At 65.7% G+C, this 54517-nt stretch carries 61 protein-coding genes (1 of these 61 cut by a window edge); 37 read left to right on the top strand and 24 right to left on the bottom strand.

From position 1 onward, the window contains the following. The 3 genes from ACH13J_RS06245 to ACH13J_RS06235 form a co-directional block, all read left to right on the top strand. Positions 1-459: the 3' end of an NADP-dependent malic enzyme gene (locus ACH13J_RS06245; protein WP_397542453.1), read on the top strand. 1821 nt of this gene lie to the left of the window's left edge; the window shows 459 of its 2280 coding nt (coding positions 1822-2280); the start codon falls outside the window, past its left edge; its stop codon occupies positions 457-459. A 68-nt stretch (positions 460-527) separates the two neighbouring features. Beyond that, entirely contained in the window at positions 528-2000 is a 1473-nt protein-coding gene (locus ACH13J_RS06240) for a methyl-accepting chemotaxis protein (RefSeq protein WP_397542452.1), read from the top strand. A gap of 212 nt (positions 2001-2212) precedes the next feature. Further along, complete coding sequence (locus tag ACH13J_RS06235; protein WP_397542451.1) at positions 2213-4105, top strand: propionyl-CoA synthetase; 1893 nt, start codon at positions 2213-2215, stop codon at positions 4103-4105. A gap of 29 nt (positions 4106-4134) precedes the next feature. Here ACH13J_RS06235 and ACH13J_RS06230 read toward each other — a convergent pair whose 3' ends face one another. The 5 genes from ACH13J_RS06230 to ACH13J_RS06210 form a co-directional block, all read right to left on the bottom strand. Beyond that, positions 4135-4539: a hypothetical protein gene (locus tag ACH13J_RS06230; RefSeq protein ID WP_397542450.1), complete on the bottom strand. Its 405-nt coding sequence runs from the start codon at positions 4537-4539 to the stop codon at positions 4135-4137. Between the two features lie 44 nt (positions 4540-4583). After that, the gene (locus tag ACH13J_RS06225) at positions 4584-4982 is read right to left on the bottom strand and encodes a hypothetical protein (RefSeq protein ID WP_397542449.1); all 399 of its coding nucleotides are present in this window, start codon (positions 4980-4982) and stop codon (positions 4584-4586) included. Positions 4983-5023: 41 nt separating this feature from the next. Next, entirely contained in the window at positions 5024-5434 is a 411-nt protein-coding gene (csgH, locus tag ACH13J_RS06220; protein ID WP_397542448.1) for a curli-like amyloid fiber formation chaperone CsgH, read from the bottom strand. A gap of 63 nt (positions 5435-5497) precedes the next feature. Continuing rightward, the gene (locus tag ACH13J_RS06215; protein ID WP_397542447.1) at positions 5498-5938 is read right to left on the bottom strand and encodes a hypothetical protein; all 441 of its coding nucleotides are present in this window, start codon (positions 5936-5938) and stop codon (positions 5498-5500) included. 318 nt (positions 5939-6256) lie between these two features. Beyond that, the gene (locus tag ACH13J_RS06210; RefSeq protein ID WP_397542488.1) at positions 6257-7018 is read right to left on the bottom strand and encodes an NAD kinase; all 762 of its coding nucleotides are present in this window, start codon (positions 7016-7018) and stop codon (positions 6257-6259) included. Positions 7019-7192: 174 nt separating this feature from the next. On the opposite strand from ACH13J_RS06210, the gene glyA reads away from it, so the two are divergent. Further along, a complete protein-coding gene (gene glyA / locus ACH13J_RS06205; RefSeq protein ID WP_397542446.1) occupies positions 7193-8500 on the top strand; it encodes a serine hydroxymethyltransferase in 1308 nt (435 codons plus the stop codon). A gap of 90 nt (positions 8501-8590) precedes the next feature. On the opposite strand, the gene ACH13J_RS06200 is transcribed toward glyA, so the two are convergent. Next, positions 8591-8965, bottom strand: coding sequence for a hypothetical protein (locus ACH13J_RS06200; RefSeq protein WP_397542445.1), 375 nt, complete (start codon positions 8963-8965; stop codon positions 8591-8593). A gap of 90 nt (positions 8966-9055) precedes the next feature. On the opposite strand from ACH13J_RS06200, the gene ACH13J_RS06195 reads away from it, so the two are divergent. After that, a complete protein-coding gene (locus ACH13J_RS06195; protein ID WP_397542444.1) occupies positions 9056-9811 on the top strand; it encodes an alpha/beta fold hydrolase in 756 nt (251 codons plus the stop codon). A gap of 16 nt (positions 9812-9827) precedes the next feature. On the opposite strand, the gene ACH13J_RS06190 is transcribed toward ACH13J_RS06195, so the two are convergent. Further along, positions 9828-10013, bottom strand: coding sequence for a CTP synthetase (locus ACH13J_RS06190; protein ID WP_397542443.1), 186 nt, complete (start codon positions 10011-10013; stop codon positions 9828-9830). 61 nt (positions 10014-10074) lie between these two features. On the opposite strand from ACH13J_RS06190, the gene ACH13J_RS06185 reads away from it, so the two are divergent. Beyond that, positions 10075-10428, top strand: a complete 354-nt coding sequence (locus ACH13J_RS06185; protein WP_397542442.1) for a hypothetical protein — start codon at positions 10075-10077, stop codon at positions 10426-10428. 3 nt (positions 10429-10431) lie between these two features. Here ACH13J_RS06185 and ACH13J_RS06180 read toward each other — a convergent pair whose 3' ends face one another. Continuing rightward, positions 10432-10677 (bottom strand): hypothetical protein, encoded by a 246-nt coding sequence (locus tag ACH13J_RS06180; RefSeq protein ID WP_397542441.1) that lies wholly within the window; start codon positions 10675-10677, stop codon positions 10432-10434. Between the two features lie 173 nt (positions 10678-10850). On the opposite strand from ACH13J_RS06180, the gene ACH13J_RS18565 reads away from it, so the two are divergent. Both ACH13J_RS18565 and ACH13J_RS06175 read left to right on the top strand, forming a co-directional pair. Continuing rightward, positions 10851-10964: an entericidin A/B family lipoprotein gene (locus tag ACH13J_RS18565; RefSeq protein WP_449619225.1), complete on the top strand. Its 114-nt coding sequence runs from the start codon at positions 10851-10853 to the stop codon at positions 10962-10964. Positions 10965-11019: 55 nt separating this feature from the next. Continuing rightward, positions 11020-11163, top strand: coding sequence for a hypothetical protein (locus ACH13J_RS06175; protein WP_397542440.1), 144 nt, complete (start codon positions 11020-11022; stop codon positions 11161-11163). 46 nt (positions 11164-11209) lie between these two features. Here ACH13J_RS06175 and ACH13J_RS06170 read toward each other — a convergent pair whose 3' ends face one another. After that, positions 11210-11449 (bottom strand): hypothetical protein, encoded by a 240-nt coding sequence (locus tag ACH13J_RS06170; protein WP_397542439.1) that lies wholly within the window; start codon positions 11447-11449, stop codon positions 11210-11212. 120 nt (positions 11450-11569) lie between these two features. After that, positions 11570-13369 carry a translation elongation factor 4 gene (lepA, locus tag ACH13J_RS06165; RefSeq protein WP_397542438.1) on the bottom strand — a complete coding sequence of 600 codons (1800 nt, stop codon included), beginning with the start codon at positions 13367-13369 and terminating at the stop codon, positions 11570-11572. A gap of 103 nt (positions 13370-13472) precedes the next feature. Here lepA and ACH13J_RS06160 point away from each other — a divergent pair, with 103 nt between their 5' ends. Together ACH13J_RS06160 and ACH13J_RS06155 are read left to right on the top strand one after the other, a co-directional pair. After that, the gene (locus ACH13J_RS06160) at positions 13473-13751 is read left to right on the top strand and encodes an acylphosphatase (RefSeq protein ID WP_397542437.1); all 279 of its coding nucleotides are present in this window, start codon (positions 13473-13475) and stop codon (positions 13749-13751) included. 197 nt (positions 13752-13948) lie between these two features. Then, positions 13949-14347, top strand: coding sequence for a DUF2177 family protein (locus ACH13J_RS06155; protein ID WP_397542436.1), 399 nt, complete (start codon positions 13949-13951; stop codon positions 14345-14347). Positions 14348-14638: 291 nt separating this feature from the next. On the opposite strand, the gene ACH13J_RS06150 is transcribed toward ACH13J_RS06155, so the two are convergent. Further along, complete coding sequence (locus ACH13J_RS06150) at positions 14639-15094, bottom strand: Lrp/AsnC ligand binding domain-containing protein (protein ID WP_397542435.1); 456 nt, start codon at positions 15092-15094, stop codon at positions 14639-14641. Between the two features lie 121 nt (positions 15095-15215). On the opposite strand from ACH13J_RS06150, the gene ACH13J_RS06145 reads away from it, so the two are divergent. The 3 genes from ACH13J_RS06145 (at position 15216) to ACH13J_RS06135 (ending at position 17388) form a co-directional block, all read left to right on the top strand. Beyond that, positions 15216-16262, top strand: a complete 1047-nt coding sequence (locus ACH13J_RS06145) for a Glu/Leu/Phe/Val dehydrogenase dimerization domain-containing protein (RefSeq protein WP_397542434.1) — start codon at positions 15216-15218, stop codon at positions 16260-16262. A gap of 75 nt (positions 16263-16337) precedes the next feature. Then, positions 16338-16934, top strand: coding sequence for a hypothetical protein (locus tag ACH13J_RS06140; protein ID WP_397542433.1), 597 nt, complete (start codon positions 16338-16340; stop codon positions 16932-16934). A gap of 106 nt (positions 16935-17040) precedes the next feature. Next, a complete protein-coding gene (locus tag ACH13J_RS06135; protein ID WP_397542432.1) occupies positions 17041-17388 on the top strand; it encodes a hypothetical protein in 348 nt (115 codons plus the stop codon). 28 nt (positions 17389-17416) lie between these two features. Here the strand turns inward: ACH13J_RS06135 and ACH13J_RS06130 are convergent, their stop codons facing one another. After that, a complete protein-coding gene (locus ACH13J_RS06130; protein WP_397542431.1) occupies positions 17417-18220 on the bottom strand; it encodes an ABC transporter permease in 804 nt (267 codons plus the stop codon). Positions 18221-18346: 126 nt separating this feature from the next. On the opposite strand from ACH13J_RS06130, the gene ACH13J_RS06125 reads away from it, so the two are divergent. Further along, complete coding sequence (locus ACH13J_RS06125) at positions 18347-18952, top strand: GcrA family cell cycle regulator (RefSeq protein ID WP_397542430.1); 606 nt, start codon at positions 18347-18349, stop codon at positions 18950-18952. Between the two features lie 4 nt (positions 18953-18956). On the opposite strand, the gene ACH13J_RS06120 is transcribed toward ACH13J_RS06125, so the two are convergent. The 10 genes from ACH13J_RS06120 to coxB form a co-directional block, all read right to left on the bottom strand. Beyond that, positions 18957-19775 carry an MBL fold metallo-hydrolase gene (locus ACH13J_RS06120; RefSeq protein ID WP_397542429.1) on the bottom strand — a complete coding sequence of 273 codons (819 nt, stop codon included), beginning with the start codon at positions 19773-19775 and terminating at the stop codon, positions 18957-18959. Between the two features lie 110 nt (positions 19776-19885). Beyond that, positions 19886-20470 (bottom strand): GNAT family N-acetyltransferase, encoded by a 585-nt coding sequence (locus ACH13J_RS06115; RefSeq protein ID WP_397542428.1) that lies wholly within the window; start codon positions 20468-20470, stop codon positions 19886-19888. Continuing rightward, positions 20470-21732: an insulinase family protein gene (locus tag ACH13J_RS06110; protein ID WP_397542427.1), complete on the bottom strand. Its 1263-nt coding sequence runs from the start codon at positions 21730-21732 to the stop codon at positions 20470-20472. Before ACH13J_RS06110 ends, ACH13J_RS06115 begins: the two co-directional genes overlap by 1 nt. After that, entirely contained in the window at positions 21729-23117 is a 1389-nt protein-coding gene (gene thrC, locus ACH13J_RS06105) for a threonine synthase (protein ID WP_397542426.1), read from the bottom strand. Before thrC ends, ACH13J_RS06110 begins: the two co-directional genes overlap by 4 nt. Beyond that, the gene (locus tag ACH13J_RS06100; protein WP_397542425.1) at positions 23114-23800 is read right to left on the bottom strand and encodes an SURF1 family cytochrome oxidase biogenesis protein; all 687 of its coding nucleotides are present in this window, start codon (positions 23798-23800) and stop codon (positions 23114-23116) included. Before ACH13J_RS06100 ends, thrC begins: the two co-directional genes overlap by 4 nt. 97 nt (positions 23801-23897) lie before the next feature. Continuing rightward, on the bottom strand, positions 23898-24701 hold the full coding sequence (locus ACH13J_RS06095; protein ID WP_397542424.1) for a cytochrome c oxidase subunit 3: 804 nt from the start codon (positions 24699-24701) through the stop codon (positions 23898-23900). 29 nt (positions 24702-24730) lie between these two features. Then, entirely contained in the window at positions 24731-25312 is a 582-nt protein-coding gene (locus ACH13J_RS06090) for a cytochrome c oxidase assembly protein (protein WP_397542423.1), read from the bottom strand. Further along, positions 25312-25473, bottom strand: a complete 162-nt coding sequence (locus ACH13J_RS06085; protein WP_397542422.1) for a hypothetical protein — start codon at positions 25471-25473, stop codon at positions 25312-25314. The genes ACH13J_RS06090 and ACH13J_RS06085 overlap by 1 nt, the downstream gene beginning before the upstream one ends. Next, on the bottom strand, positions 25473-26411 hold the full coding sequence (gene cyoE / locus ACH13J_RS06080) for a heme o synthase (RefSeq protein ID WP_397542421.1): 939 nt from the start codon (positions 26409-26411) through the stop codon (positions 25473-25475). Before cyoE ends, ACH13J_RS06085 begins: the two co-directional genes overlap by 1 nt. A 76-nt stretch (positions 26412-26487) precedes the next feature. After that, a complete protein-coding gene (gene coxB / locus ACH13J_RS06075) occupies positions 26488-27330 on the bottom strand; it encodes a cytochrome c oxidase subunit II (protein ID WP_397542420.1) in 843 nt (280 codons plus the stop codon). Positions 27331-27518: 188 nt separating this feature from the next. Between coxB and tldD the strand changes: the two genes are divergently transcribed. The 6 genes from tldD to ACH13J_RS06045 all read left to right on the top strand — a co-directional run bounded on the left by tldD (position 27519) and on the right by ACH13J_RS06045 (position 35545). Next, positions 27519-28943 carry a metalloprotease TldD gene (gene tldD / locus ACH13J_RS06070; protein ID WP_397542419.1) on the top strand — a complete coding sequence of 475 codons (1425 nt, stop codon included), beginning with the start codon at positions 27519-27521 and terminating at the stop codon, positions 28941-28943. A 139-nt stretch (positions 28944-29082) separates the two neighbouring features. Beyond that, the gene (gene dprA, locus ACH13J_RS06065; RefSeq protein WP_397542418.1) at positions 29083-30246 is read left to right on the top strand and encodes a DNA-processing protein DprA; all 1164 of its coding nucleotides are present in this window, start codon (positions 29083-29085) and stop codon (positions 30244-30246) included. A 272-nt stretch (positions 30247-30518) separates the two neighbouring features. After that, entirely contained in the window at positions 30519-33041 is a 2523-nt protein-coding gene (gene topA, locus ACH13J_RS06060; RefSeq protein WP_397542417.1) for a type I DNA topoisomerase, read from the top strand. Between the two features lie 235 nt (positions 33042-33276). Beyond that, positions 33277-33972, top strand: coding sequence for a 3-oxoacid CoA-transferase subunit A (locus ACH13J_RS06055; RefSeq protein ID WP_397542416.1), 696 nt, complete (start codon positions 33277-33279; stop codon positions 33970-33972). Positions 33973-33978: 6 nt separating this feature from the next. Continuing rightward, entirely contained in the window at positions 33979-34893 is a 915-nt protein-coding gene (locus tag ACH13J_RS06050; protein ID WP_397542415.1) for a sulfotransferase, read from the top strand. A gap of 25 nt (positions 34894-34918) precedes the next feature. After that, on the top strand, positions 34919-35545 hold the full coding sequence (locus ACH13J_RS06045) for a 3-oxoacid CoA-transferase subunit B (RefSeq protein WP_397542414.1): 627 nt from the start codon (positions 34919-34921) through the stop codon (positions 35543-35545). Positions 35546-35575: 30 nt separating this feature from the next. Here the strand turns inward: ACH13J_RS06045 and ACH13J_RS06040 are convergent, their stop codons facing one another. Then, positions 35576-36397, bottom strand: a complete 822-nt coding sequence (locus ACH13J_RS06040; protein WP_397542487.1) for a transglycosylase SLT domain-containing protein — start codon at positions 36395-36397, stop codon at positions 35576-35578. A 356-nt stretch (positions 36398-36753) separates the two neighbouring features. Here ACH13J_RS06040 and ACH13J_RS06035 point away from each other — a divergent pair, with 356 nt between their 5' ends. The 17 genes from ACH13J_RS06035 to ACH13J_RS05955 all read left to right on the top strand — a co-directional run bounded on the left by ACH13J_RS06035 (position 36754) and on the right by ACH13J_RS05955 (position 53449). Continuing rightward, the gene (locus tag ACH13J_RS06035; protein ID WP_397542413.1) at positions 36754-36933 is read left to right on the top strand and encodes a Flp family type IVb pilin; all 180 of its coding nucleotides are present in this window, start codon (positions 36754-36756) and stop codon (positions 36931-36933) included. Positions 36934-37194: 261 nt separating this feature from the next. After that, complete coding sequence (locus ACH13J_RS06030) at positions 37195-37371, top strand: Flp family type IVb pilin (RefSeq protein WP_397542412.1); 177 nt, start codon at positions 37195-37197, stop codon at positions 37369-37371. Between the two features lie 150 nt (positions 37372-37521). Then, complete coding sequence (gene cpaB / locus ACH13J_RS06025; protein ID WP_397542411.1) at positions 37522-38391, top strand: Flp pilus assembly protein CpaB; 870 nt, start codon at positions 37522-37524, stop codon at positions 38389-38391. A gap of 239 nt (positions 38392-38630) precedes the next feature. Continuing rightward, positions 38631-40043: a type II and III secretion system protein family protein gene (locus ACH13J_RS06020; RefSeq protein WP_397542410.1), complete on the top strand. Its 1413-nt coding sequence runs from the start codon at positions 38631-38633 to the stop codon at positions 40041-40043. Positions 40044-40047: 4 nt separating this feature from the next. Then, on the top strand, positions 40048-40716 hold the full coding sequence (locus ACH13J_RS06015) for an OmpA family protein (protein WP_397542409.1): 669 nt from the start codon (positions 40048-40050) through the stop codon (positions 40714-40716). 259 nt (positions 40717-40975) lie between these two features. Beyond that, positions 40976-42214 (top strand): AAA family ATPase, encoded by a 1239-nt coding sequence (locus ACH13J_RS06010; protein WP_397542408.1) that lies wholly within the window; start codon positions 40976-40978, stop codon positions 42212-42214. A gap of 14 nt (positions 42215-42228) precedes the next feature. Further along, a complete protein-coding gene (locus ACH13J_RS06005; RefSeq protein WP_397542407.1) occupies positions 42229-43677 on the top strand; it encodes an ATPase, T2SS/T4P/T4SS family in 1449 nt (482 codons plus the stop codon). A 5-nt stretch (positions 43678-43682) separates the two neighbouring features. Then, positions 43683-44651 carry a type II secretion system F family protein gene (locus tag ACH13J_RS06000; RefSeq protein ID WP_397542406.1) on the top strand — a complete coding sequence of 323 codons (969 nt, stop codon included), beginning with the start codon at positions 43683-43685 and terminating at the stop codon, positions 44649-44651. 15 nt (positions 44652-44666) lie between these two features. Beyond that, positions 44667-45650, top strand: a complete 984-nt coding sequence (locus ACH13J_RS05995) for a type II secretion system F family protein (protein ID WP_397542405.1) — start codon at positions 44667-44669, stop codon at positions 45648-45650. A gap of 26 nt (positions 45651-45676) precedes the next feature. Further along, the gene (locus ACH13J_RS05990) at positions 45677-46225 is read left to right on the top strand and encodes a tetratricopeptide repeat protein (RefSeq protein ID WP_397542404.1); all 549 of its coding nucleotides are present in this window, start codon (positions 45677-45679) and stop codon (positions 46223-46225) included. 30 nt (positions 46226-46255) lie between these two features. Beyond that, complete coding sequence (locus tag ACH13J_RS05985; RefSeq protein ID WP_397542403.1) at positions 46256-47113, top strand: tetratricopeptide repeat protein; 858 nt, start codon at positions 46256-46258, stop codon at positions 47111-47113. A gap of 2 nt (positions 47114-47115) precedes the next feature. After that, positions 47116-47613, top strand: a complete 498-nt coding sequence (locus ACH13J_RS05980) for a prepilin peptidase (protein WP_397542402.1) — start codon at positions 47116-47118, stop codon at positions 47611-47613. A 123-nt stretch (positions 47614-47736) separates the two neighbouring features. Then, the gene (locus tag ACH13J_RS05975) at positions 47737-49047 is read left to right on the top strand and encodes an ATPase (protein WP_397542401.1); all 1311 of its coding nucleotides are present in this window, start codon (positions 47737-47739) and stop codon (positions 49045-49047) included. 51 nt (positions 49048-49098) lie between these two features. Then, positions 49099-51531, top strand: a complete 2433-nt coding sequence (locus ACH13J_RS05970) for a ligase-associated DNA damage response DEXH box helicase (protein WP_397542400.1) — start codon at positions 49099-49101, stop codon at positions 51529-51531. Between the two features lie 93 nt (positions 51532-51624). After that, positions 51625-52287: a ligase-associated DNA damage response endonuclease PdeM gene (pdeM, locus tag ACH13J_RS05965; RefSeq protein ID WP_397542399.1), complete on the top strand. Its 663-nt coding sequence runs from the start codon at positions 51625-51627 to the stop codon at positions 52285-52287. Between the two features lie 63 nt (positions 52288-52350). Continuing rightward, positions 52351-52773: a hotdog fold thioesterase gene (locus tag ACH13J_RS05960; RefSeq protein WP_397542398.1), complete on the top strand. Its 423-nt coding sequence runs from the start codon at positions 52351-52353 to the stop codon at positions 52771-52773. A 277-nt stretch (positions 52774-53050) separates the two neighbouring features. Further along, a complete protein-coding gene (locus tag ACH13J_RS05955) occupies positions 53051-53449 on the top strand; it encodes a DUF2306 domain-containing protein (RefSeq protein ID WP_397542397.1) in 399 nt (132 codons plus the stop codon). Positions 53450-53458: 9 nt separating this feature from the next. Here the strand turns inward: ACH13J_RS05955 and folD are convergent, their stop codons facing one another. Further along, entirely contained in the window at positions 53459-54376 is a 918-nt protein-coding gene (gene folD / locus ACH13J_RS05950; RefSeq protein ID WP_397542396.1) for a bifunctional methylenetetrahydrofolate dehydrogenase/methenyltetrahydrofolate cyclohydrolase FolD, read from the bottom strand. Between the last annotated feature and the right edge of the window lie 141 nt (positions 54377-54517).

Here is a 54517-nt window from a genome sequence, read left to right as displayed (position 1 = left end):
CCCGAGGATCTTGCCGAGACCGCGATCGGCGCGGCGCGGCATGTGCGCCGCTTCGGGGTCGAGCCCAAGGTCGCGCTCTGCTCGCAGTCACAGTTCGGCAACCAGGGCAGCGACTCGGGCAAGCGCCTGCGGGCGGCGCTGGAAATTCTCGACGGTGAACCGCGCGATTTCGTCTACGAGGGCGAGATGAACGTCGATGCGGCGCTCAATGCCGAGTTGCGCGCACGGCTCCTTCCCGACAACCGTATGGACGGGGCGGCCAACGTGCTGATCTTCGGCAACGCCGATGCCTCCAGCGGGGTGCGGAACATTCTCAAGATGAAAGCGGGCGGCCTGGAAGTCGGGCCCATCCTGATGGGCATGGGCAACCGCGCGCACGTGGTCACGCCGGGCATCACGGCGCGCGGCCTGCTCAACATGGCCGCCATCGCCGGAACACCGGTCGCGCATTACGGCTGAACGGGCGGCGTCAACCCGGCATTCACCTCCGGACGGTAAGACGGCGGCGTTCCAGCCCGGAGTGTGCCATGCCCAACAGCCCTGCCCGCGCCTGCCCGCCCCCCCGAGACGACCGCCCCGCGCCGACTGCCCCGGTGGCCGGCGATGTCCCGCCCGTCGACGTGCCCGGCAGTGACAGGCTGATCGCGCGTCTTGCGCGGCATGCCGGCCAGCTGGGCTTCGAGATGGTCGATTTCGCCGGTTTCACGGAGGAACTGGATCGCCGGTCCGCCGCTCAACTCGAAACGCTCGGGCGTGCCCGCGACAATGCCGACGCGGTCATCACCGCGAACACGGCCATCCTGCACGGGGTTGAGACCATGCGAACCGCGACGGGGGAAACCGCCGAGCTGGTGCGGGGCGCGGTCAAGCGGGTGCAGGGCACAGCCGAAAGGTCAGGCGAGGTCGCGCACCAGATGGCCGAGATGGCCGAGCAGGTTTCGGACGTGCTCACCGCCCTTGAACACGTGCGCAAGAGCAACCGCAGCATCAGCGATATCGCCTCCCAGGTCACGATGCTGGCGATCAATGCCCGGATCGAGGCCACCCGCGCGGGCGAGGCCGGCGCAGGCTTTGCCACCATCGCCAATGCCATCAACGAACTCGCGGTGACGACGTCGGACACGGCAAGAACGATCCAGTCGGGTGTCGAAGGTCTTAATGAAACGCTTCGTCGTCTCGAGGGCGGCTCGGCCGCGGTCAGGGACAAGACCGGACAGGTGATCCGCGACAACGAGGAAACGGACGCCGCGCTGACGCGGATCGCGGCGGCGATGGACACGCTGAACACGCAGACCGAAACCGTGCTGTCGGAGGCCGAAACCGTGCGCGGCGCAACCGACAACTTCGCCCCGGCCTTCAAGGATGTCGAGACATCGATCGGCGATACGTCAAAGCGCATCTCGGACATGCGCGAACGTGCCGACAAGCTGGTCGATCACTCCGAGACGATGGTGCAGGATACCGTCGGTCTCGGGGCCGCAACGGGCGACCAGCCGTTCATCGACCGGGTTCGCGCGGATGCCGCGCGGATCTCCGCGCTGCTGGAAGAGGCGGTCGCCACCGGCCGCATCAGCGAGAGCGCGCTGTTCTCGCGCGAGTACGAGCCGATCCCGGGCACGCGGCCGCAACAGATGATGGCGCCCTTCACCCGTCTTGCAGACGCGCTGTTCCCGCCCGTGCAGGAGGCCGCGCTCGACCTGTCGGATCAGGTCATTTTCTGCGCGGCGGTCAACCGCGACGGCTATCTGCCGACACACAACCGCAAGTTTTCAAGGCCGCAAGGGCCAGACGAGGAATGGAACACCGCCAACTGCCGCAACCGGCGCATCTTCGATGACCGCGTGGGCCTGAAGGCGGGCCGGAACACGCAGGACTTCCTCCTGCAGGTCTACCGCCGCGACATGGGCGGGGGCACCTTCAAGCTGATGAAGGATGTGTCGGCGCCGATCAGCGTGCGCGGCCGGCACTGGGGCGGGCTGCGCCTGGCATATCTCGCCTGATTCGCCGGACCACGCTTTGCAAATTTTGCAAACTCGACGACTATAGCGCGTTTTCCTGAAAATTTTTATGGATTTGCAAAAATTTGCAGCCTCGTGGCGTCACGACCTGCAAATTTCTGCGATAATCTGCCACGCACTTCGGCGTCTCTCTTGCCGTGGCGGCGGGCGGTCTCGTAACACCATGTTCAATTGGGACCGGAGGAGGAAGACCAATGGGATACAAGGAGGTCTATGACAGCTGGAAGCAGGACCCCGAAAGCTTCTGGATGCAGGCGGCCGAGGCGATCGACTGGGATCGCAAGCCGTCCAAGGCACTCTTCGACGACAATGCCCCGCTTTACGAATGGTTCTGCGACGGCCAGGTGAATACCTGCCATAATGCCGTTGACCGCCATGTCGCGGCCGGCCACGGCGACCGCGTCGCGATCATCCATGACAGCCCCATCACCGGCACGAAGCAGAAGATCACATACGCGGAGTTGCAGGACCGCGTCGCGGCGCTGGCCGGGGCCCTGAGGGCGCGGGGGATCGAGAAAGGCGACCGGGTCATCATCTACATGCCGATGGTACCGGAGGCGCTCGAGGCGATGCTGGCCTGCGCGCGGCTTGGCGCGATCCACTCGGTTGTCTTCGGCGGCTTCGCCGCGAACGAGCTGGCCGTGCGCATCGACGACGCGCACCCCAAAGCCATCATCGCCGCATCCTGTGGGCTGGAACCCGGTCGCACCGTTGATTACAAGAGCCTCTACGACGGGGCGATCGCGCAGGCCAAGCACAAGCCGGAGTTCTGCGTCATCTTCCAGCGGGAACAACACCGGGTCGCACTGGAACCCGGCCGCGACGTCGACTGGCACGAGGCGCAGCAGGACGCGCAACCGGCCGACTGCGTGCCGGTCGAGGGCAACCACCCCGCCTATATCCTCTACACTTCCGGCACGACGGGCGCCCCCAAGGGCGTGGTGCGTCCAACCGGCGGCCATCTCGTCGCGCTGAACTGGACCATGAAGAACATCTACAACGTCGAGCCGGGCGAGGTGTTCTGGGCCGCCTCCGACGTGGGCTGGGTCGTCGGGCACAGTTACATCTGTTACGCGCCGCTGATTCACGGGAACACCACCGTCGTGTTCGAGGGCAAGCCCGTCGGCACGCCCGACCCCGGCACCTTCTGGCGCGTGATATCCGAGCACAACGTGCGCAGCTTTTTCACCGCCCCCACGGCATTCCGCGCGATCAAGCGCGAGGATCCAGAGGGCGAGTTCGTGCGGAAATACGACCTTGGCTGCCTGCGCGTGCTGTATCTGGCAGGGGAACGGGCCGACCCGGACACCCTGACCTGGGCTGCCGACCAGCTCGGTGTGCCGGTCGTGGATCATTGGTGGCAGACCGAAACCGGCTGGACCATCACCGGCATCCCGATGGGCATCGAGGAGATGGAGATCAAGATCGGCTCTTCGGGTGTGCCGATGCCCGGCTACGACATCCAGATACTGGACGAGGCCGGACAGCCGCAGGGGCCGAACACCCTCGGGGCCGTGGCGGTCAGGCTGCCGTTGCCACCCGGCACGCTGCCGACACTGTGGAACGCGGAGGAGCGTTTCCGGAAATCCTACCTCAACACCTTCCCGGGTTACTACGAGACCGGCGATGCGGGCATGATCGACGAGGACGGGTATCTCTACATCATGGCGCGTACCGATGACGTGATCAATGTCGCCGGGCACCGCCTGTCAACGGGGGGTATGGAGGAAGTGCTGGCCGAGCATCCCGACGTGGCCGAATGCGCTGTCATTGGCGTGACCGACGCACTCAAGGGCCAGCTGCCCGTGGGGTTCGTCTGCCTGACCAAGGGTGTGAACCGGCCGCATGAAGAGATCACGCGGGAATGCGTCAAGCTCGTGCGGGACAAGATCGGCCCGGTGGCCGCGTTCAAGCTGTGCGTGGTCGTGGACCGCCTGCCCAAGACACGGTCGGGCAAGATACTGCGGGGCACCATGGTCAAGATTGCCGACGGGCAGGAATTCAAGCTGCCTGCCACGATCGACGACCCGGCAATCCTCGACGAGATCAGGGCCGCGCTGGAAACGATCGGGTACGCGAAAACATGATCGCGGCGGCGCCCCGCATGGCGGGGCGCCTACCACGTGATGACAATCGCACCGCCGGGCCCGTCCCCGTGCTGGTGGATGGTGACGTCCGTATCGTCGCCGTTCTGGATCACGGTGGCCTGCTTGTTGTCGCCACTCTGTCGAATTTCCGCGCTGTTGCGGTTGCCGTTCTGGCGGATGGTCGCACGGCTGCCGCGGCCCGACTGCGTGATGCCCGAGCGGTTGCCGCGCCCCGTGCGCTGCACGCTGGCCACATTGCCCTGCCAGCCCGTCCGCGCCGACCAGCCATCGGGCGCGCCAACGAAAGGTGAGGGCCGGTCCTCGGGGCTAACCTGCTGGAAACCGCCGCGATCGGACGGATCAGCAGCCACGATACCGGATACAAGGGACAGGCATGCCGCGAGGCACAGGGTCTGGACGGGGGAACGGGTCATTTCGGTCTCCTTATTGCGGTCGGGTCACGCCGTGCGGCGCCGGCTCATTGCCAGCCGGCCTGAACCACGAGACAGGCATCACCATGGCCGGACTGGCTGACATCGGCCGAGGTGCCTTCTCCGTACTGGAAAATGCCGCAGGCGTGGCCGGCGCCATTCTGGCTCAGCGTTGCGGTGTGGTTGTCGCCATCCTGTTCGATCACACCCAGATGGCCGTTGCCGCTCTGGTGCAGGCCGGCGGCATTGCCGTCGCCCGCCTGAGAGACATGCCCGCCGGCCTCGATCCCTTCATGGGCGGCATAGAGTCCCAGGCCGATCTTCATGATCTTTGCCTGACTGGCATTTTGCGGCTCGACGGTGAGGCTGACGGACCCGCCGGCACTGGCGGCGCCCGCGACAAGAGTGCTCAGCGCGATTGTTGCGGATACGAGTATGCGTTTCATCTTGGATCTCCCCTTGGAATGATATTGGCGTGCAGGTTGGTTCAGGGCGTACGCTGTCCCCGGACGGAGCGGCAGACGATGTCGTCCCCATCCCATGAGAGGGTGAGTTCGGCCTCGTAGTCGCCGGGATCCCCCCCGAAATTCGCACTGCCAAGCGTGGCGGAGCGGCCCGCCTCGACAGCGAATGCCCCCGACTGCTCGATCACGGACGAACCGTGGGCGCCGCTTTGCAAGACGTTGAGCGCGTAGCGGCCACGAGCGGTCGTGTCAGCATGAACGTGGCCTTCCAGCTGCACCCCCGTCGCGGTTGACCGCGTAACGATTTCGCAGCGCAGGGGTGAATCCGCCGTGGCCGTTTCATGCGCGGTGCTCGGCAAAGCCTCGGCGAGCACTGCAGCAACCGGAATGGCGGCCAGCACCGAAAGGCGAAAGGCAAGAGTCGCAACTGTCATGACTGGTCTCCTTGCAATGTGAGGGTCGGGCGCCGGGGCGTCATGCGGCCCCGGCGCTTGGGTTCAGTCCTGCACCACGACAGCGACGTTCCCGTTGCCATGCTGTGCTGTGCTGGCGGAATTCCCGTGGCCGGTCTGGATCACGCCGACGGCGTTGCCGTGACCGGTCTGGCTGGTATCGGCATCTTGGTGCCCGCCGAACTGGGCCACGCCGGCTATGTTGCCCGATCCCGTCTGGCCCGTCGTGGCGGTGTTCTTGTGACCCGACTGGCCAACGACGGTGCGGTTGCCAAACCCATCCTGCGTCGAAATGGACGTGTTGCCGTAGCCGTCCTGGTAGACGCTCAGCTTGTTCCAGTGGCCATTCTGGGATCCGGCGGCGCCGTTGCCGCTACCCCACTGCTTGATCGTGACGTTGTTACCGCCGGCCATGGCCTCGACCGTGAGGCCGCCCATGATCGTCAGGGCAAGTGCAGTGGTCTTGAATATGCGCGCAAAGGTCATCGGTCTTTCCTCTCTTCCTGTTGCATTGGTTGCGTGTCGCCGGGGCGACGGGTCGATCTCGTTTTCGATCAGGCGAGGGTGTCGCGCTGTCGATGAGTCAGGTCTGAGCGGTGTTCGCGATGACAGGCAATATCCCCGCCGGGATATCCGATTACGGGGCCGGGACGGGGCATGGATATCGGATAACATTTCTGTTTTTTATTTATATTTCTGGTATTTACCTTCGTTTCCGCCACGCAGGCGGAAACGGCGCATGCCGAGCGAACATGACGCGAAGCGGCACGTTCGGGCACGCGGATACGCAATCGAAGGTGGCGGTTACTCGAACTGTTCCCGGATCAGCCGCTCTTCCAGCCCGTGGCCCGGATCGAACAGGAGCCGGTGTTCGATGCTGGGTTCCGACCGGATCTCGACCCACAGCACGTTTTCTACCCACAGGCTGTCGGCATCGGCCATCACCGGTCGCTTCGCGGCGTCCAGCACGTCGAAACGCACCTTTGCCGACTTCGGCAGCAGCGCGCCGCGCCATCGCCGCGGCCGGAATGCCGCCACCGCCGTCAGCGCCAGAACATCGGACCCGATCGGCAGGATCGGGCCATGGGCCGAATAGTTGTAGGCGGTCGAGCCAGCGGGCGTCGCCACAAGCGCTCCGTCGCAAACCAGCTCGGCAAGCCGGAGCCGCCCGTCGATCGTGATCTTGAGCTTGGCCGCCTGCGGTCCGGCGCGCAGCAAGGACACCTCGTTGATCGCCAGTGCCTCGTGCACCTTGCCGTCGAGCGTCATCGCCTTCATGGCCAAGGGGTTGAGCACGGCCTCCTCGGCGGCGTCGAGGCGCTCTATCAGATCGCTTTCGCTGTATTCGTTCATGAGAAAGCCGACAGTGCCGCGGTTCATGCCGTAGACCGGCGCCGACAAGTCCTGCGTGTCGTGCAGGGTCTGCAACATGAACCCGTCCCCCCCGAGCGCCACGATCACGTCGGCCTCCGACACCGCGACATTGCCGAAACGCTGGATGAGCGCGGCGCGGGCGGTCTGGGCCACGGGGACGTCGCTGGCGACGAAGGCGATCTTGCGGTCCATTTCCATGAAAACTGTTTCCGATGCGCCTTTTTCTTGGCCATTGCGCTACGCGCTCTACCGTGTTGCGCCAGTTATGACGGTCCCGCAAGGGGTTTTGTCGCTTTACAACCTTTCAATGAGACCGCGTTTCCTATAGGAAATCGCGCAATTGCCACACGCACGGAGTCACACACCATGCCTCATGACGGAAACCAGCCCTTTGACGGCAAAGCGTTTTTCACCGAAGCCCTCGCGGCGCGCGACCCGGACGTGGCGGGCGCCATCGAATCGGAGCTCGGCCGGCAGCGCGACGAGATCGAGTTGATCGCATCCGAGAACATCGTCTCGGCCGCCGTCATGGAGGCACAGGGTTCCGTCATGACGAACAAGTACGCAGAGGGCTATCCGGGCCGTCGCTACTACGGCGGATGCCAATACGTCGATATCGTCGAGAACCTCGCTATAGAGCGCGCAACCCGGCTGTTCGGCTGCGGTTTTGCAAATGTCCAGCCCAACTCCGGCAGCCAGGCCAACCAGGCCGTCAACCTCGCCCTGCTCAAGCCGGGCGACACGATCCTCGGGATGTCGCTGGATGCCGGCGGGCACCTGACCCATGGCGCCGCGCCCAACCAGTCGGGCAAGTGGTTCAACGCCGTCCAGTACGGCGTGCGCAAGGAAGACAACCTGATCGACTACGACCAGGTCGAGACGCTGGCCAAGGAACATCAGCCGAAACTGATCATCGCCGGCGGTTCGGCCGTGCCGCGCCAGATCGATTTCGCCCGGATGCGCGCAATCGCCGACATGGTCGGGGCGTACCTGCATGTGGACATGGCCCATTTCGCCGGCCTCGTTGCGGCGGGCGAGCATCCCTCGCCCTTCCCGCACGCGCACGTGGCCACGACGACCACGCACAAGACCCTGCGCGGTCCGCGCGGCGGAATGATCCTGACCGATGACGAGGCACTGGCCAAGAAGTTCAACTCCGCCATCTTCCCCGGCATCCAGGGCGGCCCGCTGATGCACGTGATCGCCGCCAAGGCTGTGGCGTTCGGCGAGGCGCTCCAGCCGGAATTCAAATCCTACATCCGTCAGGTGATCACCAATGCGCAGGCGATGAGCGACCGGCTGATCGAGGGCGGACTGGACACCATCACCCACGGGACCGACACGCATGTGCTGCTGGTCGACCTGCGTCCAAAGGGCGTCAAGGGCAACGACACGGAAAAGGCGCTCGGTCGCGCGCACATCACCTGCAACAAGAACGGCGTGCCGTTCGACCCGGAAAAACCCACCGTGACCAGCGGTATCCGCCTTGGGTCGCCCGCGGCCACGACACGCGGCTTCGGAGAGGCCGAGTTCCGGCAGATCGCCGACTGGATCGTGGAGGTCGTTGACGGGCTGGCGGCAAACGGGCCGGACGGCAACGGTGCGGCCGAGCAAAAGGTCAAGTCCGAGGTGGCCGACCTCTGCGCCCGCTTTCCGCTCTATCCTAACCTCTGATCCGCGGGAATGCCCTGCGAAGCCCTCGGCGAGGGGCTTCGCCACTTGCCGGACACGCTGCGGCGCGGCACCGGCGCTGTCAGCGGCCGGTCACACCAGCCCCTGCCATTGCAGAAAAGCGGCCAGCCCAAACGCAAGCAGGATCAGGTTTATCACCACGACCGCCAACACCGACAAGATGGCATGGCGCCGCCTATCCGCCCGGTCGATGCCCTTGAGGTGTGCCGTCAACGCGTCGAACGCGGCATCCAGCCGCGCGGGGTCGTTCAACCGCGCGAGCTTGGGATGCGCCATCCTGCGCGCGGCCCCCGTGATATCGCGCGCCGCGCGGCGTCCGGCGCGGGGCAACCGCCGCCCGGCACGCGCCAGCCGCGTCTCGAGCCCGCTCCCGCGCACGCCGAGCTTGGCCCGGAGCAGCGCGCTCAGGGCATCAGACCTTTCCCGGAACTTTTCTGGTTCGATCATGCACCGCTCTCCCGCCCGAACAGGTAGCGCATGCGGCACCCCCGCTCAACAGGTCTGGTCTATGCCGGGCACCGGCGCTATCACGGCACCATGCTGAACCAAATCGCACATGGCACGCCAACCGACCACCCCAACCTCGTCATCGCGCATGGGCTTTACGGGTCCGGCCGCAACTGGGGAGTGGTCGCCAAGCGGCTCGCGGACAGCCGCCACGTTGTGGCGGTGGACATGCGCAACCACGGCGAAAGCCACTGGTTCGAGTCACATACCTATCACGATCTTGCCGCGGATCTCGCACAGGTGCTCGAATACCAGCAGCCGCCATGCGACGTGCTGGGCCATTCCATGGGCGGCAAGGCGGCGATGGTTCTGGCGCTTTCCCGGCCGGAGCTGGTGAAACGCCTCGTCGTGGCCGATATCGCGCCGGTGTCGTACACCCACACCCAGATGCAATACATCAAGGCGATGCGCGCGGTTGACCTGTCGGGTATCGAACGCCGTTCGGATGCCAGGGATCTGCTGGCGCCGCATCTTGACGACCCGGAACTGGTATCCTTCTTTCTACAGTCACTCGACGTGAAGAACCGGCGCTGGACGCTCAATCTCGATACGCTGGAGGCCGAGATGGATCATATCCTCGGGTTTCCCGTCACGACCGGGCGTTTCGAGGGCGAGACGCTGTTTCTGACCGGCGCCGAGTCAGGCTATGTCACGCGCGCGCACCGCTCGGTGATAAAAGAGCTGTTTCCCAGGGCACGCTTCGCCAAGATTCCCGGCGCGGGGCACTGGCTCCATGCCGAGAAACCGCGAGAGTTCGAGGCGGCCGTGCGGACATTCCTGCAATAGCCGCCCCGCCCCGCCGTCAACGGGTTTCGTACAGCTTCCTTGTAACGACGTAAGTGACCGGAAAGGCGGCCACGAACCCGATGGCGGCGGCGATCAGGATGGGCGTCAGGGTGTCCTGCCCGATCACCAGCGCGGCGATCACCGCCACCCCGGCCAGCGTGGCGCCGATGAAAAGATGCAGTATCAAGCCCAGCCAAATCATGGCGTCCTCCGGTTACGTGTTCCTGCGCCAATCGGCCTAGCAACCGCCGAGCCGGCTGACATTGATCCAAGTCAGCCTCTCGGCCGGATATCCGTGCTATGGTATTCGTGCCATCATGGCCATGGAGGGGCCGATGATCACGCTGGACGACATAGAGGACATGACCTGCCTGACGCGGGAAGAAATCGACGCGGTGGCAGAGCACGAGCATCTGCCGGAGGTCAGCGCCTCGCTACTGGCCGAGTACACGATGCACCAGCCGCACGGGCCGCAGAAGGTGCAGCAGATGATCTGCGAGGATATCCGCGACGCGTTGCACAAGGACGACCTTGCCCATGCGCGCGCGCTTTACGCGGTGCTGCACCATTACCTTTCGGAACACCCCGAGGCTGTACGCGGCTCGGCACCGGGCTGAACGTCAGACCTCGGGCGCGGTCGGGTCCGGCAGGCCGCCGCTGTTTCGTGTATGATCGAAGCCGGGGTCGCGCCGTTTGATCCGCCGCGAGATCAAGTAGGCCGCCGGCCATGACAGCAGCAGCCCCAGTGCGGCCGCCGTCACAATGGCGGGCCAGCCGTAGAAGCCCAGGCTAAGCACCGCGATGACAAATCCGCCGGTCAGAACCGGGCCGGTCGCCAATGTCAGTATCAGGCTCAGTCGGTCCATGATGGTCCTCCTTTCCTTTCACCCCCGAGCTAGGCAGCCCGGCAACGGCTGTCAGGGCGCGATCAACCGGATGTGAAACCAGCGCCCGGTCACTGCCCGCATCGGCGGGTCTTTGCGCACGACTTGTCATCCTCGCCCGGTCGCCCCCACCTGCGGGGCAAGGAGGTGACGCAATGGCACGCCGGATGATCATGCTGCAATTCATGGCCGCACTCGCGGCCTGCGAGACGACAGAAGGCTTCGTGCAGGATGTCGAGAACACCACCGAGGCCGTCATCAACGAGTAGGAGGCGCCAACTGTCCGGGCCTCCCGCGCCAAATGCACGACGAAAGGAGTTTCAGATGTTCCGCAAATTCTTGATCGCCACCACGCTGGTCGGCGCCCTGCCCGCCCTCTCGGCCTGTGGCCCCGCCATCGGCGCGGGGGCTATCGTGGCCACCGACGAGGTCGTCGAGGAGAAAGAGGGCGGCGACGGGCTGTTCTAGGGTCCGGGCCGGGCATCGGGGCCGGGCGTGCCCGGCCCCGCGCGGTTCACTCGATCCCAAGCATCTTCTTTGCGCGTGCCAGCGTCTCGACCGATGCCGCGTGCTCTCCGGCCGCGTGCATTTCCTCGCCCTCGGCGCGCAGGGCCTTGACCTTGGCCATGTTTTCATCCGAAAGCTGCGCGGTCTCCATCGCCGAATCGATCTTGGCCATGTCCATCGGGCACTGCCCGGCCAACGCGGGCGCGGCGAGCAGGGCGAGAAAGGCTGCCAGGGCAAGATGTTTCATGTCGTGTCCTCCCGTTGCTTTTGTCCCCTTGGATATAGGGCGCCGAAGCTCCGGTGCGAGTCGGCTGGCGGGTTTCCGCCGGGCTTGCGATTGCCGCGCATGCACGCACGAATGTGCGCGCTACTCGTCCATCTTCAGCGCCGAGATGAACGCCTCCTGCGGGATCTCGACCTTGCCGAACTGGCGCATCTTCTTCTTGCCCGCCTTCTGCTTCTCCAGCAGCTTCTTCTTGCGCGACACGTCCCCGCCATAGCACTTGGCGGTGACGTCCTTGCGCATGGCGCTCAGCGTCTCGCGCGCGATGACCTTGCCGCCGATGGCCGCCTGGATCGGGATCTTGAACATGTGGCGCGGGATCAGGCCCTTGAGCTTCTCGCACATGGCCCGCCCGCGGGTTTCCGCGCGGTCGCGGTGGACCATCATGGAAAGGGCGTCCACCGGCTCGTCGTTCACGAGGATCTGCATCTTCACGAGGTTGTCGGCGCGGTAGCCGGTGATCTCGTAGTCGAAGCTGGCATAGCCCTTGGTCACCGATTTCAGCCGGTCGTAGAAATCGAACACCACTTCGTTGAGCGGCAGGTCGTAGACCACCATCGCGCGCCCGCCCACATAGGTCATGTCGGTCTGTATGCCGCGACGATCCTGGCACAATTTCAGTACGTCGCCCAGGTACTCGTCGGGCACGAGGATCGTGGCCTTTATCCGCGGTTCCTCGACATGGTCGACATGGGTCATGTCGGGCATGTCGGCGGGGTTGTGCAGGTCGATGCGCTCGCCGTCTTTCATGTAGACATGATAGACGACCGAGGGCGCCGTGGTGATGAGCTCGATGTCGTACTCGCGCTCGATCCGGTCGCGGATCACCTCGAGGTGAAGAAGCCCCAGAAAGCCGCAACGGAAACCGAACCCGAGCGCGGCGGAGCTTTCCATCTCGTAGGAAAAGGAGGCGTCGTTGAGCGCCAGCTTCTCGATTGCATCGCGCAGATCCTCGAACTCGGCCGAGTCGACCGGGAACAGGCCGCAGAACACCACCGGAACGGACGGCTTGAACCCCGGCAGCGGCTTGTCGCAGGGCCGTTTCTCGTGCGTGATGGTGTCGCCCACGCGGGTGTCGCGCACCTGCTTGATCGAGGCGGTAATGAAGCCGATCTCCCCCGGGCCGAGTTCGTCCACGACGGTCATGGCGGGACGGAAGACACCGATACGGTCAACGTTGTAGGTGGCGCCGGTCTGCATCATCTTGATGCGGTCGCCCTTTTTCATCGTGCCGTCCATGATCCGCACCAGCACCACGACACCGAGGTAAAGGTCGTACTTGCTGTCCACCAGCATCGCCTTGAGCGGCGCGTCAACATCGCCCTGCGGCGGGGGCAGATGATGGATGATGGCCTCCAGCGTCTCGCGGATGCCCTGCCCCGTCTTGGCGGAAACGGGGATCGCGCCCGAGGCGTCGATGCCGATCACATCCTCGATCTGCTCGGCAACACGGTCGACGTCGCTTGCGGGCAGGTCGATCTTGTTGAGCACGGGGATGAGCTCGTGATCCGCGTCGATGGCCTGGTACACGTTGGCCAGCGTCTGCGCCTCGACCCCTTGCGTGCTGTCCACCACCAGAAGCGACCCCTCGACCGCCCGCATCGAGCGGGAGACCTCGTAGGAGAAATCCACGTGCCCCGGCGTGTCGATGAGGTTGAGCACGTACTGCTCGCCGTCATCGGCGGTGTAGTCGATGCGGACGGTGTTGGCCTTGATGGTGATACCGCGCTCGCGCTCGATGTCCATCGCGTCCAGCAGCTGTTCCTTCATGTCCCGTTCGGGCACCGTGTCCGTCATCTGGATCAGCCGGTCGGCCAGCGTGGATTTGCCGTGGTCGATATGCGCCACGATGGAGAAGTTCCGGATGTGCGAGAGCGGTGTCATGAGGTGGGGATATGCGGTGGAACGCGGGGAGGGTCAATAGCCCGCATGTGGCCAGAGACGCCGAGTCATGCCACACTGGGCCCCGATGCAAGGGAGGTGTCCCATGTCGCAGAGCAAGGCGATTCATGCCCGTGTGACCGGCCGTGTCCAGGGCGTTTCCTTCCGCGCCTGGACGCAGGGCGAAGCACGGGCGAGAGGGTTGGCAGGATGGGTCCGCAACGAGCCGGACGGGGCCGTGACGGCGGTGATCGCCGGCCGCACCGAGGCCGTCGATGACATGGCCGGCGCGCTGGAAACAGGACCGCCCGCGGCGGTGGTAGAGGCCGTCGAGACATCCAGAACGGACTGGCCGGGGACAGACACGTTCGACATCCTGCGCTGAGCGGGGTCAGCCGCGCGGCGCCCGGAAGAATGCCGTCAGCATGTCAAAGACGATGCCGCCGGTCAGATACGGGCGATAGGGGCGGGCGTGGCGGATGGCGATGTCGGCCGCTGGAGGTCGGTACCGGCTGATCGTGGCGCGCAAGGTGGCATGACGGGCCGGGTGACCTAGCTTTCCCGCGACAGGGGAGAGGCGACATGCAGTATGCCGCGTTATACATTGTCACCGCAGCGGTCTTCTTCGGCCTGGATTTTCTGGGTCTGCGCTACCTGATCCGGCCGGTTTTCGCCCGCCATGCCGAGGCCCTCTTGCTGGAGGGGTACCGCGCCGGGCCGGCACTCGTTTTCTACCTGTTCTATATCGGCGGGCTGTTGTGGTTCGTTTCCGTCCCGGCCCTGCGGGCGGGCTCGGCCAGCCAAGCCTTGATGAATGGCGCGTTTCTCGGCGCGCTGGCGTATGGCACGTACGAGTTCACCAACTACGCCACGCTGAAAGCATGGCACCCGGCCATGGTGGCCGTGGACCTTGCATGGGGTACGGCGTTGACGGCCGTCGCGGCCGCGGCAGGCGTGGCTGCCGTCAGGCTCGTCTCGTGACGACAGGTGCGGCGCGCATGCCACGCAAAGGCCCTATGGCGCAGAGTTTTTCCACCGCACTGCCGTAATCTCGCACGATTGCGCTGCGACGCTTTCATTTCATTTTGAGAATCAAGGTAAAACGGATCGAGATGATGTTGAAAGCGTTCCTCGGCTTCCGGCGCCCCGCTGCGCCCCGTACCACGCAAGACCCGGAACCTGTGGCGCCAAGACAAACCCGGGCCACAAGGGAAGAAATAACCGCGCTTTTCTGGAAAGAACTCAGGGGCTGAGACCCGGCCGCCGGCGGCGTCATGCCTCGGGCAGCGCATCCCGGCGGATCATCGTGCGCAAGGCAAAGCTTGAGCGCATCGAACGAATGTTCGGGGTCTGCATCAACCCCTCCTCAAGGAACCGGTCGAACGCGGCGAGATCCGCGGCCACGACCCGGATGAACACATCCCGCGTGCCGGTCATCAGGTGGCATTCCATCACCTCGTCGAACCGCCTGAGAGCGCTTTCGAACTCGGAAATCGCCGCACGTGTATGACTCTCCAGTTCCACGAAAATGAAGATGTTGAGAGGCAGGCCCATCCTGTCCTGGTCCACCCGGGCGGAATAGCCGGTGATGATGCCGTCACGTTCCAGCCGGGCGATGCGCCGTGCGAGCGGGGTTGGTGAAAGCCCGACCTGTTCGGACAGGCGGCTGAGTTTCTGCCGCCCGTCGCGCTGCAGGGCGGCAATGATGCGCCGGTCGACCTTGTCCATTTTCCCCAACTTTTATGAAAATATTGGTGATTACCACCAAAATTGGCCACTTTTCTAGGACTGTTTGACGGCTTTCCGCAACCGCGGGCCCGTATCCTGCAGCAAAGAGGAGGAGAAGAACATGCTGACACGGCTTTCGTCGGGCACCCATGAAGAGGTCTACCGCGTGGAACATGGCGAAACGGGGTTGCGCGGCTTCATCGCCCTGCACTCCACCGCGCGCGGGCCGGCCGCGGGCGGGTTGCGGATGCGGAGCTACGAGAGTGACGAGGCCGCGCTCGAGGACGTTCTGAAGCTGTCACGCGGCATGAGCTGCAAGAACGCCGCGGCCGACCTGCCGCTCGGCGGTGGCAAGGCCGTCATCATGGGCGACCCGGCGACAGACAAGACGCCGGAGATGCTGCGTGCAATGGGCCGCGCCGTCGAAGCGCTCCGGGGCCGCTACTGGACGGCCGAGGACATGGGAATGAGCCCCGCCGACATGGCCGAGATCGCGCGCTGCACGCGGTTCGTCGCGGGGCGCGACGATGGCCGCCACGCCAGCGGTGATCCCTCCCCGGTGACAGCGCGCGGCGTGTTCGACGCAATGCGCGTCGGCGCCCGTCAGGCATTTGGCAACCCACAGCTCGGCGGGCGGCGCGTGGCGGTGCAGGGGTTGGGTCATGTCGGATGGCATCTTTGCCGGCTGCTCCACGATGCCGGGGCGGAACTGATCGTCGCCGATACCGACAGGGCGAGAACCGCACAGACCGCCCGCGAGTTCGGGGCCACCATCGAAGCACCGGAAAAAGTGCACGCCGCTGACGCCTGCATATTCGCCCCCTGTGCCGTAGGTGGCGTGCTGAATGCGCAAAACATTCCCGAAATCCGGGCCAAACTCGTCGCGGGGGCGGCCAACAACCAGTTGGCAACCGATGCCGATGCCGACGCCCTGCACGCCCGCGGCATTCTCTACCTGCCCGATTACGTCGCCAATGGCGGCGGGATCATCAACGTTGCCGCCGAGATCCTGCGGATCGACGACAGGGACTCCTGGGTCGAGGAAAAGCTGGCAGGGCTGGTCGGCACGATGGACACGATCCTCGCCCGGGCCGCGATGGACGGTATCAGCCCAGTCCACCTCGCCGCGCGCGTGGTGGAAGAGCGCATCCTGCCCAAGGCCGGCTGACACGAGTACAGCGCCACCGTCTTGCCCACAAGCGCGCAGCGCCCTATCCTGCGGTCATCTTGGGGGAGGATTTTCATGCACCCCGCAATTCGCGCCTTGGCGGCCGCCGCTGCCATCCTCATGACCGCGCCGGCTGAGGCGGGAGAGATGCCGCGCCTCGGCCCCGCACCGGTGATCGGCGGCGGGGAGTACTCCACCGGGGGCGGTATCACGGTGGCGCTGGAGATGCGAAACATGACCGGCCGGACGGGGCTGTGCGGCGTATGGGCCGACAGCGCACAACTCAGCGTTTACGTCCGACGCGCGGCACCACGGGTTCTGGCAAAGGGATCGGTCGCGCTGGATGGCCGGGTGATCACCCACGACCTCGGCTTTCTCAAGCGTACCGCTTCGGCCGACAGCTATGCCGGCGCACTTGCCGGCTGCACCCGGCTGAAGCGCCCCTGGCAGCCCGGTGACGGGTCGGGGCGGCTGGAGATCAGGATCCCGCGACAGCAGGTTCATATCGGCCAGAACGGGGGCAAGAAGGGCGGGCCGCGCATCACCTTTCGCGACACGGGGCACCCCAACCCCGCCATGACGGCAGGATCTCTTCTGCCGGCGGAGTGGGCCACGCCCGGCGCCACGTCCCGCGTCGACCGGTCACGCGAACGCGGCCATGTTGACGATTGAAACTGCGCGCGCGATCGGCAAGACTGCCCCCAACACAAACAGCCACGTCACGGGAAACCGGGAGCAACCCGGACCGGACCGGCAGAGGCACGAAACGGGCATGACGATGAAACGGGCAACTCTGATCGCGCTGGTGATCGTTCTCGGCGGTTGTGGCGGGAGCCCCCGGCCACCGTCAGACGGCGCCGTGTCGCGCACGGCACCGGTTGCGTACGGGCCGATCACGAGGGCCTGCCTTTCCTCGGGCCGCGAGGGCCGGTCCCCGCGCCTGTGCGGATGCATTCAGGCCGCCGCCAACCAGACCTTGAGCCGCGCGCAGCAGCGCCGCTCGGTCGCCTTCTACAAGGATCCCCACCTTGCCCAGCAGATACGCCAGTCGGACCGCCGGACCGACAGGCGCTTCTGGGAGGCTTACGCGCGCTACGGTGAACGCGCGGAGGAGCTGTGCGGCTGATGCCCGCGCCGCGCGCACCACGCGTGTCTCAGGCCTTCAGCCGGTAGCCGCGCGCGAACATCCACCAGGCCGCGGCCGACACGGCGGCCGTCGCGCAGATTGCCACGGCCAACCCCAGCCAGACGGAGCTGTCGGAGACGCCTATCACGCCAAAGCGCACCCCGTCGATGAGATAGAAAACCGGGTTCACATGCGTGACCTCGCGCAGCCCCGGCGGCAGCGCCTCGACCGAGTAGAAGGTGCCCGATAGAAACGCCAGCGGCGTGATGACGAAATTGGTGATTGCCGCCATCTGGTCGAACTTGTTGGAAAAGATCCCGGCCACCATGCCGAGCGCCCCCAGAAAGGCGGAGCCCAGCACGACGAAGACGAGCGCCCAGACCGGGTGGACCGGCACGATCCCGAGAAACAGCAGCAACCCCAGGCCGATCGACAGCGCGACGAGGAAACCACGCGCCACGGACCCCGCCAGGTAGCCCAACACAAGCTCTGCCGGGCTGAGCGGGGGCATGAGCGTGTCAACGATATTGCCCTGCACCTTGCCGATCACGATCGAGGAGGACGTGTTGGCAAACGCATTCTGGATCACGCTCATCATGAGAATGCCCGGGGCGATGAACGTGGTAAACTCGACCCCCATGACCTCGCCGCGGCGCGGCCCGATCGCGATCGAGAAGATCACCATGAAAAGCCCGGCAGTCGCCAGCGGCGCCAGCACCGTCTGTGTCCAGACGGCCATGAAACGCTGCACTTCCCGCGCGCACAGCGTGTAAAGCCCGAGCCAGTTGACGCGCCCGAAGCGCCGCGTTCCCATTTCCGTTCCGGTCTGCATCCGAATGCCTTTCCATCTGCTCTTGCGACGCCTTGTAACTCAGTCATCAGTGATTAGAATAGGGCTTTCCGAGCGAACCGGGCGGCCGCGCGCATCAAGGCCGCCCCCGACACAGGAAGGTGGCTCATGTCCTGGAGCGACGAGCGCGTTGAAAAACTGAAGAAGATGTGGGCCGAAGGGCAGTCGGCCAGCCAGATCGCCAAGGAGCTCGGCGGCGTGACGCGCAATGCCGTGATTGGCAAGGTGCACCGGCTTGGCCTGTCCAACCGCAACGGCGCGGGCAACGGTGCCGCCCCCGAGAGCCAGGCCGCGGAGAAACCCGCCGCCGCGAAGCCGCGCCCCAAGTCGAAGCCCGCGCCACAGCCGACCGCGCCCAAGGCCGAGGTCAAGGAAGAGCAGCCGCCGGCAGAGCCCGAAGCCGAAGAAGAAGCCGCCCCGACAACGGGACGGGCCAAGCCGGTCATTCCCGCCGGCCAGCCGCTTCCGCCCCAGCCCTCCGCCAACGAGATCGATCCCGAGGCCCTCGCCAAGGTGAGCGAGGTCGAGAAGAAGGCCAAGAAGCTGGGCCTGATGGAGCTTACCGAACGCACCTGCAAATGGCCCGTGGGCGACCCGTCGACGGAGGATTTCTGGTTTTGCGGGCTGCCGGTCCAGGCGGGCAAGCCCTATTGCGAGGCGCATGTGGGCGTCGCGTTCCAGCCCATGAGTTCGCGGCGCGACCGAAAGCGGTAGCCGCCTATTCGCCGTCGCGCAGGTATGCCGGCCGCAGCACCATGATCGTGGGCCGTGCCGGCAGCGTGCGCAGGGAGACTGTGATCGCGTTCTCCTCCGTCACCACGATGTCGAAGTCCGGCTCCATCCCCTCGAGGAAGGCCTGCAGAGTCACGTCGCCGAACCAGTGCATCGGGAGTACGATCGACGCCTTGAGCCGCCTCAGGACCTGCATCATCGTCTGCAGGTCGAGCGTAAGCCCTCCATCCACCGGCGCCATGACAACGTCCATGCGCCCCAGGGCGGCATACTGGGCATCGCTCGGCTCGTGGTGGAGGTGGCCCAGATGCCCGACGCAAAGCCCTGCCACCTCGAACACGAAGATCGAGTTGCCCTCCGGCTCCACCCCCGCCCCCGACCGGATGTCGGTGGAGACGTTGCGCACCACCATGTCCCCAAGCTCGACGTAGTGGTCGATCCCCTCGCCGAAATTTTCGCCCCAGCCCCGCAGAACGTGCTTGATCGCGGGGTCCGGGTTGGCGGTCCAGTGGGTGGAATGGGCGTGGTTCATGGTCACGACATCGGGGATGAAATCGGCGTTGCCGACGAAGCCGGTGAAATCGGTCACCGCTGACACCCCGCCCGCGGTCTGGATCAGGAAACTCGCATGGCTGACGTAACGAATGCGCACCGACTGGTCGGGCACGGGGTCGCGAAACGACGCCTTGTGCAGATATTCGATACCCGGCGCCGTGTCGGCCACGGCGATGCAGTGGCTCGGACGGCGCTCTTGTGCGACGGCCGATGCGGCCATCGTGATCAGAACCAAGGCCAGACGGAACATGGCGCACCTCCCTGTCAATAAGACAGGTTATAGGGCAGAATGACGCCGCGTCAGCCCCCGATGTTTGCCACCACCCAAGGGGCCGGGCGCACTGGCAGGGGGCCGCGCGTCTACCCTGCCTCGGTCCGGCCGCGGCGATCCGCCCTCAAGGCGGCGTAAAGAACATGGGTCCGCCAGCGCCCATTGATCTGCAGATAGCTCTGCGCCACGCCCTCGTACTTGAACCCGCACTTTTCCAGCACCCCGCGCGAGGCGGTATTTTCGGGCAGGCAAGCGGCCTCGATCCGGCTGAGATCCAGCCGCTCGAACGCATGGTGAACCAGCGCGGTGATGGCTTCGCGCATGTAGCCTTGCCGCGCATGGGGCGCACCGATCCAGTAACCAAGCGTGCCGGATTGGGCCGGGCCGCGGCGAATGTTGTCCAGCGTGATCGCCCCGAGCAGCACATCGTCCTCGCGACGGACGAGAAAGAGCGGCACCGCCGTTCCATGTGCCAGCGAGCGCTGCGCCCAGTAGACACGGTTGGCAAAGCCCTTCCGCGACAGGTGATCGCGGGCCCAACGGGGCTCCCACGGAACGAGGAAGTCCGCGCTTTGCTCGCGCAGCCCCGACCACGCGCGAAAGTCGGACAACTGCGGCTGGCGCAGGCTGAGACGTTCGGTTTCGATCCGCGTTTTCCGGCGCGGGACGAACATTATGCCGCGCGCCGTTCGGCCAGCGCGTCAAGGCTGGGCGCCCGCTCGACCGGGCCGTAAAGCGCCATCGCGGCGGGCGCGCGCGTGACGGTTTCCTCGGCGATGGCACGCAATTGCTCCAGCGTGACGGCGTTGATACGCTCCACCACTTCCTCCAGCGGCGGAACGCGTCCCCAGATCTGGAGCATCCGCGCCAGGCGCTCGGCCCGGTTCGACGGGCTTTCAAGGCCCATCAGCAACCCCGCCTTCATCTGGGCGCGCGCGCGCTCCAGTTCTGCGGCGGTGAAATCACCGGCCGCGCGCTTCATCTCGTCCACGGTGATGCGCGCAAGATCCTCCATCTGGGCGCCGGCCGTGCCCGCGTAGATCGTCATCATGCCGGTATCGGCATAGGCCCCGGCCTGCGCAAAGATGGTATAGCAAAGTCCGCGCCGCTCGCGGACTTCCTGGAAGAGCCGGGAGGACATCGAACCGCCGAGCGCCGAAGCATAGATCTGCGCGGCATAGAGGCGGGGATCGGTATAATTCGGGCTTTCAAAGGCCAGAGCGAAATGCGCTTGCTCAAGGTCCTTGACGCGCCGGCTCTCGCCGCCCGCGAACCGCGCCGACGGGGCGGGCGCCGGCGCCTCGCCGGTCAAATCACCGAATAACGCCGCGGCATCGCGCACCAGCGCGTCATGATCGACTGCTCCGGCGGCAGAGAGGATCATCTGGCCGGGGCGGTAATGCTGGTCGACGAACCCCGTGAGGTCGTCGCGGGTATAGGCGCGGATGCGCGCCTCCTCGCCCAGAATGGTGCGGCCGAGCGGATGGTCGGGATAGGCCTTTTCCTGCAGCCAGTCGAATATGATGTCATCGGGCGTGTCCAACGCCTGCCCGATCTCCTGCAGGATCACGCCCCGCTCGACCTCGATCTCGCGGGGGTCGAAAACGGGCTGGCGCAGGATGTCGGCCACCACGTCCAGCGCAAGCGGCACGTCATTCTCCAGCACCCGGGCGTAGAATGCCGTCACCTCGCGGGAGGTATAGGCGTTGATGTAGCCGCCGACATCCTCGATCGCCTCCGCGATGTCGAGTGCGCTGCGGCGTCGCGTGCCCTTGAACGCCATGTGTTCCAGAAAGTGCGCAAGCCCGTTCTGGTGGACCGCCTCGTTCCGTGCGCCGGCCAGCACCCACACGCCGATCGCCGCCGATTGCATTCCCGGCATCCGCTCGGTGACGACGCGGAAGCCATTTGACAGGGTCGTTAGGTTGACGGTCAATTCGCGGTGCGGTCCCTGATCAGATCCTCGATGGCGTGCAGGTCGTTGGCGACCCGTGTCACGCGCTCCGCCCGCTCATACAGCCCTGCCATGTGCGAGGGCAAGGGGGGGCGTGTGCCGCTGGCCTCTTCCACGGCATCGGGAAACTTGGCGGGATGCGCGGTAGCCAACGTGATCATCGGCGTGCCGGCGTTGCGGTGGTCCTCGGCCACCTTGACGCCCACGGCGGTATGCGGGCAGACGAGTTCGCCCGTCCCCTCCGACAGCCGGGCGATCGTGGCGCGGGTTTCGTCCTCGGATGCGCGGCCGCTGGCATAGGTCTCCCTCAGCGCCTCAAGGGCGCCTTGGCTGACATGGAAGCCACCCGCCTTGAGCTCGTCCATGAGCTGCGCGACGGCCTGGCCGTCCTGACCATAGGCATAGTAGAGCGCACGCTCGAAATTCGAGCTAACCTGGATGTCCATGGAGGGGCTGATGGTGGGCGCCACGCCGTCTGGGCGGTAGTCCCCGGAGGTCAGGCAGCGGTGCAGGATGTCGTTGCGGTTGGTGGCCACGATCAGGTTCCTGACAGGCAGGCCCATACGTTTCGCGATGTAGCCGGCGAGGATATCCCCGAAATTGCCCGTCGGAACGGTGAAATCGACATGTCTGTGTGGGGCACCCACAGACACGGCAGAGGTGAAATAATAAACCACCTGCGCCAGCACCCGTGCCCAATTGATCGAATTGACACCGGCCAGCCCCACCGCATCGCGAAAGGCGAAGTCGTTGAACATGTCCTTCACCCGCGCCTGGCAATCATCGAAATGCCCGTCAACGGCCAGCGCATGAACATTCGATTCCACAGGGGTTGTCATCTGGCGGCGTTGGACCTCGGAAACCCGGCCATGGGGATAGAGGATGAACACATCGACCGACTCGAGGCCACGGAACGCCTCGATCGCGGCGCTGCCGGTGTCGCCGCTGGTGGCGCCGACGATACAGACGCGGCGGCCCGACCGCTTGAGCGACGCCTCGAAGAGCTGCCCGATGAGCTGCATCGCGAAATCCTTGAAGGCCAGCGTCGGCCCGTGGAAAAGCTCCAGCAGGAAATGGCCGGATGCCAACTGTACGAGCGGGGCGCGGGCGTCATGGGCAAAGGCGGCGTAGGCACGCGCGATGATCCCGCGGAACTCCTCTTCGCTGAAGGCGTCTCCGACAAAGGGGCGCATGACACGGAACGCCACCTCCTCGTAGTCCAGCCCCTCCAGCGCGGCGATCTCGGCCGTGGTCATCTGCGGTATGCGCTCGGGCAGGTAAAGTCCGCCGTCACGGGCAAGCCCGGTCAGCATCGCGTCCTCGAAGCCGAGCACCGGCGCGTTGCCCCGTGTGGAGATATACTTCATGTCTTTCCGCCCCTGTCCTGTTTGCGGATGCGCCATATCAGGTAGCCGGTCATTCCCGCCCAGATGACGGCCAGGGAAAACCAGGTGATCGCGTATTCGAGGTGATCGTTGGGAATCCCGCGCGTGTCCACCGGCAGGGGCGTCACGCCCGTGTCAGGTTGCGACAAATCACGCGCCACGATCAACAGCGGCTCGGTCTCCAGCGCGCGCGACATCGGGTCGAGGTCTCTTGCAAACCACGTGTTGCCCGCGACGTCGTTTGCCGGGGTGGAGTCGTTGCGATCATCCGGCCAGTGCAGGTTGCCGGTCACGGTCACCGCCCCCTCCGGCGGCGGAGGCATGTCGGCGGCGACGGGAATGAAACCCCGGTCGACCAGAACCCGCCGTTTTCCGGTCTGGAAAGGCGAAACGAGGCGATAACCCGCCCCTATCCGCTTGCGGCTCACCAGTACGCGAAGCGTCCCCTCGCCGAAGCTGCCCGACATCCTGACCGGAAGATAGCGGTCGGCCCGCGGATCGGGTTCCTGCGGCAGCGCGACCGGATCGGCCGCGATGCGCGTCTCGATCCGCGCCAGCACGCCCTCCTTCCATGCCAGCCGCTGGACCTGCCAGATGCCGAGCCCGACGAGGATCGCAACCCCGACGAAGCCGAAAATCAATGGGACTGCCACGCGTCTGAGCATTCGCACGCCTCGAAAATAGAATGCGGAAGGCATCCCTTCCGCATTCTTGCCGTTTCACCCGCCCCCGGCTGGCCCGGGGCGTTCGCGGAGAGGGCGGTTACCCGCCCCAGATGTACACCGTGGCGAAGAGGAACAGCCAGACGACATCGACGAAGTGCCAATACCATGCCGCAGCTTCGAAACCGACATGGTTTTCCGGCGTGAAGTGCCCCTTGAGCACCCGCAGCAGGCAGACGAAGAGGAAGATCGTCCCGATGATCACGTGCGCCCCGTGAAAGCCCGTGGCCATGAAGAAGTTGGCGCCGTAGATGTTGCCGGAAAAGCCGAAGCCTGCGTGACTGTATTCGTACGCCTGAAAGAAGGTGAAGATCGCGCCGAGCCCGATGGCGATGATCAGGCCCCACTTGATGTCGTTGCGGTTGTTCTCGTGCACGAGCGCATGGTGCGCCCAGGTGGCCGCCGCCCCCGAGCACAGGAGGATAAGCGTATTGATCAGCGGCAGGTGCCATGGATCGAACGTCTCGATGCCCGCGGGCGGCCACTGGCCGTCGGCATAGCCCGGGGCGTCGCCGCCCAACGGGTACATGGCATGTTTGAAGAAACTCCAGAACCATGCCGCGAAGAACATGACCTCGGACATGATGAACAGGATGAAGCCGTAGCGCAGACCGATCCGCACCACTGGCGTGTGATCGCCAATGTGGTTTTCCTTGATAGTGTCCGCCCACCAGCCGAACATCACGTACGCCACGCCCACGAAACCGATCAACAGCAGCCATGGGCCGCTGCCGTGCATGAACAGCACAGCCCCGAAGAGCATCACGAAGGCCGCGACGGCCCCGAGAAACGGCCAGATCGACGGGTTCAGGATATGATAGTCGTGGTTCTTTTCATGTGCCATGTCTGCCGTGTCCCTCGCCAAAGGCTAGTTCAGTTTGTTGTTGTATCGGTTTGACCGTCCTGCGCAAGCGATGCATGCTCCTCCGGCAGGTCGATTTCATAGAAGGTGTAGCTGAGCGTGATCGTGTGCGTGTACTTCGCATCCCGGTCCGTCGTGATCTCCGGATCGACGTAGAAGGTCACGGGCATCTCGACCCGTTCGCCCGGCTGCAGCACCTGTTGGGTAAAGCAGAAGCAGTCGATCTTGCTGAAGAAGCTGCCCGCCTCGAACGGCGTGACGTTGTAGGATGCCTGGCCAGCCACGGGGCGGTCGGTCGGGTTGTACGCCTCGTAGAAGGCCAGCCCTGTCTCGCCGATCTTGAGCTCCATTTCCCGTTGCAGCGGCTTGAACTCCCAAGGGAAGTCCCTCTCCTTGGACGCGTCGAAACGCACCTTGATGGTTTCGTCCAGCACCTCGTCGGAACCGGCGGTGGCGGCCGAGGTTGTACCACCATACCCGGTGACACGGCAGAACCAGTCATAAAGCGGCACCGAGGCCCAGGCGAGCCCGCCCATCAAGAGCACCACCCCTACGAGACGGGTCACGGTCTTGGTCTGGGGGTTCATGGCCATCAGTTCTCCTCCTGCGCGGTTGGCATGGTGAACTCGTCGGTCGAGACCTTGACGACGGTCAGCCCGAAGATCAGCGCCACGAACCCCGCAAGGATCACGCCAAGACCGAGATTGCGGGAAAACCGGCGCTTGTGAAGATCATGCTGCCTGGACAGTGCCATCACCACCCTCCGAGGCCATACGGCTGAAGCGTCGCCTCGACCGCGATGGCGCTGAAATGCGCGAAAAGATAATAAAGCGACAGCTTGAAGGTCGATTTCTCGACGCGGTAGCCGTCAGCCTCTGCCCGCGGCTCGTCACGGCGCCACACGGCCCACGCGCGGGCGAGAAACAGCAGGTTGAACACGACGGCGACCGAAAGGTATACAGGCCCGCCAACCGCGGTGAAGCCGGTCCCGATCGCCAGCGCCGCCAGCGCCACGGTGTAACCCAGGATGTGGCGGCGCGTCGCCCTGCGCCCGTGCGTTACCGTCAGCATCGGAACACCGGCATCATCGTAGTCGGACTTCATGAAAAGCGCGAGCGCCCAGAAATGCGGGGGAGTCCACATGAAGATGAGCGCGACCATGAGCACGGCTTCCACGCTGATGGTGCCCGTGGCCGCCGCCCATCCGATCATCGGTGGAAAGGCCCCCGCGGCCCCGCCGATGACGATGTTCTGCGGCGTCCACCGCTTGAGCCACATGGAGTAGATCACGACGTAAAAGAAGATGGTGAAGGCAAGGATCGCTGCCGCCAGGGCGTTGGTCGCAAGCCACAGCATCACAACCGAGATCCCCGCCAGCGTCATGCCGAAGCCGAACGCCTCGGCCCCGGTGATGCGGCCGGCCGGTATGGGCCGATTGCGCGTGCGGCGCATCAGGCGGTCGATGTCGGCGTCCCACCACATGTTGAGAGCCCCGGAGGCACCGCCGCCCACCGCGATGAACAGGATCGCCGCGAAACCGATCACCGGGTGCACCGATCCGGGTGCGGCGTAGAGTCCAACGAAGGCGGTGAACACCACCAGCGTCATCACGCGCGGCTTGAGCAGGGCAAAGTAATCGCCAAGGCCCGCTTCGCCGGGCTGGGTGGTTGTATGAAGGCTTGCGTCGCTCATCTCTTCTCCGGGTGGCGAGAGCTGCCCGCACTGCGGCCCGGGGCCGGCGTGGGCAGCAACTCAGCGGCACATCGCGTCACTCGGCAGAGGCCACCTCGACCGAGCGCGGCGTGCCGGCATATTCCTCGATCGCGCCATCAAGCCAGTTCTCGTACTCTTCCTGGCTGACCACCTTCACGGTGATGGGCATGTAGGCATGGTCCTTGCCGCACAGCTCCGAGCACTGGCCGAAATAGGTTCCTTCCTTCTCGGGGGTAAACCACAGCTCTGCCAGACGGCCGGGAACGGCGTCCTGCTTCACGCCAAAGGCCGGGATTGTCCATGAATGTATCACGTCCGCCCCGGTCACCTGCATCACGACGGTCTTGCCCTTGGGCACCACGACGGCGGTGTCGGTGGCCAGAAGATACTCGTCCTCATTGTAGCCGTACTCAGCCAGATCCTCCTTCGGCAGCATGAAGCTCTCGAAGCCGAAATCATGATCGGTATACTCGTAGCCCCAGAACCACTGGTACCCCGTGACCTTGATGTTGATGTCGGCCTCGGGAATTTCCTGCTGCTTGAAGAGCACCGGCAGCGAGAAAGCCCCGATGAACACCAGTATGACGATGGGAACCACCGTCCATGCGACCTCGAGCGGAGAGTTGTGCGTGAAATTCGCCGGTTCGGGGTTGCTGCGGCGGTTGTAGCGCACGATGCAGATCACCAGCAGGGCGCAGACCAGCAGCACGATGGCGGTGATGATAACGTTGATCATGCCATCCAGCCACTGCAGGTCGCGGGCCAACTCCGTCGCGGCAGGCTGGAAGCCCATCCCGCCATCGACGGGCTTGCCCGTTGTCGTCTCGCCATCTTGCGCAAGCGCCGGAGCGGCGGTCAGTGCGGCCATGGCGGCCGTGAGGCTGGAAAGTAGTCGCATTTTACACCCTGATCGGTTGAAGCGTTCGTCCTATGTCCGTAGGTCATGGCGGATCGCGCCGACCCGCCTTTGATTGCTGACGGTAGAAACCATATTCTGCCATGGCAGACAAGAAAGAGCATGCGGCAAACGGACGCTTTTTTTGATTCAGATCAAATTGCTGGGCGGCCAAGGGAAAGGACCGACACATGAACGACACCGCTTTTCGCCCTTTCGAGACGGCTCTCGACCGAGAGACGGCGCTCGGCCAACTGCGCGCGGCGACCGACGGTGCCGATGACGGCGAGCTGTTTCTGGAGCGCCGGCGGTCGGAGTCGCTGGTATTCGATGACGGTCGCGTGAAGTCGGCCTCCTACGATGCGTCCGAGGGGTTCGGGCTGCGCGCGGTGCGCGGCGAGGTGGCGGGATACGCCCACGCATCGGAGATATCGGAGCCCGCCCTGCTCCGCGCGGTGGAAACCGCGCGTCTTGCGGTGGCCGACGGGGGCGGCACCATGGCCCCGCCCCCCGCGCGGACCAACCGGCACCTCTATACCGATGCCGATCCCATATCCGGCGCGGGCTTTCCCGTGAAGCTAGAGACATTGCGCGAGATCGACGCCTTCGCCCGTGCGCTCGACGCACGCGTGGTACAGGTCAGTGCCACGCTCGCCGCGTCCCACCAGGAGGTGGTGATCCTGCGCCCGGATGGCACCGAGGTGACCGATATCCGCCCGATGACCCGGCTGAATGTCGGTGTCATCGTCGAACAGGACGGCAGGCGCGAATCCGGCCACGCCGGCGGCGGCGGGCGCGTGGGGCTCGACGGTCTCCTTGACCCGGCCGACTGGCAGGCCAAGACGCGCGAGGCCCTGCGCATCGCGCTGGTGAACCTGCGGGCCGAGGCGGCCCCGGCCGGCGTGATGGACGTGGTGCTCGGCCCCGGATGGCCGGGAATCCTTCTGCACGAGGCGATCGGCCACGGCCTGGAAGGCGATTTCAACCGCAAGGGCAGCTCGGCCTTTGCCGGCCTGATGGGCAGCCGCATCGCCGCGCCGGGCGTCACGGTTCTGGACGACGGCACGATCCCAGATCGCCGCGGCAGCCTGACGGTCGACGACGAGGGCACCCCGTCCGCGCGCAACGTGCTGATCGAGGACGGCATTCTCGTCGGCTACATGCAGGACCGCCAGAACGCCCGCCTCATGGGCGCGAGCCCGACGGGCAACGGCCGCCGGCAAAGTTACGCCCATGCGCCGATGCCGCGCATGACCAACACCTACATGCTGGGCGGCGACAGCGATCCGCAGGATATTCTTGCCGATCTCAGGGACGGGATATATGCCGTGGGCTTCGGCGGCGGACAGGTCGACATCACCAACGGCAAGTTCGTCTTTTCCTGCACCGAGGCCTACCGCGTGAAGGACGGCAAGGTGGGCGCCCCGGTCAAGGGCGCCACGCTGATCGGCGACGGCGCCACGGCGTTGCAGCACATCCGCGGGCTGGGAAACGACATGGCGCTGGACCCGGGCATGGGCAATTGCGGCAAGGCCGGGCAGTGGGTCCCCGTGGGCGTGGGGCAGCCCACCGTGATGATCGGCGGGCTGACGGTGGGCGGTTCGGCCGCCGGATGACACGCGACAGCAAAATCCTGACAATGATTCCAGCATGTTGCCCCGCATCACCCGGGGCGGCGGCGGGAATCTCGGGTTGGTTTACTCCGAATTAACCCTGCGTGCCGTACTGCTGCTCGGGCAAGCAGGCGGTGTCACGATGCCCGAGGACAAACATTCTTCCACTCACCCCCCACTCCCACCCACCACGGAAGATGATCGGGTATCGTGGCTCCGTCTCTTGCGCTCGCGGCGCGTCGGGCCGTCGACATTCCACCGCCTGATGGCCGAGCACGGCAACGCCGCCGCCGCGCTGCAGGCGCTCCCGGAAGTGGCCCGCGCCGCGGGCGTCGAGAACTACCAACCCTGCACGGCCGAAACGGCCGAGGCCGAGATCCGCGCCGCACGCCAGGTCGGGGCGCGGATGATCTGCATCGGCGAGGCCGGCTATCCGCCCGCGCTGGCCCGCGTCGCCGATGCGCCGCCGCTGCTCTGGGCCGTGGGCGAAATGTCGGTGCTCGAAAAGCCGGCCATCGCCATGGTCGGGGCGCGAAACGCCTCTTCCCTGGGTACGCGCATGGCCACGGCGCTGGCCCGGGGGCTCGCGGAGGAGGGGTACGTCATCGTCTCCGGTCTCGCCCGCGGCATCGACACGGCGGCGCATCTCGCGGCCAAGGAAAGCGGCACGATCGCCGTGATGGCCGGCGGTGTCGATATCATCTACCCCGCCGAGAACGCCCGCATGGGCGAGGACATCACCGACGCTGGCCTGCGGCTGTCGGAACAGCCGATGGGGATGACGCCACAGGCGCGGCATTTCCCGCCCCGCAACCGGATCATCAGCGGACTTGCCGTGGCCCTCGTGGTGGTCGAGGCCGCGGCGAAATCGGGATCGCTCATCACCGCGCGCGCCGCTCTCGACCAGGGGCGCGAGGTTCTGGCGGTGCCGGGGCACCCTTTCGATGCCCGCGCGGCCGGATGCAACATGCTCGTCCGCGACGGCGCCACGCTGGTGCGTGGACCAGCCGACGTGATCGATGCACTGCCCCGATCGCACGCGCCGGCGCCCCAGCCCGACCTGCCACTGGCCGACATCCCCGACCCGCCGCCCGAGACGCGCACGCTGCGCGACACCGCGGCGTTGCATCGGCAGATCCTGGACCGGCTGGGCCCGACTCCGCTGGCGGAGGATCAGCTGATCCGCGACCTTTCCGCGCCGGCGGCGATGGTCACGCCGGTGCTGACCGATCTCGAACTCGACGGCAAGGTCGCCCGCCATCCCGGCGGCCTGCTGAGCCTCGCTGGCAAGGCCGGAACCGGCTGACGCGGGGTGACCGGCGTCCGCGGGGCGCCGTCCGTCTGGGACGGCACGAACCCCGCGCAGCACGGCGAGGGCATCGGCGCACACGGCAGTTCCCGGCATGAGCAGATCCGCAAGGCGAAGGCGTTTATCGCCCGCGCCGTGCGCGGCAACCCGGTCGGCTGCCCCTCGATTCCCGGGGATTTCCACCGCATTGACAATCCCCCCTTCCCCGAACCATGTTCCGCCGCCATATAAGACGCCGCGAAAGGCGTTTCAGACTCGAAAGGAATTTCATGCCGGTTGTCGTCGTCGAATCCCCGGCCAAGGCCAAAACCATCAACAAGTACCTGGGGTCCGACTACACCGTGCTGGCGTCCTACGGACACGTGCGCGACCTGCCGCCCAAGGACGGCTCCGTCGACCCCGAGAACGGCTTCGACATGACGTGGGAAATCGACACCGACTCCCGCAAGCATGTCAAGGCGATCGCCGATGCCTTGAAGGACGACCAGCAACTCATTCTCGCCACCGACCCCGACCGCGAGGGCGAGGCGATCAGCTGGCATCTCGAAGAGGCGCTGCGCAAGCGCCGGGCCATCAAGAAGGATACCGAGGTCAGCCGCGTGGTGTTCAACGCGATCACCGAATCCGCGGTGACCGAGGCCATGCAGAACCCCCGCGACATCGACGAGGACCTCGTCGAGGCCTACCTTGCGCGCCGCGCCCTGGACTATCTTGTGGGCTTCAATCTCTCGCCGGTGCTGTGGCGAAAGCTGCCGGGCGCCAGGTCCGCGGGGCGCGTGCAGTCGGTCTGCCTGCGCCTCATCGTCGAACGCGAGATGGAGATCGAGTCGTTCCGCCCACGCGAATACTGGTCGGTCGCGGCACGTCTGGCCACGCCGCGCGGGCAGGAGTACGAGGCGCGCCTTGTCACGCTTGCGGGAAAGAAACTCGACAAGTACGACATAGAGGACGCCACCCAGGCCGAGATGGCGGTGCAGGCGATCGAGAGCCGCGATCTGACCGTCAGCGCCGTCGAGGCCAAGCCCGCCAGCCGCAACCCCGCCGCCCCCTTCATGACCTCCACCCTGCAGCAGGAAGCCAGCCGCAAGTTCGGCATGGGCGCGCGCCAGACCATGAGCACCGCGCAGCGGCTCTACGAGGCGGGGCTGATCACCTACATGCGCACGGACGGGATCGACATGGCGCCCGAGGCGGTGCACGCCGCGCGCGATGCCATCCGTGACCGCTACGGCGCCGAGTACGTGCCGAAATCCCCGCGCATGTACAAGAACAAGGCCAAGAACGCGCAAGAGGCGCATGAGTGTATCCGGCCGACGGACATGACCCGCGATGCCGGCGCCATACGCGTGGCCGATGCCGACCAGCGCAAGCTCTACGACCTGATCTGGAAGCGCACGCTGGCCTGCCAGATGGAGGCCGCGCGGCTGGAGCGCACCACCGTCGACATCACCAGCGCCGACGGCCAGGTGGGGCTGCGCGCGACCGGGCAGGTGGTGCTCTTCGACGGGTTCATGAAAGTCTACGAGGAGGGGCGCGACGACGCCGGCGGCGACGACGACGCCAAGCGCCTGCCCCAGATCACCCGGGACGAGGCGGCCGAGAAACGCGCCGTGACCCCCGAGCAGCATTTCACCCAGCCCCCGCCGCGCTATACCGAGGCGACGCTGGTGAAGAAGATGGAGGAGCTGGGCATCGGCCGCCCCTCGACCTATGCCTCCATCGTCACCACCATCCAGGACCGCGAATACGTCCGCAAGGAGAAGAACCGCCTCATCCCCGAGGACAAGGGCCGGATCGTCACCATTTTCCTGCTCAACTTCTTCCGCCGCTACGTGGGTTACGAATTCACCGCCAACCTCGAGGAGGAACTCGACCGGATCAGCGCCGGCGAACTCGACTACAAGCAGGTGCTGGCCAGTTTCTGGCGCGACTTTTCCGCCGCGATCGCCGAGACGTCGGAGCTGCGGATCACCGAGGTGCTCGACAAGCTCGACGAGGCCCTCGCGCCAACGCTCTATCCACCGCGCGAGGATGGGTCCGACCCGCGGGCCTGCCCGCTCTGCGGCGAAGGGCAACTGCATCTCAAGACGTCGCGCTCAGGCGGCTTCGTCGGCTGCTCGCGCTACCCCGAGTGCCGCTATACCCGTCCCATAGGCGGGGAGGAGGCCGGGGGCGACCGCGTGCTCGGCGAGGACGAGAACGGCGAGGAGATCAGCCTGCGCTCGGGCCGGTTCGGGCCCTACGTGCAGCGCGGCGAGGTCACCGAGGACAACAAGAAACCACCGCGCGCCAGCCTGCCCAAGGGCTGGAGCCCCGACGAGATGGACCTCGAAAAGGCCCTGAAACTGCTTAGCCTGCCACGGGAGGTCGGCCCGCATCCCGATGACGGCGAAATGATCGAGGCCGGGATCGGGCGTTACGGCCCTTATGTGCGCCACGGGCGGCTCTACGCCAATCTGAAGGACCCCGAGGAAGTCTTCACCGTCGGCATGAACCGTGCCGTCGAGGAACTCGCCAAGAAGGCCGCGAGCCGCGGCAAGGGGCGTGGCGCGGCCGCCAAGCCGCTGAAGGAGCTTGGCGAACACCCCCAGAGCGGTGGGCCCGTCAACGTGATGGACGGCCGCTACGGCCCGTACGTCAAATGGGACAAGATAAACGCCACCCTGCCCAAGGACGTCGACCCCTCCGAGGTGACGATGGACCAGGCGGTGGAACTCATCGCCGAGAAGGCGGCCAAGAAGGGCAAGGGCCGCAAGACGCCGGCGCGCAAGAAGGCAGCCGCCGGCAAATAGACCGCCGAACACGGCACGCATGGCCTGCGCGGGCAGGCACCGGGAACGCTCGGGCCCCTTTGTGCGTTCACCGGCATCTTCTTGGGACAAATACCCATCCACGCACCGGCCGCCCGTACCGGTCGCCCGCGGCGGCGATACGTAGTAACCCCTAGCACGGGAAGATCGCGGGGTGGGGCGTTGACACCGGTGCCCGCCCCCCCTCATATCGGGGCAAATCTCAGGAGGGCAATTCATGAGCAAGATCTACGGGTCCGCGGCAGAGGCGCTGGACGGCCTTCTGCATGACGACATGCTTATCGCCGCGGGGGGCTTCGGCCTCTGCGGCATTCCGGAACTGCTGCTGAAAGCCATTCAGGAATCGGGGGTCAAGGACCTCACCTTCGCGTCCAACAATGCCGGCGTGGACGATTTCGGCATCGGCATCCTGTTGCAGACGCGGCAGGTCAGGAAGATGATGAGCTCCTATGTGGGCGAGAACGACACCTTCATGCAGCAATACCTGTCGGGCGAGCTGGAGCTGGAATTCAACCCTCAGGGGACCCTGGCAGAGCGCATGCGCGCCGGCGGGGCCGGCATCCCCGGGTTCTACACCAAGACCGGGGTCGGCACGCAAGTCGCCGAGGGCAAGGAACACAAGGAATTCGACGGCGAGACCTACATCCTCGAACGCGGCATCTTTGCCGATCTTGCCATCGTCAAGGCGTGGAAGGCCGATACGACCGGTAACTGCATCTTCCGCAAGACGGCGCGCAACTTCAACCCGCCGGCGGCCATGTGCGGACGCATCTGCGTGATGGAGGTGGAGGAGATCGTAGAGCCCGGCACGCTCGACCCCGACTGCATCCACCTGCCGGGCATTTACGTGCACCGCCTGATCCAGGGACAGCACGAGAAACGCATCGAGAAGCGCACGGTTCGGGAGGGCTGAGGCCCGATGACGGCGGATCGCGGCTACCTGTTCATCATCGGCACCGCCAAGGCGGGCACGTCGGCGCTTGCCACGTGGCTGGGGGCGCGAAACGACATCGTGCTCGGCCGGATAAAGGAGCCGCGCACGCTGTCCGACCTCGCCGAGCGTGACTGGACGGGTCCCGGGGCGGAGGAATTCCGCGCGACCCTGATCGCCGACGAGGCGGGCTGGCTGGAGAACTTCGCCGACAAGCCCGGCGCGGCCTGGGCGGTGGACGCCTCGACGGACTACTTGTGGTGCCCCGCCTCGCCGGACCGGATCGCGGCGCTCGCGCGGCGCCACCCCGTCCGGCTGATCTGCATAACCCGCGACCCCGTGGATCGCGCCATCTCGGAATACCGGCACACGCTGCGCGACGGCATCGACGAATCGCTCGACGCCGCGCTGGACGCGGAGCAGGAGCGTATCGACGCCGGCTGGCAGCCGCTCTTCTGGCATGTCCGGCGCAGCCGAGTCGCGGCGGACCTCGCGCGCTATGCCGAACGTTTCGGCGAGTCGCTCCTGGTCGTGGATTACGCAGAGCTTTCGGACCCCGACGCGCTGCTGGCGCGGGTGGCGCGGTTTCTCGGCCTGCCCCAGAGACCACTGGAGGCGCCCGAGCGGCAGAACGAATCCGTGCTTCCGCGCAACCGCCTTGTCCAGGCGGTCTGGGCCAGCCCTGCGCTCAGGGCCGCGGCGCGGCGGCTGGTGCCCAAGTCGGTGCGCCACCGTGCCTACGTGGCCACGCACAGCCCCCGTGCCCTGCCGCGGCACATTCGGCCGGCCGAGCAAACCCGGTTGAAAGACGCGCTGTCCGACGAAATCGCCGCCTGCATCCGCACGCCCCTTATCGAGACTTCGGGCTGGCGCAGCGCCGCCGCGGATGCATCATCGCCATGACACGTGACATGAAGGAGTGAAACCTATGCCTTGGGACCGCAACGAAATGGCCGCCCGCGCGGCGCAAGAGCTCGAGGACGGCACCTATGTCAATCTCGGGATCGGGATTCCGACACTCGTGCCCAACTTCATCCCCGAGGGCGTGCACGTCACGTTGCAGTCGGAAAACGGGATGCTGGGCATGGGCCCGTTCCCGACCGAGAACGAGGTCGACCCCGACCTGATCAACGCCGGCAAGCAGACGATCACCGAGCTGCCGCACACCTCCTATTTCGACAGTGCCCTGAGCTTCGGCATGATCCGCGGCGGCAAGATCGCCATGGCAATCCTCGGCGCGATGGAGGTGGCTGAGAACGGTGATCTCGCGAACTGGATGATCCCCGGCAAGCTGGTCAAGGGCATGGGCGGCGCGATGGATCTGGTGGCCGGCGTGGGCCGCGTGGTGGTGGTTATGGACCACACCAACAAGCACGGGCAGAGCAAGCTGCTGAAGGAATGCACCCTGCCGCTCACCGGGGCCGGGGTGGTCGACCGGATCATCACCGACCTCGGCGTGCTGGATGTCACGCACAAGGGCCTGCACATCCAGGAATGCGCCCCGGGCGTGACACGGGACGAGATCATTTCAAAGACCGAGGCCAAGATCGTCTGAGCCTGTAAATGCGCCACCCGGCCGCGCCCATCAGTTGGAGGCGAGGTTGAGCGCGCAGGCATCCGTGATGAGTTCGGGCCGCGTCTTGCAAAGGCCGCGCGCCACGCGGTACGCCGCGAGGACCCTGGGGATAAAGCCGCGCGTCTCGGGAAATGGCGGCACGCCCCCGTGATCGTGAACGGCGCCCTCGCCGGCATTGTACCCGGCGAGGGCCAACAGAGCGTCCCCCTCGAACTCGTTGAGAAGCCAATCGAGATAGGCCACGCCGCCGGCGATGTTGTCGGCGCCCGACAGGATGTCCCCGACCCCGAAGCGGGCGGCCGTTTCGGGCATGAGCTGCATCAGGCCCTTTGCCCCCTTGTTGCTCGTTGCCTCGCGGCGCCCGCCCGACTCCACCGCTATGACGGCAAGGACCAGCGCCGGCGAGACCCGTGTGCCGATCGTGGCCCTCAGGATGTGCCGCCCTTCACGCGCGGCGATGTCCTGTATCTCCTGCAGTCTCGGTGCGTCCATCTTCGCCCCGTCCGGTACGGCACCGAGCCCCTCCAGCGCCTGCCGCAGCCGCAGCGTCGCGTCGGCGTCCACCCCCGTCTCGACCCGCGACCAGAACCAGTCATGGGCCGAGGGCGCGGCCCCGCCGGCGTCGGGCGGCGCCACGGCGGCCTGCCCCGCCTGCCCCGCCTTCGTTTGCTCATCCTCCGGGACGATCTGTACGGTAATGCGCTTATGGGTTCCGGGGTCCGGCGGTTTGCCCATCTTGAAGGTGAAATCCGGGAACGGTGGCGGCTGGTCGGCAACGGCACCTGTCGCAAACAGTCCGGCCCCGGCCACCAGCCACGCGCGGAAGATCATCGATATCACTGCACCGCCTCGTTTTGCCCGTCACCATAGCTGAAACGCGCCGGGATTTCACGGGTTTCGTCGGGCCGCGGGAGGCTCGGGCGGCCCCGGAATCGGGGGAACGGCCATGGAAAAACACCCCACAAGAAAAAAGATTTAAAAACTTTTCTTTTATTTACATATACTTACAATCATTTCTCGGCATGAAATTAACGATCACAAAATGCCACCAATGCTGCCCAAATCGTGCCTGATTCCGCTGGCTATATCCAACCATACCGCGACGGCACAGGGCCAACGAAACAGACAGCCCGCAACGGTCGAAGCGGTTGGAACCGAAGCTGTATGATCTTTTGGAGGGACCAACCATGATCAAGTTCATCAAGAAATTCCGCAAGGACGAAGAAGGTGCCGTGAGCGTTGACTGGGTCGTTCTGACCGCAGCCATCGTGGGCCTTGGTGTCGCGGCCGTGTCGACCGTCGAAGGCGGTGTGGACACGCTGGCCAGCTCGATCAGCTCCGGCGTCGGCGACGAAACCGTTCGCTAAACCCGGCTGGGCTGAAATTCAGTCCAATCGATCGATCAGGGGCCGCGACGACACCGTCGCGGCCTCTTGACGTCCTGGTGAAATGCAATGGGGGCTGGCGGCAGCACCTGCCGCGCATCTGCCGGACACGACTCCGCAGGACGGCTGCCTGCCTCGCCAGACGCGGCGCAACCTGACCGGTCGGATGTCCCTCGCACGGGGCCCATCCGGGTGCAGTCCTGAACAAGCAGGAACAGAAAGGTCGCGCCCATGAGACGTTTCTTGAAAAATCTAAACGGAAGGCTGCGTGACGAGGACGGCGCTGTATCCGTCGACTGGATCGTTCTCACGGCCGCCATAACCGGACTTGCGGTGGCAACCGTCCTGTCGACAGAGGGCGGGCTAAATGCCGTGTCGAGCAAGATCCAGAGCAGTCTGGCCTCCAAACCGGTCGAATAGCGCGCGGCGCCCACGGCAGCGCGGTGCGCAGGACGGGGCGAAAAACCGTCTCACCGCCTCCCAGATTCTGCCACAATGATCCTGTATGCCTTGTGGGATTGAGTTGGAGCAGCCTTTGCTGCCCGCTCGGGAAACTTGAAAGGGTATCCTATGCGCTTGGTTTTCGGTCTCGTCCTCGCCCTTGGGCTCGGCCTCGCAGGCTTTGCCGTGTACATGGCGAAAAACTACATCGAAAGCTACCAGACACAGCTGGCCCAGGAGCGCGCGAACCGCGATCCCGGCATCGACACGATCGATGTCTACGTGGCCAACAAGCCGCTGGAATACGGCCAGGCGCTGAAGCCCGAGGACGTTCGGCTGACACCTTTCCCGCGGATGTCCCTGCCCGAGGGCGTGTTCCGCGAGGAGGCGAAACTGTTTCCCGAAGGCTCCGAAAAACCGCGGCGCGCGCTGCGGTCAATCGAAAGGAACGAGGCCATTCTCAGCGTGAAGGTCACCGAGCCGGGCGAGGAGGCGGGCATCACCTCGCAGCTGGAACGCGGAAAGCGCGCCTTCGCCATCAATGTCGACGTCTCCAGCGGCGTGTCCGGCTTCCTGCGGCCAGGCGACCGCGTGGATATTTACTGGTCCGGCTCGATCGGGCGGCAGGGGCCTCAGCTCGAAGGCGGTCGTAACGGCGAGGTCACGCGTCTCATCGAGAACAACGTCAAGCTGATCGCGGTCGACCAGGAGTCCAACCCCGACACGACCGAGGCGATCATTGCCCGGACCGTGACGGTATCGGTAACCCCGCAGCAGGTCGCCGCGCTGGCACAGGCGCAATCGACCGGACGGCTGTCGCTGTCGCTGGTCGGGGCCGACGACGACTCGGTCGCGGAGGTGATCGAGGTCGACCAGCAGCGCCTGCTGGGCCTAGAGGAGCAGGTCGTCGAGGAAGCGCCCAAGGAAGAAAAGCGCTGCACCATCAAGACCCGTCGCGGGTCGGAGGTGATCGAAACCCCGATCCCCTGCACCAACTGACACCGACATGCCGCGCGGACCACAGCGGAAAGACGCCGGGCACCCGGCGTCTTTTGCGTCGTGGCAACGGGCGCACCGGCATGCGGCACGGGTTTCACTTCCGCAACGGTTCCAGGGAAAATCCTTCGGAAAAGACATGAAACCCATTGATTCTTGCAAAATTTCCGAAATTGGCCCATTTTGGTTCCATACGGGCGGCAAGACCCGTGTCTTGAGGCGTGATCGGAAAGGCAGGTCACATGAAAATTTCAGGCGCAGTTAAGGCCGGCCTCGCCGGGCTGATGCTGATGTTCGGGCCACTTTCCAGCGCGGCCCCCGCCGAGACCTTGCAGGTCGTTCGCAAGGGCACCGCGCGCGATCTGAGCATAACCATGAACCAGGCCGTGGTCGTGGAAAGCGAGGTGCCCTTCGCGGAGCTGAGCATCGCAAACCCCGCGATCGCGGATTTCTCGACGCTGTCGGACCGCACCATTTACGTGCTGGGCAAGGCGCCGGGGCGTACGACGCTGACGCTGCTGAACGCCGCCGGGCAACTCATCACCAACGTCAATGTCCGGGTGAGTGCTGACCTGACGGAATTCAAGGAGCGGCTTCGGCAGGTTCTGCCGGGCGAGGACATCGAGGTGCGCACGGCCAATGACGGGATCGTGCTGTCGGGAACGGTCAGCAGCACCACCCGGATGGACCGGGCCCTGGAACTGGCGCAGAGATACGCGCCGGAACGGGTTTCGAACCTGATGTCCGTCTCGGGAAAGCAGCAGGTGATGCTCAAGGTCCGGTTCGCGGAAATGCAGCGCAGCGTGTCCAAGGCGCTGTCGACGTCTCTGGCGATCGACGGGATATCCTCGCTCACCGGCGAGGGTATCGGCATCGCGGGCGACAACCTTGGAACCAACGGCGTTGGCTCCGGCGACAACCTCGACAGCGGCAACAACGCCGGCGCGGCCTTCATCGGGTTCGACGTCGGCTCGGTCGAGGTGGGGGTTCTGCTTGAGGCGTTGGAGACCAAAGGGGTCGTTCGCACGCTGGCCGAACCCAACCTGACCGCGCTTTCGGGACAGGAGGCGAAATTCCTTGCAGGCGGCGAATTCCCGATCCCGGTTGCGCAGGACAACGGTGTCACGACGATCGAGTTCAAGTCCTTCGGGGTGGAACTCAACTTCATCCCCCGCGTGGTCGATGACGGGGTGATCAATCTTGAACTGGCCGCCGCCGTGTCGTCGATCGACAATGCCAACTCGATCACGACCGACGGGCTGACCGTCAACGCCTTTCGGCGGCGCGATGCCTCGACCACCGTGGCGATGCGCGACGGGCAGAGCTTCGCCATCGCGGGTCTGCTGCAGGACGATTTCCGGGACAACAACGCGCAGGTGCCCTGGATCGGGGATGTTCCGGTTCTCGGGGCACTTTTCCGCAGTGCCGATTACCAGCGCTCGCAAACCGAGCTGGTCATCATCGTCTCGGCCCATCTGGTGACACCCACCCGGGGCGAGGCGCTGGCGCTGCCGACCGACCGGGTGAAGCCACCCACGGAAGGCCAGCTGTTTCTCAACGGCACGGTCGCAACGGGAGACAAACAGGGCCGCAACCCCGCCGGAGAAGTCGCGAAGCAGGATTTCGAAGGCTCCTACGGCTATGTGATGGAGTGACAGGATGGCAGCCCGGGCGAAACATATCTTCATGGCGCTGAGCCTTGCCGCACTTTCGGGCTGCGCGGCCGCGCCGGCCGGGAACGTGCCGGGATACACACGCGAGGGCCCGCAGGTGGACGGCCCGCCGTCCGGCGACGCGGTGGCGCACAATGCGCAGATCATGACAGGCGAGAAACAGTTCAGGATCGATCTGGCGCAACGGTTTGCCGAAGAGGTTCAGACCACCGTCAACTTCGCTTTCAATTCCGCCCGGCTCGACACGACGGCCCGTAACGTGCTGAAACGCCAGGCCCACTGGATCCGCCAGTTCCCTGAGGTGCGCTTCCGGGTGTACGGACATACCGACGCTGTCGGCTCCAACGCCTACAACAAGCGGCTTGGCCTGCGCCGGGCGCATGCGGTCGTGAATTACCTCGTGCGTCATGGCATCAGCCGGTCGCGGCTCGAGGCGCTGGTGTCCTATGGCGAAACCCAGCCACTTGTCATCACGCAGGGCCGCGAGCGCCGCAATCGCCGCACAGTCACCGAGGTCAGCGGTTTCCTGCAGGATCACCCGATGATCATGGACGGCAAGTACGCCGAGGTGGTCTATCGCGAGTACGTCAAGAGTGCTGAGCCCAAGACGATCCTCTCGACGGTGACCGAAGAGGAATCGGTCGTCGAGGAATGAACCGCCGGCGCGGCGGCGTCTGAACCGTTTTCTCCCTGTCCGGCCATGGCCGGACCGCCCACTGGAACCCGTCCCCGTGACGGGTTCCTTTTTTGTAATCCGTCATCGCACAATTTCGGTTTTTTAGCCCAAATGTTGCCTACATTCTGGACGATCTTCCCCGTTGGAAAAGGCGCACCCCCGCAGGACCGGACGGGCAGGCACGGCGCCGCGCGACAGCCATCCGGATGCCGCCGCCAATTGAGGAATAGGACGAGCAATGACAAGTAGTGACAACAGTGCCAAGCAGGAAGCGCCGCTTGTCGCCTGCACGGTCAGCCGCGACATCCAGAATTTCGACCTTCTGATCGAGGACATGGAGGCCGCGCTCGGCGAGGCGTGGGGCGACCTGGGTATCCACGAGGCGCTGGCGTTCTTCGGGCAGCCCGAGGCGAAGGATCTGGAATTCGCCGCGGTCGCGATCGACGAAACCGACGAAAACGACCTGTCGCTGCTGAGCGAGATCATCACGATGGCCAGCGCGCAGGGCATTCGCGTGATCCTGATCGCCGAGGACGTGAGCCCCGCCGTCCTGCACCAGCTTCTGCGGCAGGGCGCGGACGAATTCGTGCCCTATCCCCTGCCGGAGGGCGAACTGGAAGCCGCGATCGAGCGCATCCGCAAGACCGAGGAACACGCCGTGGCCGCCGACACGCCCTTCGCGGCGGGTAACTCGCCGGGGGACGGGGTGCTGCTGGCCGTTCAGGGGCTGGCCGGCGGCACCGGCGCGACGACGCTGGCGGTGAACCTCGCCTGGGAACTGGCGACCGTCGACAAGACCGATCCGCCCCGCGTCTGCCTGCTGGATTTCGGGCTTCAGACGGGTGCCACGGCCACGTATCTCGACCTGCCGCGCCGCGACGCGGTTTTCGAGATGTGGTCCGACACCGAATCGATGGACGAGGATATCTTCAAGCAGTCGCTCACCGCCTTCGAGGACAAGCTGTGGGTGCTGACCGCGCCGACGGACATGCTGCCGCTCGACATGATCACCCCCGAGGATGTCGAGCGCGTGCTTGCCATGGCGCGGTCCAAGTTCGACTACGTGATCGTCGACATGCCCGGCACGTTGGTGCTGTGGACCGAAACCGTTCTCAACGCCGCGCAAATCTATTTCGTGACGCTGGAGCTGGACATGCGCTCGGCCCAGAACGCGCTGCGGCTCAAACGCGCGCTGCGCTCGGAGGAGCTGCCGGTGGAAAAGCTGCGCTTCTGCCTGAACCGCGCGCCCAAGTTCACCGATCTCAACGCCAAGTCCCGCGTCAAGCGTCTGGCCGAGAGCCTGGAGATCAGCATCGAGGTGCAGCTTCCCGATGGCGGGCGCGTGGTGACACAGGCGGGTGACCATGGTTCGCCGTTGGCGTTTTCCGCGGCCAAGAACCCCTTGCGCAAGGAAATCGCCAAGCTGGCCAGCTCGCTGCACGAGATCGGCAAGCCCGATACCGAGGAAGCGGCTTGAAGGGATAGACAGGAATGTTCTCGAGATACAAGAAGTCCGGAACCGCGTCGGCCAAGGCCGCGAAGCCGGCCGCGCCACAGGCCGAACCGGCCAAGACAGACGCTCCGCAGCCCCAGCAGACGCAGATGCTGCGCCGGCCGGCACCGACGAAACCCGCCGCCCCCACCCCCGCCGACAAGGAGCGCAAGCGCAAGGAACGGCTGGCCGAGATCAAGCTCGACCTGCACCGGTCATTGCTCGACAACCTCAATCTCGGCGCGCTCGACACCGCCAGCGAGGCCGACCTGCGGGCAGAAATCAGCTCCATCGCCTCCGAAGTGCTGGAAGAACGCGGCATCGTGCTCAATCGCGAGGACCGCTCCACCCTCACGCAGGAACTCTACGACGAGGTCAAGGGCCTGGGGCCACTGGAGACCCTGCTCAAGGATGACTCGGTGAACGACATCCTCGTGAACGGACCGCACCAGATCTTCGTCGAGCGCGCGGGCAAGCTTGAACTCAGCGACGTCACCTTCAAGGACGAACGGCACCTGCTGCGGATCATCGACAAGATCGTATCGGCGGTGGGGCGCCGCGTGGACGAGTCCAACCCCTATGTCGACGCGCGCCTCGCCGACGGATCGCGCTTCAACGCGATGGTGCCGCCGATCGCGGTGGACGGCAGCCTCGTCTCGATCCGGAAATTCAAGAAGGACAAGCTGGGCATCGACGACCTCGTGCGCTTCGGCGCCTTCTCCGAGGAGATGGCCGCATACCTGCAGGCCGCCGTCGCCACCCGTCTCAACGTCATCGTCTCGGGCGGGACGGGCTCGGGCAAGACGACCACCCTCAACGCGCTTTCCAGCTTCATCGACAATTCCGAACGGATCCTGACGATCGAGGACACGGCGGAACTGCAGCTCCAGCAGCAGCATGTCGGCCGCATGGAAAGCCGTCCGCCCAACGTCGAGGGCAAGGGCGAGGTCAGCCCGCGCGACTGCCTCAAGAACGCGCTCCGGATGCGCCCCGACCGCATCATCGTGGGCGAGACCCGCGGCGAGGAGGTGATCGACATGCTGCAGGCCATGAACACCGGCCATGACGGTTCGATGACCACGATCCACGCCAACAACGCCCGCGACGCCATCAGCCGGCTGGAAAACATGGTTGCAATGGCCGGCATCGAGATGCCGCTCAAGGCCGTACGCAGCCAGATCGCCAGCGCCGTGCACCTGATCGTGCAGGCCAGCCGGCTGCAGGACGGGTCGCGCAGGATGACCTCGATCACCGAGATAACGGGGATGGAGGGCGACGTGATCTCGATGCAGGAGGTGTTCCGCTTTCAGCGCAAGGGACTGGCCCCCGACAACACCATCATCGGGCATTTCACGGGCACCGGCGTGCGCTCGAACTTCACCGAACGGTTCCGGCTGTGGGGCTACGACCTGCCCCCCAGCATATACGACCCCGTGACAGGAGACTGACGACGATGAGCGTCGGAATCGAACCGATCATCTACGGGCTGATCTTCATCGGCGTGCTGGCGCTGGTCAACGGCATCTACCTGACCGTTTTCGGCAAGTCGATCAGCCTTAACAGCCGCGTGAACCGCCGGCTGGAACTGCTGGACAAGACCGGCAACCGCGAAGAGGTGATGGAAAAGCTGCGCAAGGAAATGACGCAGCACCTCAAGGCGCGCAACATCCCGATATACGCGATCCTGTCCGACAAGGCGCAGAAGGCCGCGATCGCCTTCACGCCGCGGCAACTGATCATGCTGATGGGCGGCATGGCGGTGGTGGCCTTCCTCGGGCTGACACTGGGCACGGATACCGAGTTGCCGGTGCGCGCGGTGGTGTCGGTCGGCATCGGGGTGGCCGGGGTTTTCGTCTGGATCAACTCCAAGGCCAAGAAACGCATGGCCCTGCTGGAAGAGCAACTGCCCGACGCCATCGAACTGATGGTGCGCAGCCTGCGGGTGGGGCACCCGTTTTCGTCGGCCATCTCGATCGTCGCCAACGAGGTATCGGACCCGCTTGCGACCGAGTTCGGGATCATCGCGGACGAATCCGCGTATGGCCGCGAGGTCGGCGAGGCGCTCAAGGACATGGCGGAACGGCTGGACATGCAGGACCTGCGCTTTCTGGCCGTTGCCGTGACGATCCAGCAGCAATCGGGCGGCAACCTTGCCGAGATCCTAGAAGGGCTGGCCAAGGTGATCCGTTCGCGTTTCCGCCTGTTCCGGCGCGTCAAGGCGATCACCGCCGAGGCGCAATGGTCCGGCAACTTCCTCTCGGCCTTCCCGCTGCTGGCGCTGGTGGCCATGCAGATGCTTGACCCCAACTTCTACGACGAGGCGATGACACACCCGCTCTTCGTTCCGGCCTGCGTGGTGGTGGGGGCGTTTCTGGTCGCCAACCTGTTCGTCATGCGCTCGCTCGTGAACATCAAGGTCTGAGGCGGCGAGGCAATCATGGGACCCATCGCACAGATCACCAGCGCACTGACCGAGTCACTCGGCCCGTTCGGTCCGCTCATCGTCATCGGCACGCTCGGCGTGCTGCTTGTCCTCGTCACGATCCCGCTGCTCATCAAGCAGGCGAACGATCCGCTGGACAAGCTCAAGAAGGCGCCGGACACGGGCCGGGCGCCGGAACGGTCCAAGCAGGCCCTGCGCGCCCGCAGCCCCAACGAGAAGCTCGACAAGTACGCGGGCTTTCTCGAGCCGCAGGACGAAAAGCAGCTCAGCGAGATACGGCTGAAGCTGATGCAGGCGGGATACCGCGACCGCGACGCGGTGCGCTTCTTTCACTTCGCGCAGTTCGCGCTCGGGATCGGGTTCTTGGTGCTGGGTGTTCTGTACTTCATCCTCTTCAAGTCCGACGAGGATACAACGCCCACGCAGATGATGATGTACATCCTCGGCCCCGGCGGCGTGGGCTACATGCTGCCCAAGTACTGGGTCACCAAGCGCCAGCAGAAACGGCAGGCGGAAATCGAGGAGGGATTCCCCGACAGCCTCGACATGATGCTCACCTGCGTCGAGGCGGGGCAATCGCTCGACCAGGCCATCGTGCGCGTCGCGGCCGAGATCCAGTCATCCTTCCCGGCGCTGGCGGAGGAATACATGATCGTGTCCCAGCAGATGAAGGCAGGGCGCGACAAGCCCTCCGTTCTGGGCGACATGGCCGAACGCTGCGGGGTGCAGGATATCTCCAGCTTCGTCACGGTGCTGATCCAGTCGCAGTCCTTCGGCACCTCGATTGCTGACGCGCTGCGCGTCTATGCCTCGGAGATGCGTGACAAACGGGTCATGCGGGCCGAGGAAAAGGCCAACAAGCTGCCGACGAAGATGACATTGGCGACCATGATGCTTACCATCCCGCCACTACTGATCATTCTGGTCGGGCCGTCGGTCATCGGCATCATGGAACTCTTCTCGATGGCCGGGCAATAGCGGCGGCCCCAATCCGCGGGGCAAGGGTGAAACGGGCAGCGGCAGTTTTCTCGGTACTCTTGGGCCTCGTGTCATGCGCGGAGGGCGCGCGCGATACCGGCCCCTATGCCCCCGGCCTGAAGCCGGGCGCCGCGGCGCCCGACGCCATGGAGGTGGGGCACCGCCTGATGGACGCCGGAGAGTACGAGCTGGCCATCGACGCCTACTCCCGCGCCGCCCTCTCGGAAGGCATGACAGCCGACGTTCTGGCCGGGATCGGCACCGCCAACCTGAAACTCGGCCGGCTGCACACCGCCGAGCGCGTGCTGCGCCGCGCGCTCGACCGCGACGAGAACGCACCGGAGATCTGGAACAATCTCGGCGTGGTCTTGATGGAAATGGGCAAGATTGCCGAGGCGGCGGAGGTCTTCCGCCGCGCCTATGCCTTCGATGATGGCCAAAGTGACTCTATTCGCGACAATCTGCGGTTGGCCCTCGAAAAATTCGAAAATCCGGATTATGATGCATCGTCAGGAAACGATTACAAACTGGTACGGCGGGGCAGCAGCGACTACCTGATCCGCAAGATACCGTGACGAGGCAAGAGCAGTAAAAGGACGCAAGTAATGCGCCACATATTTCCATTCGGCCTGTGCGCGGCGGGCGTGTTTGTGCTGTCCGCCTGCGAAGAGACGACCTCGGCGGATGTCGACCGCGCCTTCCAGGGTGTCAACGTGGTCGACGAGAGCAATCTCAACGACGTCATGCTCACCGTGGCCGATCCTGACGAGGCGGTTTCGTATTTCCAGCGCACCACCGCCGAAAAGCCCGGGCGGATAGACCTGATGCGTGGCCTGGCGAAATCACTGATCCGGGCGAAACGCTATACCGAGGCCGTGCCGGCGTGGAAAAAGGTCGTCTCGCACGAGGCAGCCACCGACGAGGACCGGGTGGATTTCGCCGACGCGCTGATCCGCAACAACGAGTGGGACCGCGCCGAGGCGGCATTGGACGAGGTGCCGCCCACCTTCGAGACGTTCAAGCGCTACCGGCTGGAGGCGATGGTCGCCGACAGCAACGAGGAATGGACCAAGGCCGACAGTTTCTACGAAACCGCCGTGGGGCTGACCACGCGCCCGGCCGGCGTGCTGAACAACTGGGGTTATTCCAAGCTGACGCGCGGGGATTATCCCGAGGCCGAACGCCTGTTCACCGACGCGATACGGCAGGACGAGTCGCTCTTCACCGCCAAGAACAACCTCATCCTCGCGCGCGGGGCGCAGCAGAAATATTCAATGCCCGTGGTGCCTGCTGATCAGACCGAACGGGCGCAGCTGCTCTACACGCTGGCCCTGTCGGCCATCAAGCAGGGCGATACCGGCATCGGAAAGGGCCTGTTGCGCGACGCGGTCGATACCCACCCACAGCATTTCGAGGCCGCCGCGCGTTCGCTGCGCGCGCTCGAGGACAATGTGAGCAACTAGTGGTGATCGCGATCACCCCCGCCGAGGCGCTGTGGTTCCTGCCGCCGGTGCTGCCGATCGCGTTCTGGGTGATGTGGAGTGACCTGTCGCGCATGCGCATACCCAATCTCGCGGTGATGTTGCTGGCCGGCGCGTTTCTGATCGTGGGCCTTCTGGCGCTGCCGATGACCGAATACGCGTGGCGGGTGGGCACGATGCTGGCCGTTCTGGTGCTGGGATTTCTTGCGAACGTGATCGGGCTGATGGGCGCCGGGGATTCCAAGTTCATCGCGGCGGCCGCACCCTTCATCGATCCCGGTGACGGCGTCCTGCTGGTATTCGTGTTCACGGCCAACCTGCTGGCCTGCTTCGCCACGCACCGCTTGGCCAAGCACACGCCGCTGCGACGGCTTGCGCCGGGATGGACCAGCTGGGAAAGCGGGCGGAAATTCCCGATGGGCTTCGCTCTGGCGGGAACGCTGCTGATCTATCTGGGACTCGGCGCCGCCGGCGGCGCATGACGGACCCGCGTCAATCCCTCGCCCGTCACGTTCCACAATTTCGGCAACATTGGCATCGATACTGTGCCCGCGCCGGACCCGCACGACCGCGGCCGTGACGACAGGACCAAGAGGGGCAAACCGATGAACATGCAGATGAACCAGGGCGTTCAGCCGCCCCCGCCGCCGATGCGGGTTGAGGACATGAAACTGTCACTGGTGATGATGCGGGATATCCTGATCAAGACGATGTTCCGCAAGAACATCGAGCTTGTCAGCGAGCTGGCCGAGGCGCTGTGCCTGCCCCGCGCCGTCACGCAGGAGCTGATCGACATGACCCGCAGTCAGGCGCTGGTGGAGGCGACGGGCACGCTCAACGCCAATTCAGGTGGCGAAATGGGCTATCAACTGACCGACAGCGGCAAGTCCCGCGCGCTCGACGCGCTGTCGCAGTCGGAGTATTTCGGCGCCATGCCCGTGCCGCTGGACGTCTATGGCGAGCAGGTCAAGCGCCAGTCGGTCCGCAACCTGCAGATCACCCGCAAGGAACTGACCGAATCCATGGGGCATCTCGTGCTGCCCGACAGCCTGCTGGACTATCTCGGGCCGGCCGTCTCGGCCGGGCGCTCGATCCTGATGTACGGCCCACCCGGCAACGGCAAGTCCTCGATCTCAAACGGCATCCGCAACGCCATGGGCGACAAGATCTATGTACCCCGCGCGATCGAGTACTCGGGCCAGGTGATCACGGTCTACGATCCGATCGTGCATTCCAAGGCGGAAACCGAGAGCGACGACCCGAACAGCCTGCGCCGCCGCCGGACCTTCGACACGCGCTATGTCCGCTGCGAGCGCCCCACGGTGGTGACCGGCGGCGAGCTGTCGCTGTCGATGCTCGACCTGGTCTACAACCCCACCGCACGCACCTACCAGGCGCCGCTACAGCTTAAGTCCACGGGGGGCATTTTCATCGTCGACGACCTTGGCCGTCAGGCCGAACCGCCACAGAATCTCGTCAACCGCTGGATCGTGCCGCTGGAGGAATCCAAGGACATCCTCGCCCTGCAATCGGGCGAGAAATTCGAGGTGCCCTTCGACACGCTGGTGATCTTCTCCACCAACTTCCACCCCAACGAGATATTCGACCAGGCCGCGCTGCGCAGGATCTTCTTCAAGATCAAGATCGATGGGCCGAGCCAGGCGGATTTCCTCAAGATCTTCGCCATGGTGGCCAAGAAGAAGGGAATGCCTCTGGACGAGGACGCGCTGCTGCACCTGCTCAAGCGCAAGTACCCCGAAATCGGCAACGTCTATGCCAACTACCAGCCGGTCTTCCTGATCGACCAGATGATCGCCATCTGCGAGTTCGAGGGCATACCCTACCAGATGACGCCCGAGTTGATCGACCGCGCCTGGGCCAACATGTTCGTACGCGACGAGGAGATCGTGAAGTAGTCGTCACCGGACGCCCTCGCCGCCGCGCCCGGACCGGGCTAGGTTGCGGTCATGACCATGCTGCCACCGCCCCTGTCCGACTGGTTCGCCGCCCGCGGCTGGACACTGCACCCCCACCAGCGCCAGATGCTGGCGCGCGCCGCCGCGCGGGCGCAACTGCTCATAGCCCCCACCGGCGGCGGCAAGACGCTGGCAGGATTCCTGCCCAGCCTCGTCGAGCTGGCCGGTGGCGGGCATGAGGGTTTGCACACGCTCTACGTATCGCCGCTCAAGGCGCTGGCCAGCGATATCAAGCGCAACCTGACCGCCCCGATCACCGAGATGTCGCTGCCCATCCGCGTGGAGGACCGCACCGGCGATACGGCGCAATCCGCCAAGCGCCGCCAGCGAGCGGACCCGCCGCACATCCTTTTGACCACGCCCGAGAGCCTTGCCCTGCTGACCTCCTACGAGGACGCGGACCGCATCTTTGCCGGGGTTCAGCGCGTGATCGTGGACGAAATCCACGCGCTGTCGGACTCCAAGCGCGGCGACCAGCTGATGCTTGCGCTGTCGCGGCTGCAGGCGCTGCGCCCGGGGCTGCGGCGTGTCGGCCTGTCGGCCACGGTCGAGGACCCCGCGGCCATCGCCCGTCTGCTGGCGCGCCACCCCGACCCCTGCGACGTGCTGGTGGCTGAACCGGGGCCCGAGCCGGACATCAGGATGCTGCAGACGACGGAGGCGCCGCCATGGGCCGGCGGTGGCGCAGCCTACGCGATCCCGGCCGTGCTGGAGCAGGTCAGGCGGCACAGGACAACGCTCATCTTTCACAACACCCGCGCGCAGGCGGAGATATTCTTTCACAAGCTTTGGCTGGCCAACGAGGAGTCACTGCCGATCGGCATTCACCACGGCAGCCTCGACCGGGTCCAGCGCGAGCGGGTGGAGGCCGCCATGCAGCGGGGCGAGCTTCGCGCCATCGTCTGCACCGGCTCGCTGGACCTCGGCATCGACTGGGGCGATGTCGACCTGGTGATCCAGGTCGGCGCGCCAAAGAACGTCAAGCGGCTGGTGCAGCGCATCGGGCGGGCCAACCACAACTACAACGCGCCGTCCAAGGCCCTGCTGGTGCCCGCCAACCGCTTCGAGGTGGTGGAATGCCATGCCGCCCTGCAAGCCGTGCGGGAGCGCGACCTAGACGGGGAGCCGCGCGGGCGCGGCCCGCAGGACGTCTTGTGCCAGCACATCCTGATCCGCGCCTGCGCCGGCCCCTTCTCCGCCGACGCCCTCTTTGCCGAGGTCACCACCGCCGGCGCCTACGCCGACCTCACCCGCGCGGAATTCGACGCCTGCCTCGATTTCTGCGCCACGGGGGGCTACGCGCTGCGCGCCTACGACCAGTGGCAGCGGCTCAAGCAGCGACCGGACGGAAAATGGCAATTGCGCGACCCGCGGGCGGCACGCCTGATCCGCATGAACATAGGCACCATCCAGGACAGCGACCTGCTGAAGGTCCGGATGCAGCGCCGCCGCGGCGGCGCGCCCCTCGGTGAGATCGAGGAAGGCTTCGCCGCCTCTCTCACCCCCGGCGACACCTTCCTCATCGGCGGCGAGATCGTGCGCTACGAAAGTTTGCGCGAGATGGTGGTCGAGGTCAGTCGCGATCGCGGCCGCGAGCCGAGGATCGCAACCTTTGCCGGGACCAAGTTCGCCACCTCGACCCAGCTCAGCCAGCGCATCCTGCGGTTCCTGAACGCCGGCGACTGGTCCGCGCTGCCTGACCACACCGCCGACTGGCTGCGTCTGCAGGCAGAGATGTCGAGGCTCCCGCAGGCGGGTCGGCTCCTGATCGAGAGCTTTCCCCACGAGAGGCGCGAGCATGTCTGTATCTACGGTTTCGCGGGTCGCAACGCACAGCAGACACTGGGACTCATCCTGACCAAGCGGATGGAGGAGCTGGGGCTCGCCCCGTTGGGCTTCGTCTCGACCGATTACGCCACGCTCATATGGGGGCTGGAGCCGCTGACCGACCCGGCCCCGCTCTTCGAGATGACCGCCCTGCGCGAGGGGCTCGACCGTTGGCTTGCGGGCAACGCGCTGATCAAGCGGACCTTCCGCGACTCGGCCACGATCGCGGGCCTCATACAGCGCAACACCCCCGGCGCGCGCAAGTCCGGGCGGCAGGCGACGTTTTCCTCCGATATCCTGTATGACACCTTGGCAAAGTACGACCCGTATCACTTGATCCTGAAAATCACGCGGGCAGAGACGATGCGCGGCCTCATCGATTTCGGCCGGGTCGAGGAAATGATTTCCCGGGTTGGCGGGCGCATCGACCACCTGCGCCTGCCCCGCGTCACGCCGTTCGCCGCGCCGCTGTTCCTGGAGGCCGGGCGCACCCCGGTGGAGGGCGCGGCGCGGGAACGGCTGGTCGAGGAAGAGGCCGAAAGGCTGATGCAGGCGGCGGGGCTGGCCACGGGCCCGGCCGGCGCTCATCCGGCCTGACGGCCGTCTTCGCGATGAAAGCCCGCAAGGGCTTGAAGAGCGCGCCCCGACGCGGTTGCGCCCCGCCGCTGGCCGCGCGAAAAGGGCGGTATCATGACCGGCCATGATTTCACCCTCGCGGGCGCCCCGCTCGTCGCGCTCGGCTCCGGCGCGCTCTACTGGCCCGGGCGGGGGGTGCTGTGCGTGTCGGACCTGCATCTGGGCAAGTCCGAGCGCCGCGCCCGGCTGGGGTCGGGGTACCTGCCCCCCTACGAAACGCAGGACACCCTCGCCCGGCTGGAGGCCGACCTCAAGGCGACCGGGCCTGCGACCGTGATCTGCCTTGGCGACAGCTTCGACGACCGCGCGGCGGCCGAGGCCCTGCGCGAGGAGGAAAGGCTGTGGATCGCCGCCCTGCAGGCGGGGCGGCGATGGATCTGGATCGAGGGCAATCACGACCCCGGCCCGGTCGAACTTGGCGGCACGCACCTGGCAGAGCTGCCGCTGCCGCCACTGACCTTCCGCCACGTCGCGCGCCCCGGACAGAGCGGGGAAATCTCGGGGCACTATCACCCCAAGACGACGTTGCGCACACGGGGCGGGGCCATCACGCGCGCCGCCTTCCTGATCGACGCGGACAGGGTGATCATGCCCGCCTACGGGACCTACACGGGCGGACTGCGCAGCGACACGCCGCCGCTGTCGGGTCTCATGCGCCCGGCGACGGTGGCGGTGCTCACCGGCGACACGCCGCGCCCGGTGCCGCTGCACCGATAAACGCCTGTTCAATTCCGCGACGCGGCGGTCTAGGCTGCCCCGGACCGAAACGAGGGCCCGCCCATGACCCCGGCCATGGCCGAGAAAATCCGCGAGAGTTTCGCCGCACAGTCGATGATGGCCACGCTTGGGGCGGAACTGTCGCGCATGGCCCCCGGCGCGGTCGAGATCACGGCGCCGATCCTGGAGACGAGCCGCCAGCAGCAGGGCTTCGCCCATGCCGGGCTGACCTTCGCCATCGGCGACAGCGCCGCGGGATACGCGGCCCTGTCGACGATGCCCGAGGATCACGAGGTCCTGACCACCGAGATGAAGATCAACCTTCTGGCGCCGGGGGCGGGCGAGCGGCTGGTCGCGCGCGGACACGTGGTCAAGCCCGGCCGCCGCCTGGTGATCGTGCAATCGGATGTCTATGCCGTCCGCGACGGCGCCGAAACGCACATCGCCCTGCTGACCGGCACGATGATCCCGGTGGCGCCGCGCTAGATAAGCCCCGCCGACAACCACCGCCCAGTAGATCAGCCGCGGCAAGAGCGCCAGCGCCTCCAGCGTGCCGAACGGGCCGGCCACCGCCGCCAGCACCGTCAGGATCGCCCAGAACCCCAGCGGCAGCCGCCAGCGGGACAATTCACGAAGCGTGGATTGCATGTCTGCTCGCTCCCGCATCCCGCGTGCCATTCGCGCAAGCCCCGTGGCATGGTCATCCACACCTGCCCGATACCGGCCGGGACAACCACCCGAGACCGGAACGGGGAGACATCACATGACACTTCAGCCACTTCTGGATACCACACCGGCGATCCGGCTTCACGCCTTCACCGCGCTTGGCTTGCTCGGCCTCACGCTGGCCATCCTTGTCCTGCCGCGCGAGCAGCGGGCACACCGCGTTCTGGGCTGGGCATGGGTTCTGGCGATGGCCGTGACCGCGATCAGCAGCTTCTGGATCCACACGATCGGCCAAGCCGGCCCGTTCAGCCTGATCCACCTGCTCTCGGTGGCCACCCTGCTGGGGCTGGTTCATGGCGTCCGCGCCGCCCTCCGACGGCGCGTGGCCGATCACCGGCGGGCGATGCTGCAACTGGTCTGGATCGCCCTGCTGGGGGCGGGAATCTTCACCCTTCTGCCAGGCCGGCTGATGCACGCGGTCGTGACGGGCGGCTGAGCACCCGGCTCACGCGGTGAGCCCTTCCGGCTCCTCCAGCCCGTTGGCGCGGCAGCAGGCCGTCACGGTGTTGGCCAGCAGGCAGGCGATGGTCATGGGGCCCACCCCGCCGGGCACCGGCGTGATCGCCCCCGCGCGTTCCACGGCGCTGTCGAACGCCACGTCGCCCACCAGGCGCGTCTTGACGCTGCCATCCTCGTTGGTGCCCTTTTCGGGCGCCTCGACCCGGTTGATCCCCACGTCGATGACGGTCGCGCCCTCCTTGATCCAGTCGCCCGGCACCATGCCCGGCCGGCCCACGGCAGCCACCACGATATCCGCGCGGCGCACCGTGCCCGGCAGATCCTTGGTACGCGAATGCGCGATCGTGACGGTGCAGCTGTCACCCAGCAAGAGCTGCGCCATCGGCTTGCCGACGATGTTCGACCGCCCGATCACCACCGCGTCGAGCCCGCTCAGGCTGCCATGGTGGTCGCGCAGCATCATGAGGCAGCCAAGCGGCGTGCACGGCACCATGGCTTTCTGCCCCGTCGCCAGCAGGCCGACATTGGAGATGTGAAAGCCGTCCACGTCCTTCGCGGGGTTGATCGCGTTGATGACCTTGTCGGAGTCGATGTGGCCGGGCAGCGGAAGCTGGACCAGGATGCCGTGAACGTCAGGGGCGGTGTTGAGCCGGTCGACCAGCGCCAGCAGGTCGGCCTCGGACGTGTCGGCGTCAAGCTTGTGCTCGTAGGAGTTCATCCCCGCCTCGACGGTCTGCTTGCCCTTGGAGCGGACATAGACCTGGCTCGCCGGGTCCTCGCCGACGAGCACCACCGCCAGCCCCGGCGTGATCCCGTGCTGATCCCTCAGCCGCGCGACGTGGTCCGCCACCTTGTCCCGGATCCGCGCGCTGAAGGCTTTCCCGTCAATAATCTCGGCCGTCATCCGCCAATGCCCTTCTTCTTGGTCCAAATACCCCTGCCAGCGGCCGGGGGGGGGGGGGGGGGGGGGGGGGGGGGGGGGGGGGGGGGGGGGGGGGGGGGGGGGGGGGGGGGGGGGGGGTGGGGGGGGGGGTGGGGGGTGGTT

This window comes from Roseovarius salis, assembly GCF_044472985.1.
In the GTDB taxonomy this organism is placed as follows: Bacteria; Pseudomonadota; Alphaproteobacteria; order Rhodobacterales; family Rhodobacteraceae; genus Roseovarius; species Roseovarius salis.
Note: the sequence above shows the minus strand (reverse complement) of the source record. Positions and strands in the feature narration are given on the sequence as shown.

What these genes read in the sequence shown, in the direction of transcription:
- ACH13J_RS06240 (WP_397542452.1), top strand. Translation starts at nt 528, where the DNA reads ATGCCCAACAGCCCTGCCCGCGCCTGCCCGCCCCCCCGAGACGACCGC.
- ACH13J_RS06235 (WP_397542451.1), top strand. Translation starts at nt 2,213, where the DNA reads ATGGGATACAAGGAGGTCTATGACAGCTGGAAGCAGGACCCCGAAAGC.
- ACH13J_RS06230 (WP_397542450.1), bottom strand. Translation starts at nt 4,539, where the DNA reads ATGACCCGTTCCCCCGTCCAGACCCTGTGCCTCGCGGCATGCCTGTCC.
- ACH13J_RS06225 (WP_397542449.1), bottom strand. Translation starts at nt 4,982, where the DNA reads ATGAAACGCATACTCGTATCCGCAACAATCGCGCTGAGCACTCTTGTC.
- csgH (WP_397542448.1), bottom strand. Translation starts at nt 5,434, where the DNA reads ATGACAGTTGCGACTCTTGCCTTTCGCCTTTCGGTGCTGGCCGCCATT.
- ACH13J_RS06215 (WP_397542447.1), bottom strand. Translation starts at nt 5,938, where the DNA reads ATGACCTTTGCGCGCATATTCAAGACCACTGCACTTGCCCTGACGATC.
- ACH13J_RS06210 (WP_397542488.1), bottom strand. Translation starts at nt 7,018, where the DNA reads ATGGACCGCAAGATCGCCTTCGTCGCCAGCGACGTCCCCGTGGCCCAG.
- glyA (WP_397542446.1), top strand. Translation starts at nt 7,193, where the DNA reads ATGCCTCATGACGGAAACCAGCCCTTTGACGGCAAAGCGTTTTTCACC.
- ACH13J_RS06200 (WP_397542445.1), bottom strand. Translation starts at nt 8,965, where the DNA reads ATGATCGAACCAGAAAAGTTCCGGGAAAGGTCTGATGCCCTGAGCGCG.
- ACH13J_RS06195 (WP_397542444.1), top strand. Translation starts at nt 9,056, where the DNA reads ATGCTGAACCAAATCGCACATGGCACGCCAACCGACCACCCCAACCTC.
- ACH13J_RS06190 (WP_397542443.1), bottom strand. Translation starts at nt 10,013, where the DNA reads ATGATTTGGCTGGGCTTGATACTGCATCTTTTCATCGGCGCCACGCTG.
- ACH13J_RS06180 (WP_397542441.1), bottom strand. Translation starts at nt 10,677, where the DNA reads ATGGACCGACTGAGCCTGATACTGACATTGGCGACCGGCCCGGTTCTG.
- ACH13J_RS18565 (WP_449619225.1), top strand. Translation starts at nt 10,851, where the DNA reads ATGGCACGCCGGATGATCATGCTGCAATTCATGGCCGCACTCGCGGCC.
- ACH13J_RS06175 (WP_397542440.1), top strand. Translation starts at nt 11,020, where the DNA reads ATGTTCCGCAAATTCTTGATCGCCACCACGCTGGTCGGCGCCCTGCCC.
- ACH13J_RS06170 (WP_397542439.1), bottom strand. Translation starts at nt 11,449, where the DNA reads ATGAAACATCTTGCCCTGGCAGCCTTTCTCGCCCTGCTCGCCGCGCCC.
- lepA (WP_397542438.1), bottom strand. Translation starts at nt 13,369, where the DNA reads ATGACACCGCTCTCGCACATCCGGAACTTCTCCATCGTGGCGCATATC.
- ACH13J_RS06160 (WP_397542437.1), top strand. Translation starts at nt 13,473, where the DNA reads ATGTCGCAGAGCAAGGCGATTCATGCCCGTGTGACCGGCCGTGTCCAG.
- ACH13J_RS06155 (WP_397542436.1), top strand. Translation starts at nt 13,949, where the DNA reads ATGCAGTATGCCGCGTTATACATTGTCACCGCAGCGGTCTTCTTCGGC.
- ACH13J_RS06150 (WP_397542435.1), bottom strand. Translation starts at nt 15,094, where the DNA reads ATGGACAAGGTCGACCGGCGCATCATTGCCGCCCTGCAGCGCGACGGG.
- ACH13J_RS06145 (WP_397542434.1), top strand. Translation starts at nt 15,216, where the DNA reads ATGCTGACACGGCTTTCGTCGGGCACCCATGAAGAGGTCTACCGCGTG.
- ACH13J_RS06140 (WP_397542433.1), top strand. Translation starts at nt 16,338, where the DNA reads ATGCACCCCGCAATTCGCGCCTTGGCGGCCGCCGCTGCCATCCTCATG.
- ACH13J_RS06135 (WP_397542432.1), top strand. Translation starts at nt 17,041, where the DNA reads ATGAAACGGGCAACTCTGATCGCGCTGGTGATCGTTCTCGGCGGTTGT.
- ACH13J_RS06130 (WP_397542431.1), bottom strand. Translation starts at nt 18,220, where the DNA reads ATGCAGACCGGAACGGAAATGGGAACGCGGCGCTTCGGGCGCGTCAAC.
- ACH13J_RS06125 (WP_397542430.1), top strand. Translation starts at nt 18,347, where the DNA reads ATGTCCTGGAGCGACGAGCGCGTTGAAAAACTGAAGAAGATGTGGGCC.
- ACH13J_RS06120 (WP_397542429.1), bottom strand. Translation starts at nt 19,775, where the DNA reads ATGTTCCGTCTGGCCTTGGTTCTGATCACGATGGCCGCATCGGCCGTC.
- ACH13J_RS06115 (WP_397542428.1), bottom strand. Translation starts at nt 20,470, where the DNA reads ATGTTCGTCCCGCGCCGGAAAACGCGGATCGAAACCGAACGTCTCAGC.
- thrC (WP_397542426.1), bottom strand. Translation starts at nt 23,117, where the DNA reads ATGAAGTATATCTCCACACGGGGCAACGCGCCGGTGCTCGGCTTCGAG.
- ACH13J_RS06100 (WP_397542425.1), bottom strand. Translation starts at nt 23,800, where the DNA reads ATGCTCAGACGCGTGGCAGTCCCATTGATTTTCGGCTTCGTCGGGGTT.
- ACH13J_RS06095 (WP_397542424.1), bottom strand. Translation starts at nt 24,701, where the DNA reads ATGGCACATGAAAAGAACCACGACTATCATATCCTGAACCCGTCGATC.
- ACH13J_RS06090 (WP_397542423.1), bottom strand. Translation starts at nt 25,312, where the DNA reads ATGGCCATGAACCCCCAGACCAAGACCGTGACCCGTCTCGTAGGGGTG.
- ACH13J_RS06085 (WP_397542422.1), bottom strand. Translation starts at nt 25,473, where the DNA reads ATGGCACTGTCCAGGCAGCATGATCTTCACAAGCGCCGGTTTTCCCGC.
- cyoE (WP_397542421.1), bottom strand. Translation starts at nt 26,411, where the DNA reads ATGAGCGACGCAAGCCTTCATACAACCACCCAGCCCGGCGAAGCGGGC.
- coxB (WP_397542420.1), bottom strand. Translation starts at nt 27,330, where the DNA reads ATGCGACTACTTTCCAGCCTCACGGCCGCCATGGCCGCACTGACCGCC.
- tldD (WP_397542419.1), top strand. Translation starts at nt 27,519, where the DNA reads ATGAACGACACCGCTTTTCGCCCTTTCGAGACGGCTCTCGACCGAGAG.
- dprA (WP_397542418.1), top strand. Translation starts at nt 29,083, where the DNA reads ATGCCCGAGGACAAACATTCTTCCACTCACCCCCCACTCCCACCCACC.
- topA (WP_397542417.1), top strand. Translation starts at nt 30,519, where the DNA reads ATGCCGGTTGTCGTCGTCGAATCCCCGGCCAAGGCCAAAACCATCAAC.
- ACH13J_RS06055 (WP_397542416.1), top strand. Translation starts at nt 33,277, where the DNA reads ATGAGCAAGATCTACGGGTCCGCGGCAGAGGCGCTGGACGGCCTTCTG.
- ACH13J_RS06050 (WP_397542415.1), top strand. Translation starts at nt 33,979, where the DNA reads ATGACGGCGGATCGCGGCTACCTGTTCATCATCGGCACCGCCAAGGCG.
- ACH13J_RS06045 (WP_397542414.1), top strand. Translation starts at nt 34,919, where the DNA reads ATGCCTTGGGACCGCAACGAAATGGCCGCCCGCGCGGCGCAAGAGCTC.
- ACH13J_RS06040 (WP_397542487.1), bottom strand. Translation starts at nt 36,397, where the DNA reads ATGATCTTCCGCGCGTGGCTGGTGGCCGGGGCCGGACTGTTTGCGACA.
- ACH13J_RS06035 (WP_397542413.1), top strand. Translation starts at nt 36,754, where the DNA reads ATGATCAAGTTCATCAAGAAATTCCGCAAGGACGAAGAAGGTGCCGTG.
- cpaB (WP_397542411.1), top strand. Translation starts at nt 37,522, where the DNA reads ATGCGCTTGGTTTTCGGTCTCGTCCTCGCCCTTGGGCTCGGCCTCGCA.
- ACH13J_RS06020 (WP_397542410.1), top strand. Translation starts at nt 38,631, where the DNA reads ATGAAAATTTCAGGCGCAGTTAAGGCCGGCCTCGCCGGGCTGATGCTG.
- ACH13J_RS06015 (WP_397542409.1), top strand. Translation starts at nt 40,048, where the DNA reads ATGGCAGCCCGGGCGAAACATATCTTCATGGCGCTGAGCCTTGCCGCA.
- ACH13J_RS06010 (WP_397542408.1), top strand. Translation starts at nt 40,976, where the DNA reads ATGACAAGTAGTGACAACAGTGCCAAGCAGGAAGCGCCGCTTGTCGCC.
- ACH13J_RS06005 (WP_397542407.1), top strand. Translation starts at nt 42,229, where the DNA reads ATGTTCTCGAGATACAAGAAGTCCGGAACCGCGTCGGCCAAGGCCGCG.
- ACH13J_RS06000 (WP_397542406.1), top strand. Translation starts at nt 43,683, where the DNA reads ATGAGCGTCGGAATCGAACCGATCATCTACGGGCTGATCTTCATCGGC.
- ACH13J_RS05995 (WP_397542405.1), top strand. Translation starts at nt 44,667, where the DNA reads ATGGGACCCATCGCACAGATCACCAGCGCACTGACCGAGTCACTCGGC.
- ACH13J_RS05985 (WP_397542403.1), top strand. Translation starts at nt 46,256, where the DNA reads ATGCGCCACATATTTCCATTCGGCCTGTGCGCGGCGGGCGTGTTTGTG.
- ACH13J_RS05975 (WP_397542401.1), top strand. Translation starts at nt 47,737, where the DNA reads ATGAACATGCAGATGAACCAGGGCGTTCAGCCGCCCCCGCCGCCGATG.
- ACH13J_RS05970 (WP_397542400.1), top strand. Translation starts at nt 49,099, where the DNA reads ATGACCATGCTGCCACCGCCCCTGTCCGACTGGTTCGCCGCCCGCGGC.
- pdeM (WP_397542399.1), top strand. Translation starts at nt 51,625, where the DNA reads ATGACCGGCCATGATTTCACCCTCGCGGGCGCCCCGCTCGTCGCGCTC.
- ACH13J_RS05960 (WP_397542398.1), top strand. Translation starts at nt 52,351, where the DNA reads ATGACCCCGGCCATGGCCGAGAAAATCCGCGAGAGTTTCGCCGCACAG.
- ACH13J_RS05955 (WP_397542397.1), top strand. Translation starts at nt 53,051, where the DNA reads ATGACACTTCAGCCACTTCTGGATACCACACCGGCGATCCGGCTTCAC.
- folD (WP_397542396.1), bottom strand. Translation starts at nt 54,376, where the DNA reads ATGACGGCCGAGATTATTGACGGGAAAGCCTTCAGCGCGCGGATCCGG.